The sequence below is a fragment of the Bradyrhizobium sp. 142 genome (genome assembly GCF_023074015.1).
GTDB lineage: Bacteria > Pseudomonadota > Alphaproteobacteria > Rhizobiales > Xanthobacteraceae > Bradyrhizobium.
The window spans coordinates 1-56,373 of sequence record NZ_JADPKQ010000052.1 but is presented as its reverse complement, the minus strand read 5'-3'; the positions used below and the strand labels follow the sequence as shown (position 1 = coordinate 56,373).

Sequence of the window (56,373 nt, the reverse complement as noted above, 5' to 3'; positions counted from 1 at the left end):
TATTGGCTGGCAGCGTTCTGAGGGTCGTCTGATCGGACGACCATATAAGGTGAGGCATGATCCGCGGCTTTTTCCGACTGATTGGGCTGTTGCTGCTCGCCGGCGGTTTCATATTCCTGGTCTATGACGGCGCCCGCTGGGTGGCCGACCAGACCCTGCGGTTCACCCGGTTCGGCCAATTCTGGAACGACATCCACCAGGCCAGCCAAGCGGCGTTCCGGACCTGGGTCGAGGCCAAGGCGCCCTGGCTCTGGACCTCCGTGATCCGCCTCGTGCTGGATCAGCCGGTTTTCGCAGTGCTCGGCATCCTCGGCATCCTCTTGATGATCCTGTTCCGGCCGCGCAGGCCTTTGATCGGATATTCCCGGGATTGAGCTTTCGCCCGCGGCGCGGCGTAACGGAGCTGCCTATCGCTGCGTAAATGCCTATATTCCCACTCTATCGCGAGCTCGCCGCCCGAGCGCTTTGGCTCAGGATGTTGACTTGAATACACCTTGGGCGACACACGGCTCGTCTCGGAGATCCGACCATGCTGTTCATGCGCAAGACCACCGCACTGCCGAGCGCAGCCGAAGCGCTGCCTGGCCGCGCGCAGCCTCTACCGACCGCCACCACCCATTTCGTCAACGGCGCGAAGCTGAAGCCGCCTTATCCTGTCGGCCTCGAGCAGGCCGTGTTCGGACTCGGCTGCTTCTGGGGTGCCGAGCGCAAGTTCTGGGAGCTCGGCGAGGGCATCCATGTCACTGCGGTCGGCTATGCCGGCGGTCACACGCCGAACCCGACCTATGAAGAGACCTGTTCGGGTCGCACCGGCCACACCGAAGTGGTGCTGGTCGTGTTCGATCCGAAGAAGATTTCGTACCAGCGCCTGCTGAAGGCGTTCTGGGAGAGCCACAACCCGACGCAAGGCATGCGGCAGGGCAACGACGTCGGCACGCAGTACCGCAGCGCGATCTACACTTACTCGGATGCGCAGAAGAAAGCGGCCGAGGAGTCGAAGGCGCTGTATCAGAAAGCGCTCGCCGGCAAGGGCCTCGGCGCCATCACCACCGAGATCGCGCCTGCCAGCGAGTTCTACTTCGCCGAGGACTACCATCAGCAATATCTGGCAAAAAATCCCGCCGGCTATTGCGGCCTCGGCGGCACCGGCGTGTCCTGCCCGATCGGCGCCGGCGTGAGCGCGTAAGCTAGCGACGAATTCGGTGCACCTCTCCCGCTTGCGGGAGAGGTCGACGCGCCCCGGGCGATGCGAAGCATCGTCCCGAGCGCGGCGGGTGAGGGCTCGCTCGGCATCGGGATTGCCGATTGCGGAAGCATCCTCTCCCCAACCCCCGCATGCGCAGCGCTATCGCATATAGATTTCACGAGGATAGTCCGCGGGCTTGCTCGGCCTCTCCCGCTTGCGGGAGAGGCCGCCGCGCTCGCAGAGCGCGGCGGGTGAGGGTTCTCGCCACCAGGGACGTCCTCCGCAATCTTCAACAATCCCGACGCGGAGACACCCTCACCCCAACCCTCCCCCGCAAGCGGGAGAGGGAGCGCACCTACGATCGCGGCTGCATCATCCCGCTTGTCGGTTGCGACCAAAGCTCCCTCAACGCTTTATTAACCATAACCGGTGCATCACTAACGCTGTCTCGTTTCGAGGGATGGCTCCGGTGCGGGTTGTGCGCGCGTTTCGATTGTCGATCTTGGCAGCGTCCGCCGCGCTTGCCCTCGGCGGCTGCATGCAGACCGCCCGTCCGGTCGCGATCGCGCAGCCGCGCGCCGATCTCGATTCGATGGTTTATGGCCAGCCCTACGGGGCGCCGCAGCCGGTCGTCGTTGCCGACGGCGGCAGTGCCATCGGCGCGCTGCGCAATTCCTTTGCGTCGGCTCCTGCGCCCATGCCGGTCGGCTACGCCGCGCCCACGGCTGTACCGGTTCGCTACGACGCCTCCTACCATCTCGACGCGGGCGACAAGCTACGCGTCGTGGTCTACGGCCAGGAAGGTCTCACCAACAGCTATGCGATCGATGCCGGCGGCTCGATCACCATGCCCTTGATCGGCGCCGTGCCGGCGCGCGGCCGCACCACGGCGGGTCTCGCCGGCGAAATCGGCGCGCGCCTGCGCAATGGCTATATCCGTGAGCCCTCGGTGGCGGTCGAGATCGAGGCCTATCGCCCGTTCTTCATTCTCGGCGAAGTGTCCGCGCCCGGCCAATATCCCTACGTGCCGAACATGACGGTCGAGAGTGCGGTCGCCATCGCCGGCGGTTTTTCGCCGCGCGCCAAGCGCGACGTGGTCACCATCACGCACACCGAAGCCGGCGGCGCCATGCGCGCCATGGTGCCGCTCGGAACGCCCCTCAGCCCCGGCGATACGGTGTTCGTCGGCGAGCGCTGGTTTTAAGTTCGTTCCAAATCTCTCCTCGTCATTCCGGGGCGCGACAAAGTCGCGAGCTCTGATGCGCAATTACAGAATCCATTCCTCCACCAACTCCGCTGCCCGATGGATTCCGGGCCTGCGCCTCTCGGCGCATCCCGGAATGACAGGGGAGGTAATGTCGGCGGCGTTCCGCCGCCCGCCTCACCGCCGAAAATCCAGCCGTCCGTTCGGAAAGCGGCCGTCAATGCGCGTGGCATCGACCACGAGCCCGACCCATGGCCGTCTGATCGCCGGCGTGGTCAGGTTGATGTACTTGCCCACCAGCCGATGCGCGCCGTCGCGTGCGGCATCGATCAGTCCGTGCCGGCGGCCATTGTCCCAGTCAAAGCGCAGATAGATCCGCTCGCCCACGATGCGGAGCTCGGCGCGGCCCTGTTTCCATGTCTCAGGCGTGTCGCCGGCGATGGTCGGATCGGCGCCGCCGTTCCAGCGGCTCGCCCAGGTGCCGTCGAGCGGATCGGGCACGGGAAAGGACGCCCACTGTGCCGCGTTGTCGTCAGCCGCATCGCCGGCAAGCGTGGCGGTCGCGGCATAGTCCATGACTTCGGAATCGCCGGGCTCGGGAACGTCCATGGTTCCAAAGGGATTGCGGATGACGAGGTGCGTGTCGGCCTGCTGCATGTTGTTCTCCGGCGTGAGCTGGCTTGATTGGCCAGCTCTATCGTCAGGACCGGACGTGCCGATTTCCGGCATCCGGCTTTCCGACTGGTTTCATCACATGGCACGCGGCAGCGGCCCAAGATGCACGCGGCGGAGCCGCAGCACGCCGGCGGGCCCGAAGACATGCCACCCGATTTCTGCCAACCTCTCCCCGTCATTCCGGGGCGCGCGGAGCGCGAACTTTGATGCGCTCTTGCGCATCAGAGAATCCATCGCGCCACCAACTCCGCGGCCTAATGGATTCCGGGCCTGCACCTGTCGGCGCATCCCGGAATGACAGTGGAGAGGGCCGCGCGCGCTATTTCAAATGCTTGGCAAAAAATTCCATGCTGCGCGGCCAGGCGATATCGGCGCTGGTCTTGTCGTAGCTCGCGCGCTCGTCGCAATGGAAGCCATGCTGGGCGCCGGGATAGACGAAGACCTCGACCTCAGGCCGCTTCGCCTTGATGGTCTCGACGTCGGTCAGCGCAATGCCGGCGTCCTTCTCGCCGAAATGCAGTTGCACCGGCACCCTGGGCGTCTCGTCCGCAAAGCGCACGACCGCGCCGCCGTAATACCCGATTGCCGCTTTCAGGCCCGACAACCGCGTCGCGGCGACGAAGGCGACGCTGCCGCCCAGACAAAAGCCGATGATGCCGACGGAACCGACATTCGCCACGGCGTCGATGGCGGCCTGGGTGTCGCGCAGCATCGCCGCCCAATCCGGATTGGCCACGAACTTGCGGGCCTCGGCAACCTCATCGGGCGAGTAGCCCGACTGGAAGTTGGGTACGGTCCGGTCGAAGATCGACGGCGCGATCGCAACATAGCCTTCATTGGCGAGTCGATCGCAGACCGAACGGATGTGGTGATTGACCCCAAAGATCTCCTGGATCACCACCACCGCGCCCTTCGGGCTGCCTGCCGGATCGGCGCGATAGGCGCCAAATTGGAAATTGTCGGAGGCCGTCAGTTTGATGTCTTGTCCCACGCGGGTTGTCCTTCTTGATTGTCGCTCGCTCGTCATGCCCGGGCTTGTCCCGAGCATCCACGTTCTCGGTACGGCCGGATCAGGCGCGGATGGCCGGGACAAGCCCGGCCATGACGATCCGGAAACTCCAGCGCACAACTCCGCCCGCCACGCGCGATTACCTTAAGCCATGCGCTCCGATCACTCCCACATCCAGTTCTCGCCGTAATCCTCCTTCCATCCTGCCAGCCGTCCGTGACGGAACTGCAGGAACAGGCGGTGGCGAGAGGGGATCAGGCCGCTGCCGCCGATGTTGCGCAGGGCGAGATAGATCTCGTTGCCGGGACGCCCTCGCACGTATTGCAACGGCTGGCCCAAGGCACGCGCGGTCTGCCCGGCATCCATGCCGAATGCCAGTGGCGTAGTGTTTGACGATGTCGCGACGAATGGCAGGCGCGGCGGCGGCGCACCGAACGGTTCGGCGCACGCCGACGCCGAGAGCAACCCCGCCACCATGACTGCGGCCAACATCGCCTGCTTCATCGTCTGCGTTCCCGGCTGACCGGCCTATGCCGGCAAGTTCTTCAGGAAAGGCAGCACCGCGTCAACAAAAGCCTGCGGCTGATCGACGGCGTGCCCGGCCGCGGGGATCACGACCTTTTGTGCGCCGGGGATTTTGGCCGCCATGTAGTCGGACGCCGCCAGGAACGGCGTGTCGTTGGCGCCGAGCACGATCAGCGACGGCACCTTGATATCCGGCAACAGCTCCATCACGCGCGCATCGCGCTGGGTCAGCATCCCGCGTGCGGCAAGTGCCAATCCCCTGGCATTGCGATGGCTGGCGGTGGCGCGCTCGCGCGTCGCCGCCTTCAGCACATCGAGACCTTCGCGATCGAGCTTGTCGGCGGCGGCGAGCGCACGTGCGTTCCAGGCCGCGCGCGCGTCGTCCTTCTTGAAGCCGGGGCCGGTGTCGATGATCAGCAGCGCGCGGGTGGCTTGCGGATGCGCGCGATAGAAGGCGAGCGACATGTAGCCGAGCGAGAAGCCGCCGACAATGGCGCGCCCGGCGCCGATCGCATCCAGGATCGCCGCCATGCGGATTTCTTTTGGGAGAACGCCTCCACAATCTCACTGTCATGCCCCGCCTTGTGCGCGCTTGCGCACTGGGGCGGGGCATCCAGCACGCCGCGGCTTCTCGGTTCTAGCCGCGCCGTCTCGGAGTACTGGATCGCCCGGTCGAGGCCGGGCGATGACGGCGGGGGTGGGACTGACACGCCCCAAAACCCCCTTTGTTATCAACGGTCCGTCTACTGTGCATGGGGTTGTTTTCGCTGTTTTGATCTGGACCCTCCGGCAACCGAAATCCCTCAAATTGTATCTAATTCCGCAGGGTTCCATTGAGCACGCCTCTTAAGGGCCGGAGAACCGGATCCGGCTTAGGCTGGCGCCCAATCCAGTCCCGTGCCCTCAGTTATTGCCCGCAGGGAAGCCATGAACGCCTCAGCCAAACCCGCCGCCAAACGCCGGCTTCTGCTCGCCTCCGACCGGAGCGACGAGAGCAGCGAGCTCGCCAGCATCCTGAAGGCGGTGGGTGACGTCTCGACGGTGACGACCCAGGCGATCCCCGAGCAGCCCGCGCGCGGTCTCTCCGGCCTCGTGGTCGACATCAACCTGCGTTCGTCCGAGAGCGTGCAGCGGGTGCGCAACAAGTTGCGCGGCGACGCCTATCGTGCGATGCCGCGGCTGTTCGTGCTCGCCGACGCCCTGCATCACGGCACCATGCAGGCCTGGGCGCTGGGCGCCACCGACACAATCTCGCGGCCGCTTCAGCCGGAGGCGATTTTGCAGCGCATCCGCGCCGCTTTTCCCGACACCGCCAGCTATGACGCGACCGATCGCGGCAAGACGCTCAACCGCGGCGTCGAGGCGGCGCATGCGGTGCTGAGGAAGATGTTCGAGAAGCTGCCGCTCGGCGTGCCCCTGACCTTCGACGATATCATCGCCGCCGAGAGCAAGATCCTGAAGGCGATCAAGCACTCCTCGCTGCGCGAGTGGCTCACCACCGTCGGCTGCCACCATGTCGGCAGCTATCGGCACTGCCTGTTCGTCACTGGATTTGCGGTCTCCTTCGCGCAGCATCTCGGCATGCGTGAGGACGATCAGCGCCGGTTGACCCGCGCCGCGCTGCTGCACGACGTCGGCAAGGCCTTCGTCCCGTCGGCGTTGCTGGACAAGCCGGGCAAGCTCACCGACGAGGAGATGGACGAGGTCCGCCAGCATCCGCGCCGCGGCTACGACGCGCTCGCAGCGCAAGGCGGCTTCCCGCCGGAGATGCTCGACGTGGTCTTGCACCACCACGAATTCCTTGACGGCAGCGGCTACCCGAATGGACTCTCGTCGAACCAGATCAGCGATATCGTGCGGGTCACTACCATCGTCGACATCTACGCCGCATTGGTGGAAAAGCGCGCCTACCGCATGCCCTTCACCCACTCCCGTGCCTTCACGATGATGGAGGGCATGGGCGGCAAGCTCGATCAGCAGCTGTTGCAAGCATTCCGCCCGGTGGCGCTGGGATCGTTCTGACGGTCCACGGCCGGTGAAGCGATTCGTCCGCTCCAGCATCTTGGCGGAGCGAGCAAATGTACCCGTCAAGCCTCGTACGACGAAATCTCGATCAGGCTGCCGTCGGGATCCCGGCAGTAGACCGAGCGCAATGTGCCGCGAGCGCCTTGCCTGGGTCCGGGACCCTCCTCGATCGCAACCCCGTTAGCCTGCAAATGCGCCACGACCTCTTCGGGTGTCGCGGAGGTGAGGAAGCACAGATCCTCGCTGCCGGCGGCCGGATGGTTCGCGGTGAACCATTCGACCTTGTCGGCAGCGCGCGGCCGGACGTTGATCTTCTGGTTACCGAATTGCAGCGAAGTCCGCGGCGCTTTGCCGCCGCCGGGGTCGAACACCTTGACTTCCATGCCGAGGATCTTGCGATACCACTCGGCGGTAGCTGCAACATCGGCGACGTTGATGACGAGGTGATCGAGGGCCTGAACCTTGACCGGCATGCCTTAATCCTTTCGTCGCCATGTGCGTTGCGCACTTTCCGCGTGCTCCGGGCTTTGTTACAACGCCGCTCACGCCACTTTCAAGACATCCGGCTTTGAAGAACAACACGTGGGAGAACCCTTGAGATGATCACTCGCCGTACCGCGCTGGGCCTGCTCGCTGCCAGTCCGCTTGCAGCCACTCCGCTGTCGAAGGCCTTTGCCGCCGATTACCCGGCCCGGCCGGTCAAATGGGTGGTCGGCTATCCGCCGGGCGGGGCCACCGACATCCTGGCGCGGTTGATCGGCCAGCGGCTGTCGGAACGGCTCGGCCAGCAATTCATCATCGAGAACAAACCCGGCGCCGGCAACAATATTGCCACTGAATCCGTCATCAATGCCGAGCCTGACGGCTACACGCTGCAGCTGGTCAATCCGGCCAACTACATCAACGCTTCGCTCTACACCAACCTCAAGTTCAACTTCGTGCGCGACATCGCGCCGGTGGCCTCGTTCCAACGCGTGCCGAACGTGATGACCGTAAACAAGGACGTGCCGGCCAAGAACGTAGCCGAGTTCATCGAGTACGTGAAGTCCAATCCCGGCAAGGTGAACATGGCCTCGTCGGGCAACGGCACCTCGGTGCATCTGTCCGGCGAGATGTTCATGGCGATGACCGGCTACAAGATGCAGCACGTGCCCTATCGCGGTGCCGCGCCCGCGATCACGGACATGCTCGGCGGCCAGGTGCAGGTGATCTTCGACAACATGCCCTCGATCATCCAGCACATCCGCTCCGGCAGTCTGCGCGCGCTCGCTGTCACCACCACGCAGCGCTCGGCGCAACTGCCCGACGTGCCGACGGTCGACGAGACCGTGAAGGGCTACGAGGCCAGCGCGCTGTTCGGCATGGGCGCACCGAAGAACACGCCGAAGGAGATCATCGCCAAGCTCAACAATGAGATCAACACGCTCATGAAGGAGCCGGACATGACCAAGCGCCTGGTCGAACTTGGCGGCGAGCCGCGGGTGCAGACGCCCGAGGCGTTCGGCGAGGAGATCAAGGCCGAGACCGAGAAGTGGAAGAAGGTCGTCGACTTCGCCGGCCTGAAGGTCGAGTAGCGATCTTGTGATCGTTGGAATGGAGCCCTGCCGTATGGCAGGGCTTTTTTCTTGAGAGGCTTGACGCGCTTCCGTTCGAGCCTATACTAAACCATATGGTTAAGTATCAGGACGAGATCCTGGACCGGACTTTCGCGGCGCTATCCGATCCGACCAGACGCGCGCTGCTCGCGCGCCTCGGCGGAGGGGACAGCCTGTCCGTGAGCGAACTGGCCGCGCCGTTTCCGATCTCGCTGCCGGCGATCATGAAGCATCTCGACGTGCTCACCGATGCAGGTCTGGTCGTACGCGAGAAGACCGGGCGTACGGTCTCCTGCCGGCTTACCGCGCAGCCGATGGAGCAGGCGATGAACTGGCTCAATCGCTACGCGCAGTTCTGGTCGGACAATCTCGATCGCCTTGCCGCTTTTGTGGAGGAAGACTCATGGCCGACGCCGCCGTCAATGCCGACCCCCGCGCCAACGAACGTCCAACCGAGCGTCCAAGCCTCACGCTCACGCGCCGGCTCCGTGCGCGGCCGGAAAAAGTCTACGCCGCCTGGACGCAGGCCGAGCAGCTGATGCAATGGTTCGGCCCGCCGAACATGAAGCCGGCCACGCTCGATGCCGAGCTGGATGTTCGCACCGGCGGCCGCTACCGGATCAGCTTCACGCGCGATGACGGCGAATATTTTGAAGCCGGCGGGAGCTATCGCGAGGTGGTGCCGAGCGAGCGGCTGGTCTTCACCTGGGCTTGGCATTCGACGCCGGAACGTGAGTCGCTGGTGACGATCACGCTGAAGCCCGAGGCCGCCGGCACGCTGATGGTGTTCCATCACGCCCAGTTCTTCGACGAGACTGCGCGCGACAACCATCAACGTGGCTGGACCTCGTTCTTCGACAAGCTCGACGCCTTCGTCGCCTGATCACCGTCAAAGGAGGATATCATGCAACAACATCAGATCGTCTCGCGCGAGCAATGGATCGCAGCCCGCAAGGCTCATCTGGTCCACGAGAAGGAGTTGACACAAGCGCGCGAGCGCCTCGCCGAGGAGCGCCGCGCATTGCCATGGGTCAAGGTCGACAAGGATTACGTCTTCGACGGACCGAACGGCAAGGTGACGCTCGGCGATCTCTTTAAGGGGCGCCCTCAGCTCGTCGTCCAGCACGTGATGTTCGCGCCCGATTGGGACGCGGCCTGCAAGAGCTGCTCGTTCTGGGCCGATGGTTTTGAACGCATGGTTCCGCATCTGGCCGCGCGCGACACCACCATGGCCGCGGTGTCGCTGGCGCCGGTCGCCAAGCTCGAAGCCTTCAAGAAGCGGATGGGCTGGAGCTTCGACTGGGTCTCCTCAGGAAGCAACAGTTTCAACCATGATTACGGCGTGACGTTTTCGCCTGAGCAGATCGCCACGGGCAAGCCGATGTACAATTTCGGCACCACGCCAATCTATGGCCCCGAGCTTCCCGGCATCAGCGTCTTCTACCGCAACGAGGCCGGCGAGGTCTTCCACACCTACTCATGCTTCGCCCGCGGCCTCGACATGATGAACGCCGCCTATCAATACCTCGACTTGACGCCGCTCGGCCGCCATGAAGAGGGTCTGCCCTATCCGATGGATTGGGTGCGCTTGCGGGACGAGTACGAACCGCAGGTGACGAAGGCGTCGTGCTGCCACGGGTGAGCTGATGTCGGCGTGAGCAATCCATTACCGTCATCCTGAAGTGCCGGAGCGTAGCGGAGGCCTCGAAGGATGACGGGACTTGTTCCGCAGCCCGCCTTAACGCTTCGCATCCGCTTGCTCGGTCCCGTTGCACGAGATCAGCATCGTGTAGGGCCGCGCGTTGGCGGCAATGTCGGTGGCCTTCAGCTCGCCCTTCGGCTCCGCGGTCTGATAGGGCACCACGGAGTTATCCAGGAAGTCGCGCAGCGCGCCCGTCTTGATGGCGAAGTTGATGTTTTCGGTCAACTGACCGGTCTCCCTGATCATCCTGAGCGCGTTGAGCTTGGACACGACGACGCCCGCCACCTGACCGGACATGTCGAACAAGGGGCCGCCGCTGTTGCCTGCCTGGATCGCGGCGCTGATCTGGAGGCGTGATTGCGGATGCCGCTGAGCGAACTCACGATGCCGGTGGTCACGGTCAGGTCGGAAGTGAGCATCCCGTGCAGCGGATAGCCGATGGCCACCACGGAATCACCGGAGTGCATCGAGCGGTCGCGGATCTTCGCAAAGTCCTTGAATGTGGCTGTCGCCGGCGCTTGCAGTAGCGCGAGATCATTGGTCGCGTCGCTGGAGACGGCCCGTAGCACCATCGCCGCCTCACCGGCGAGATTGCCCTGGATATCCCCCACACAGCCGTCGATCACATGATGATTGGTGACGATGTGTCCGTTGGGACTGACCACGAAGCCGGTGCCGGTGAAGGTTCCGCTTCGTCCCGGCTTGGCGGCGGGAGGCGTGCCTTGCTTGTCGCCGGCCGCTGCGGGCTTTGCGGCCATCTTGGTGAAATCACCGGCCTTGCTCAGTCCGTCCGCCTTGACCTTGGTGACGCAATTGGCCAATGCCGCGATCACGGGACCGGTCGAGGTCAGATCGAAATTCAGGACGGTGCGCCCGGCCGTCGCGACCATCAGGCTTGCCTTTTGAAAGGTTCGCACGACGTTGGCCGGCATGACTGCTGTGAGCATGTTCGGCTGACAGGCGGTAGCAAACAGCCTGGCCTGCTCTTGTCCGTCAAAGATGACGTCGATCGCGGCGTTCTCGCCCTTATTGAAGCGGTAGCCGGGACTCGCAAAGGCCAGCGACCATGTGCCGGCGGCGTTGTAGCCTACGACGAGGATGACGCCGTTGGCGTAGGGCGTCGTCGCCGCACAATGGGAGAAGGCACCGGTTTCATCATTGCTGAAGGCGCCCCCGATCCAGTTTCCGATATTGACCGAGCCGAATGGTCCGGCCGCGTTCCCTGCTCCGGCGATACACACCTGCAATAGCAACGCAACGACTGATGACTTAAGCCACATACCACCCCCCAGGGAACGCCTTGGGCCGCCTTATCCGCGGGAGCAGGCGCGGTGCAACCGGCAGTTGCTGGTTCAGGCTGGGTCTCCTGGGGCATCTTGCCTTTACTTTGCAATCCTATATACTTTGCCATACAAAGTGACGGGATAAGCGATCCCGAAAGCATGGGCGGAGCGGGCTTGGCGTTGCCAATGCGTGATCTCGACAAGGCACTGGCCGACATCGTGGCGATCCGAAGCCAGATCGCGGCCGGCACCGCGTTCCGCGGCTACGGCCCGGCGACAATGGCTGCAACCGGCGCGGTCGCGCTTGTTACCGCGGTGCTGCAGTTCTGGCTGCTCGGCGATCCCACCAGCGAGCCGCTCGGCTTCTTTTTCGGCTGGTTCATCGCCGCCGCACTTTCCGGCCTGATCATCGGGATCGAGATGCGCGCGCGGTCGCGCCGCCATCATTCCGGTCTCGCCGATGCCATGATCCACCAGGCGGTCGAACAGTTCCTGCCCGCCGGCGTCGCCGGCGTCCTGCTTGCCGTGGTGATGTGGAAGTTCGCGGCCGAGACGCTGTGGCTCCTACCTGGGCTGTGGCAGATCCTGGTGTCGCTCGGCATTTTCGCTTCCGTTCGCTCGCTGCCGCGCACCGTCGCGCTTGCCGGCGCCTGGTATTTCATTTCGGGCTTTGCGGTGGTGGTGCTGGCAAGCGCGACCCATACGCTGTCGCCATGGACCATGGGCCTGCCCTTCGTGATCGGCCAGTCGGTGATGGCGGCCATTCTGTATTTCGCGTCCGGAGACAACGATGTCGAAGACTGACAGCGCGCCGTTTTCCTATCAGGGGCTCGACCGCGTCATTCACGAGAAGGCGAGGCTAGGGCTTCTGACCTCGCTGATGGCGCATCCGAAAGGGCTGGCGTTCGCCGATCTCAAGCAGCTCTGCGGCCTGACCGACGGCAACCTCAGCCGGCATCTCGCCGTGCTCCAGGATGCCGGCCTCGTCGAGGTGACCAAGGGCTATGAGGGCAACCGTCCGCACACCACCTGCCGCCTGACCAAGGCCGGCCGCCGCCGCTTCCTCGACTATCTCGCCGTGCTCGAGCGCCTTGTGCGCGATGCCGCCAAGGCCGCCGGCCGCGAGGCGCCGCCGCTCGGTCGCCTCGGCATGCTCTCGACCTGATTATCCCCCTTTTTGACCGGAGACTTTGCAATGCAAAGTGACGTCACGTGCCAGAACGAGAAGCTTCATGTCGGTATCATCATGGACGGCAACGGCCGATGGGCGACACGCCGTGGCCTGTCGCGCGCTCGCGGCCATGAGGCCGGCGTCGAGGCGATCCGCCGCGTCGTCGAGATCGCACCCAAGCAGGGCATCGGCACGCTGACGCTCTACGCCTTCTCCACCGACAATTGGCGCCGGCCCAAGGCCGAGGTCGCCGCGTTGATGACGCTGTTGCGGTTCTATCTCGCGAGCGAGGTGCAGAGCCTGGTGAAGAACGGCGTGCGCCTGACGGTGATCGGCCGCCGCGACCGTCTGCCTGACGGCATCGCCGCCGCCATCGCGCGCGCCGAAGCCGCCACCGCTCGCGGCAGCACGCTTCATCTGCGCATCGCCGTCGACTATTCCGCGCGCGATGCCATCCTCAATGCCGCGGCGAAAGCGGCGGCGCTGACCAGCCTGACCCGCGAGGCCTTCTCGCAGCTCGTCACCGGCGAGGCCGGCCTGCGCGACGTCGACCTCATCATCCGCACCAGCGGCGAGAAACGGCTGTCGGACTTCCTGTTGTGGGAAGGCGCTTATGCCGAGCTGCACTTCACCGAGCGGATGTGGCCCGAATTCGAGGCGAGCGATCTCGCCGAGGCGCTCGCTTCATTCCATGGCCGAGAGCGTCGTTTCGGCGGCCTGCAGGCGATCGTCCCGGAGGAGGTGCCGTCGCTCTCACGGGTGTGACGCATGGCAGCAAGAGGCGCGAACGAGCACTGAAATGCGCGGCTGGCTGCAACAGGCGCCTATTCGTCGATGTGCCGAAAACTTGAGCAAGCGTGCGGCAGGCTCGAAAACCGCTGCACGTTAGCGCGGATCGTGCTCTAGTGGCCTTTCGCGACGGGAGTTTTTCGCAAGATGCGCGCAGTTCTGGACTATTGCACCGGCGGAACGGAACGTCGGGTCACGGCCGGCACGCTCATCATCACCGAGGGTGGTACCACCGGTCACCTCTATGCGTTGATCCAAGGCAAGCTCGAAGTGCTCAAGGGCGAGATGGTGGTCGCAATTGTCACGGAGCCCGGCGCGGTGCTCGGTGAGATGTCGGTGCTGTTGGGACAGCCGCACACGGCGACGGTGCGGGCCTGCTCCGACTCGGTCGTCTACGAGTTCGAGGATGCCGCCTCGGTCCTCAAGCGCGAGCCTGAGGTTGCGCTGCTGATCGCGCGCCTGCTGGCGCAGCGGCTCAATGTCGCCAACACCTATCTCGCCGATCTCAAGCGGCAATATGCCGGCCACGGCACGCATCTGGCGATGGTCGGCGAGGTTCTTCAGAGCATGATCAACCTGCCGCCGCTTGAGGTCTCGCCAGGCTCGGATCGACAATCCGATCCAAGGATGTAAGCCAGTCCGGCGCAGCCGCGACCGGCAAAGCGGGCCGCTTCAGCGGCGCGCCGAGATCGATCCACTGCGCTTCGCCCGCCGCCAGCCAGAATGCTTGCTCCGCCTCGAGATCCAGCACGATATGGGTCGGCGGCCGGCCGGGTTGCAGGCCGGCATTGACGACCCAGGTCGGGCCGAGCCGGTCAAACCACGAGCCGTCTTTGATGAAGGGCGATTGATGCACATGGCCCGAGATCACCAGCGATGGCTGGTACTGCATGATCCACTGCACCAGCTCGACATCGCCGAAGAAGCGCTTGCCGCCCCAGCTCGTCGGCGAATCCGCCGGCGGCGCGTGATGCGCCCAGATCCATCGCTGCGGCCGGTTGAGGGAGGCATCGCGAAGCTGGTCGGTGAGACGCTGCTTGACCCGCGGACCGTCCCACCACGGGCACACCGTGAATAGTGTATCCCCTATGGTGAGGCTGTCGCCGTCGCAGGCGATCCCGAGCTCTCGCACCTCCGAGATCCAGCGCGAGATCTTCTCGCCTTCCGGATTGCGCTCGTCGAGATCGTGATTGCCGGAGCAGAGGATGACCCGCGTCCGGGCGGCGAGCAGTGCAAGATATTTCTTCACCACCACGATCTGCGCGCGAAAATCCACCATCGAGCCGATGTCGAGCGCATCGCCGGCGAAAATCACGAGGTCGAATTGCGGCGCCGCGCTGACCAGCCAGTCGAATTGCGGCAGCGAGTAATGCAGGTCGGCAACGACCAGGCAGCGCATGGAAAAATCCGTGAGCGAGAGATTGAAAATATCTGGAAACTACAAAATGTACTAAGCAAGAAGCAGACCAGCATGGCCGCTCCTTGACGTCAATCCGATCAGGCAAGCATGCTCCCGCGCGGTCGGACACGCAAGTGCCTGGCGCCGCAGGGCTGGACCGGATCATCGAATTCTGATGTCGTGGCGCATTCCCACGCGGTGATCGCGTGATCTCCTTCAAGACCATTCGCGCCCGCGCCGAGAAGCGCAAGGGCGGACCCAAGGCACTCGAAAAGCTGATGCCGGCAAAGCCCGATTTGAAGCGCCTGGCCAGGCTCGGCGACGATCGCATCCTTGCCGAGATGACCAGGCGGGTGTTTTGCGCAGGATTTGCCTGGAGCGTGATCGACGCAAAATGGGACGGTTTCGAGGACGCTTTCCTGCACTTTGAGCCGGCCAGGCTCAGTTTCCAGCCAGAGGACTATTGGGAGGGCCTGCTGCGCGACGCGCGCATCGTGCGCAACGGTGCCAAGATCATGTCGGTGCGCGACAACGCCGCCTTTGTCCAGGACATCGCAAAGGAGCATGGCAGCTTCGGCAGGTTTCTGGCGAAGTGGCCATCGTCCGACGAAATCGGCCTGCTCGACCTCCTCGTCAAGCGTGGCAGTCGGCTCGGGGGCAACACGGGCCAGATGCTGCTGCGCTTCGTCGCCTGGGACGGCTTCGTCACGTCGAAGGACGTCGTTGCTTGCTTGCGCGAGGCCGGCCTCGACCTTGCCGAGGAGATCAAATCCAAGGGCGATCTCGCCAAAGTGCAGGCGCAGTTCAACGCCTGGGCCGAGGAGACCGGGCTGCCCTACACGCATTTGTCGCGCATCTGCGCGCTGTCGGTCGGCGAGAACCGGGAAGAATAGCGAGGAGAGTAACGGAGAGACGCTCATGGCAGGTGAATTGGAAGGCAAGGTTGCCGTTGTCACAGGAGCTGCGTCGGGCATCGGACTGGCCAGCACCGAGGCGATGCTGGCCGCCGGCGCACGCGTGGTGACGGTGGACCGCGACGGCGCGGCATTGAAGGCGCTCTGCAGCGCGCACGGCGACGCCGTGATCCCGCTCGTCATCGACCTCCTTGATCCCACGGACTGCGCCACGCTGCTGCCGAGAGTTTTGCAGAGCGCCGGCCAGCTCGACATCCTGCACGCCAATGCGGGCGCCTATGTCGGCGGCGACCTCGTCGATGCCGACAGCACTGCGATCGACCGGATGCTGAACCTGAACATCAACGTCGTGATGAAGAATGTGCACGACGTGCTGCCCCACATGATCGAACGCCGGACCGGCGACGTCATCGTGACGAGCTCGCTGGCGGCCCATTTTCCAACGCCGTGGGAGCCGGTCTATGCGTCGTCGAAATGGGCGATCAATTGCTTCGTCCAGACCGTGCGGCGTCAGGTCTACAAGCACGGCATCCGCGTCGGCTCGGTGTCGCCCGGTCCCGTCATCACCGCGCTGCTCGCGGACTGGCCGCCTGAGAAGCTGAAGGAGGCCCGGGACGCCGGCAGCCTGCTGGAAGCCGGCGAAGTGGCCGACGTCGTGATGTTCATGCTGACGCGGCCGCGCAGCATGACGATTCGCGACGTCGTCATGCTGCCGACCAATTTCGATCTCTAGCGCGCTGGCGCCGGAGCGCCAAAATGATGTGCATGGTGTGGCGACCTCGCGCCGAACCTGCGGCAGGCGCGATTCGTCATCACGAAATGCATTTCGGCGGAACTATTATGCGCAGCATCCGTTCGGGAGTTTGAGCCAGGCGAACACAAGCGCAGGGAACGCCTGCTCTGGCCAAGCCAACGAAACCGAAAATCACGAAAACGGAGCAGCCCATGAAGCTAACATCCGCGCAGGTCAAGCAGACCGTCAATCAACTCGGCGCTCAGGTGCTGCCCGACGAGCATCCCGCCATGCCCCAGCTCAGCAGCATGTTCGGCGAGCACACGTTCTTCGTCGATGAGTCAGGACTCAAGGTTGTCGAACCCACCCCATCGCCCGCGACGGACCGTCAGAGCGGCGAAGTTGTCAGTCTCGCCAACTGGGCCGATTCAGACCTGACGCGCCTGACGGCGCATGAGCCCGAGCCGACCGGCGTGATCGTGGTGTTCGAGCAGATGAAGCACTGACGCCACCAGGGCGCGTAAAGCGGGCGGTTGGTCGTGGCGAAATCGGCCAGAGGAAGTGGCGCGCCACGGCCAATGGGCACTGCGGTCTTTCATTGGGCCTCATGGGCACCGGCTCGATGCCGGATGCCCTGACTACGGGCGGGTTAAAAGCGCCGTTGAGTTGCTGAACGATGATCACGACGTGAGGCTCCGGGCTGAGCCGGTTTGGCGCTCACCTCGGAGCGCCGAAACACTGCAGACTCGCCAACAAATGAGATCAGCCACGAAATGGCTGGATCGAATGAACTGTTACCGTGGGATTGCGACTAATAGCTTATAGCCGGCATCAGGGGGTGCGGCATCGAACGAAGCTGAACCGTCCTGCAATCATCGTCATCCTCTGCGGCCTCATATTTCTCGAGCTTCGGCGACGAAGTAGCGGATGGGCGCGAATAGTCATATCCCATCAGTTGTCGTGGGCTCGGCGCGAGCTTGTCCTGGGCTGGGCAAGCTTGGTTGGGTGATCGCCATGTCAACTATCATGCGACCAATGCGTCAAAAGGCCGTTGGCCGCATCGAACAAGCCTCTAAAGCCGCATATGAACGCACCACTCTGAATGCGCTGGGTGGATCATTGGTCAATCCGGAGCTTTTGAGATGTATGCATTGAGCCAGAACAAGGCTTTCGTGTTTCTCGTGTTGCTTGTCAGTTGTTCAGTTGCACCGATATTGCCAGCCGCGGCTCAGGGAAGATCCGGCGGGGATTGCGTATTTTGTTACATGGTTTGTGACCGACATTACACCGGGGCGGCGATCTTAAGCTGTTAAGCTGTCGTTCGGACTGCAATAGAAATCGTTGTATCCAGGCAAATAAGACCGGCTGCAATCGCGGCTGGCATCATACGGCAATGGGTTGCAAGCCCAATCCGCCCGGGTGGCGACCGGGGTCGCGGCTCCCGCCCGGCGAAGTTCCTTACTGACCTCTCGACGATATCTTTCGAACGATTGCTTCAAGCTTGAAGGGCGGTCAGATGCGCGTAGACGCTCCAAAGCTCAGGATGCTCAGTGTCGTCTTTTGGATCCTGTTGCTGCCTTGCATGTTCTACAATTTGTATCGCAAATACCAATCGCTCGACGCGTGCCGATTCCAGCAGATCGAATTGGAGGCCCTCGACGCCACGATTCGGGGAACCGGGAAATAGGGATGAGCAATATCGCGGACGCAGCTCCAAACAACATGAGGTACGGCCTCTTTATGGGTGCGGTTGGTATCCTGATGATCGGCTGGACGATCGCTTACGGGTACGCGAACTATCAAAGCGATGAGTGCTTGAAGAGTGCCAAGACCCGTATCGATAGCATTAGGACGCACATGGTGCCCGGCAACGCAGCCAAACAAGAAAGATAAGCCGAAAAAAGATTGCCATCTGAATGGCTGCGCCACGGTTCGTGACGCGCACAGGCCACAAATCGAGGCCGGCCAACCCAGGCCATTGTTCAGAGTGGCGCGCCCGACACGATTCGAACGTGTGACCTTTGCCTTCGGAGGGCAACGCTCTATCCAGCTGAGCTACGGGCGCAACGAGGCCTCATGTAGCCGATTGGCGAGGGGCGGGCAACCGCTTCTCGCCGCGGCGGCCTAGCTAGGCCGATTTGCGCCGCCCGGGTGCCGGAACCGGGTCGCGGCCGAGGCCGGCGAACTCGGCGAGCCGCGTTCGGCGCAGATGACGCGATTGCGGCCGAGCCGTTTTGCCGCGTAGAGCGCTTGGGTAGAGCGCTTGGCCGGCCGCAGCTAACAGCCGGTCGGGCCCGCCGTCGCTCTCGCCCGGAACGTGGCTGGCGACCCCGACGCTGAGGGTGACGTGGTCGCCAGCCCCCGTGGCGCCATGGGCGATCCGCAAGGCCATGACGGCACTTCGGATCTCGTCGGCGACGGCATAGCCGGCATCGCAGCCGGTCGGTCGAGCGCGACCAGGTCGGCGAGGCAATGTCGCTTGGTCTCGTAAAAGCCTGCCAGTGCTTCGTCGTGCCGATCACTTCCAAGGCCGCGACGCCGGTCAGCCGCTCGCAGGCTCTGTTCCAGATCACGACGCGGCGCTTCGGGTCGATCACGAAGGTCGGCACCACCAGATGCTGCATCAGCCGCACCGCGTAAGAATCGGCGACGTCTACGGTTTTGTCGAGCTTCGCCATGTCAGGCCACCGCCGCCACGGGAGCGACGCCGGCGCCGAACAGCTTGCGTACCTCGGCGGGCGGCTTGGCCGCGCTGAACAGATAGCCCTGCATCTCGGTGCAGCCGAGTGCGCGCAGCATCTCGCGCTGGGCCTCGGTCTCGACGCCTTCGGCGACCGTGGTCATGGTGCTGGCCGCGGCGATGTTCACCACCGCCTGCACGATGACCGGCGCACCGCTCGCCTCCGCCATATCGGCGACGAAGCAACGGTCGATCTTGATCTTGTCGAACGGGAATCGCTTCAGATAGCTCAGCGAGGAGTAGCCGGTGCCGAAATCGTCAAGCGCGATGCGCACGCCGATCGAGCGGAGCTGGTGCAGGATGGAGAGTGCCACCTCGTCGTCGCGGATCAGCACGGCCTCGGTGATCTCGAGCTCGAGCCGGCGCGGGTCTAGCCCGGAGGCGGCGAGTGCGCCGGCGATCTTGAGGGCGAGCGTGTCGCATTTGAGCTGCACGGGTGAGACGTTGACCGCGAGCCGCACATGCGCCGGCCAGGTCGCGGCCTCGTTGCAGGCCGTGCGCAGCACCCAATCGCCGAGCTCGTTGATCAACCCGGTATCCCCGGCGACCGGAATGAATTCGGCCGGCGACACCATGCCGCGTTGGGGATGCCGCCAGCGCAGCAACGCCTCGCAGCCGGAGACCTAGTTCGTGCGCAGATCGACCAGCGGCTGGTAGTGGATCTCGAAACCGCCATCCACCAGAGCCTGGCGCAGATCCTGCTCCAGGATGAGGCGGGCCTTGGCGCTCGCATCCATCGCCGGCACGAAGAAGCGGTAGGTGCGCCGGCCGCCCGACTTAGCGCCGTACATCGCAAGGTCGGCGTTCTTGATGAGCTGATCGAGATCGGTGCCGTCCTGCGGCGCCAATGCGATCCCGATGCTGACATCGGTCGAGAGCTGATGGCCAAGCGCGGTTTGCCGGCCTCGTCGCGAATGCCGATCCGGGTCGAAGTGATATAGCGCAGCCCCATGCCCGGCATCTGCCAGGCGTGTTCGTCCTTGAACAATCCCTTGGTCGATTTCAGCGCGCTGGTGTCGTCTTCGGTGATATGGGCGGCGGGCGCTTCGGGAAAGATGTCGAAAGCGGTCTTGCCGACGACATCCTGACGCGACTGGCCGAATAGCTGTTCGGCGACGCCATTGAGCAGCAGATATTGCCGGGTACTGGCGTCCTTCACGGTGATCTGCGAGGGGATATGGTCGATGATCTCGCGGAGGAAGGTGTAGTTGCGGTCGCGCTCCTGCTCCAGATTACGTCGTTCGGTAATCTCCTCGATCGTGGCGACCCATCCGCCCTGCGCGAGCGGGGTGTTGATGACCTGGAAGGCGCGGCCGTTGGGCAGCTCATGGACCCTGGTGGAGACCGTGCCTTCGGCGACGATCCTCATGACGTCGGCGCAAAACGCCTCGACGTCGCCATCGAACGCTCCGCGTTCCTTGCGATGGTACATCGCCTCGTGGATGTGGCAGCCGGGCTTGATGACGTCCGACGACAGGCCGAACATGTCGGCATAACGGCGGTTGCAGGTGACGATGTATCCGGCGGCGTCGTACAGGATCAGCCCTTGCGTCATGTTGTTCAGGGCGGTGTCGAGCCGACGCCGCTCCGATTCGATTCGCTCTTGGGTCTCGCGGTTCTGCCGGTTGATCTGGCGAATGATGAGATAGAGAATAAGTGCGATGATCGTGGCCGAGACCGTGGCGGCGGTCACCATGAGCCTAGTCTGCTCGCGCCAGTCCGCCAGCGCCGAATCCATCGTATTGGTTGCCATGATCAGAATGGGAAAATGCGCCAGCTGCGCACCCGCACCCAGCCGGCCCACGCCATCGATCGGGCTCTTCTCGATCCGCACTGTCTGCCGACCACCCTTGGCGACGATCTTCCGTAGTAAGGGGCCACTGGCGTAACTCTTGCCGATCAACTCCTCGGCATGCGGGTGACGCGCCAGCATCGTGCCGCCGCGGTCGAGCAGCGAGATCGCTGCGCCCCTTCCAAGCGCAACAGACGAGAAGAACTTCTGGTAGCTCTCGGGGTCGATCCGGCGAACCATGATGCCGAGCAGTTCGCCCGCCGGGTTTGTCAGCCGGCGTGCGACCACCGTCGTCCATTTGCCGATCAGAAAGCTGCGCACGGTCTCCAGCAGCACCGGCTCGGACTGGGGATTGGACTTGAAGGTCTGGAAATAGGCGCGGGAGGAGATATTGATCTTCGGCAGCGGCTCGTTGCGGGACCAGTTGATGATGTCGCCGTTGGCGTCGTAGATCGCGATGTCTCCGAGATAGTTCACGGCGCCGATCTTGTTCGTGAGCATGCGACGCGCTTCTGCGCTCGACATGCGCTCGTTGAACATTTCGGGCGAGGTGATATCCGACAGGTTCATCTGGGCGATCAAATCGGCCGCAACGATCTCGGAATCCTCAAACTGCTGATCGAAATGGCGGGTCAACAGCAGGACGGTATTTTCCAGCTCGCGCTCGCTATTGACCAGCGCTCGCTCGCGAAACTCGCCCACGGTCACGATGGTGGCGACAAAGATGCCGGCGACGAGCAGCGCGCCACTCAGGGTCAGCCACAGCACGGGGCCACGCCGCGAAACCGTCGCCCAGCAGGATCTCGCGGCCAAACGCATGCTTGATGCAATCGTGGAAACGACCTGACGCATTCCCCCACCCTCCGAGGGATATGCATACTCTCGACAAGTGGCACAAAGCTTAGGAAAGCCGGTGTTTAATAGCGGCAATGCCTTAGTCCAATGCGGCGAGCGAGGAACCACGTCGAATCGTCTTCAGATTGTGCATTGCGCAAATGCCATGAGGACAGCCGCACTGTTAATGCCGAGTTAATGCGAGACGCCTCCCGCCTTCTTGGCACCCGCATTACGCAGCCGTCCGACCACCCCGGTCGGGAAGAAATAGACGCTGGCGATGAAGAGCAGCCCGAGCCAGAGCAGCCAGCGGTCGGGATGCAGCAGTCCCGGGAGCAGCGGCAATCCGGTTTCCGATGCCGCCTTGGAGGCGACGCCCATCAGCGACTGGAGATAGTTCTGGGCGAGGATAAAGATCGCGGCGCCGATGATCGCGCCATAGATCGTGCCCATGCCGCCGATCACCACCATCAGCAGAATGTCCAGCATGATCGAGAAGCTGAGCGAGGTGTCGGGGCCGGCATAGCGCAGCCATAGCGCGTTCAGGATGCCGGCGCTGGCGGCGACCAGTGCGGCGAGGCAATTGGCATAGGTCAGGTGGAAGACGGTGCGGAAGCCGAGCGCTTCGGCGCGGAAGCGGTTTTCGCGGATTGCCTGCAACACCCGCCCGAACGGCGAGTTCACCACCCGCAACAAAGCGAGGATCATCACGGCCGAGGTGGCGAACACCAGATAGTAGGTGAGGATCCGGCCGTTGACCTCGAAACCGAAGAGGCTTTTGGAGATCAGGACCGTGCCGGGCCTGAGCAATTCCGGCAGTTGAAAGCTGCGTCCGTCCTCGCCGCCGGTCAGCCAGGACAGCTGGGAAGCCAGCACCTGGAAGGCGGAGGCGACCGCGAGCGTGATCATGGCGAAGAAGATCGCGGCGACCCGCAGCGAGAACAGGCCGATGGCGAGCGCGAGCAGGGCGGCGAGCGGCAGGCCGACCACGATGCCGGTTGCGACCGCGGCCCAATTCGGGCCCATCCCATACAGTGCGATCGCGATCGCGTAGCTGCCGATGCCGTAGAACATAGTGTGAGCGAACGACACCGAGCCGGTATAGCCGAGCAGCAGGTCGTAGGACGCAACAAGGGCCGCGAAGACGCAGATCTTGGCCGCGACGTTCAGCGCCTTGGCGCCCGGGAACAGGAACGGCGTCGCCGCCAGCGCCAGGATGATGACGATGAGAACGAGGGTGAGGACGCGGCTCTTCGGCGGATCGCCTGACAGGATCATCATCGACTGGTCACCGCATAGAGGCCGCGCGGCCGCCACATCAGAATGGCGACCATCAGCAGGATGTTGGAGACGAGCGCGAGCTTCGGCACCAGGAAGCCGCCGTAGTTGGCGACCATCGCGACCAGGATGGCGCCGATGAAGCAGCCGCCGATCGAGCCGAGGCCGCCGATGATGACGACGATGAAGATCAAGACGGTGAGGTCGTCGCTCATGGAGGCGTGGACCTGCTCGCGATAGAGCGCCCACATCTCGCCGCCGAGGCCGGCGAGCGCCGATCCCGTCATGAACACGCCGAGAAACAGGCGGCGGATGCGATAGCCGAGCGCCTCGACCATCTCGCGGTTCTCGACGCCGGCGCGGATCAGAAGCCCGAGCTTGGTGCGGTTGAGCACGGTCTGGATCGCAATGAAGACGACGAGGCCGATCAGCGTCGCCAGCACACGGTACTTCGCGATCGCGACGTCGCCGATGATGAAGGAGCCGCGCAGCGAGGTCGGCAGCGGCGCCGGGATGATCTGTGGTCCCCACAGCGCATAGAGCGTCTGCTCCGCGACGATCAGGCCGCCGGTCGTCATCAGGATCTGCTTCAGGTGCTGACCGTAGACGGGGAGGATCAGCACGCGCTCGACGATCAGGCCGAGCGCGCCGGACACCGCCATCGACAGCAGCGCCGCCGGCGCCAGCACGGCGAGGTTCACCCACAGTGAATCCGCCTGCACCGAAGCTGCGAACGGCGCCAGCACCAGGGTCGCGACATAGGCGCCAACCGCGATGAACGCGCCATGGCCGAAATTGAGCACGTCCATCAGGCCGAACACCAGCGTCAGCCCCGAGGCCATGATGAAGATCATCATGCCCATGGCGAGGCTCGCGGCCGTCAACGTCAGCCAGGTGCTGGGCGAGCCGATCAGCGGGATCGTGACCAGCGCCAGCGCGATCGGCAGTAGGATCGGCGCGATGTCGCGCTTCGGCTTCGGCAGCGGATCGGTTGCAGCAAGTTCGGTCACTGATGCGTCTCCAGGCTCAGGCCCAACAGCCGCTCCTGGAGCGGCACGTCGGACGCCAGGGCTGCCATGTCGCCGCGATGGACGATGGTGCCGTTATCCATGACCAGCACGTTGTCGCCAAGCTCGCGGGCGGCGAAGAAATTCTGCTCGACCAGGAGAATGGTGGCGCCCTTGCGCTTGATCTCCTTGAGGCACTCGATCAGCGCCATCACGATGGCGGGTGCCAGTCCCTTGGTCGGCTCGTCGATCAGCAAGAGCTTGCGCGGTTCGATGATGGCGCGCGCGATCGACAACATTTGCTTTTGTCCGCCCGAGAGACTTCCCGCGCGCGACAACCAGAACCGGCGCAGCGCCGGGAAGAAGCCAAAAATCCAGTCGAGCTGGCTGTCGTCGAGCGGTCCGTCGCGGGCCGCCAGCACCAGGTTCTCCTTGACCGTGAGGTCGGAGAACACCGCCATGCTCTCCGGCACATAGCCGACGCCGAGCCGCGCGATATCGGGCGTGGTGTGGCTCTCGATGCGTTCGCCTGCGAGGCTGATCTCGCCCTTGGAAGCCTGCCAGAGACCCATGATCGTGCGCAGCGTCGTGGTCTTGCCGGCGCCGTTGCGGCCGAGCAGCATGGTGGTCTGCCCCTGCGCGACGGCAAGATCGATGCCTTGGAGAATGTGGTAGCGGCCGATATGGGTGTGCACGCCGGAGAGCTTGAGCAGGTCTGTCATGCTGCGCTCCCTGATGTCGCGCTCTCCGATGTCGCGTTCTTGGGAGCAATGCCGAGATAGGCTTCCTGCACGATCGGTGAGGCGATCACCTCGGCCGGCGAGCCATCGGCAACGAGTTGCCCGTTATGCAGCACGATGATGCGGTCGGCGAGCGAGCGCACCACGTCCATCTTGTGCTCGACCAGGAGGATGATCTTGCTCCTGTCTTGCTTGAGCTGTGAGATCAGGTTCAGCACCACGGGCACCTCGTCGATGCTCATGCCGGCGGTGGGCTCGTCGAACATGAACACCTTCGGCTCCAGCGCGATCATCAGCGCGACTTCGAGCTTGCGCTGGTCGCCATGCGACAGCGCGGTCGCCGTGACGCCGCGGCGGGTGCCGAGCGCGACTTGGTCCAGGATGGCATCGGCGCGCGCGATCAGGTCGCGGCGGACCATCCAGGGCCGCAGCATGTCGTAATGAGTGCCGTTCGCGGCCTGCACGGCGAGGCGGACGTTCTCTTCCACCGTCAGGTTCGGGAACAGATTGGTGAGCTGGAAGGCGCGCCCCAAGCCTGCGCGGGTACGCAGCGGCGCGGAATGCTGGGTGATGTCGGTGCCGTCGAACAGGACGCTGCCGCCGGACGCGCGCAACTGGCCCGAGATCAGGTTGAAATAGGTGGTCTTGCCGGCGCCGTTCGGCCCGACGATGGCGGTGAGCTCGCCCGGACGGAACGTGCAGGTGACGTTGTTGACCGCGACATGGCCACCGAAGCGGATCGTCAGGTCGCGCGTTTCTAACGTCAGAGCCATTTGAAGTCTCGATCGAGTCCGGCGAATGGGAACGAAGATATATCCGCGATCACGCTGCGCTCCCTCCCCCGCTTGCGGGGGAGGGCTGGGGAGAGGGTGCCTCCACAGGCAAGAAGAACCTCAAAGATGAGAAAGCCCTCACTCGGCGCTCCGCGCCGACCTCTCCCGCAAGCGGGAGAGGTGAAGCCTCAGCGCTTATTGCGGACCGGAACGTCCATGTCCTCGATCTTCAGCTCGCGCACCGGCTCGAGCACAGCCCAGGCGACGTTCGGATCGACCTTGACCTTGAAGTGATACATGCTCTGCAGCGCCTGATGGTCCTCTTTGCGGAACATCATCTTGCCCTTCGGCGTGTCAAACTCGAGCCCTTCCATGGCTGATATGAGCTTCTCGGTGTCGGTCGATTTCGCCTTGGTGACGGCGGCGACGACGGACATCGCGGCCGCAAAACCGCCCGCGGTGAAGAAGTCCGGCGGCGCGTTGAAGCGCTTCTGGTGCTCGGCAACCAGCCAGTCGTTCACCGGGTTCTTCGGGATCGCATAGAAATAATAGGTCGCGCCTTCCATGCCGGGCAGGCCCTTGTAGGCGGCGAGCGCCGGCAGGATGTTTCCGCCGGTCGACAGCTCGATGCCGTAGCGCTTCGGATCCATGTCCTGGAGCTTTGCCAACGGATTGCCGGCGCCGGCCCAGATCACCCAGATCACCTTGCGGCCGGGCTTGTCCTTCAGCGCGTCGAACAGGCGCTGGCCGGCCGCGGTGAAGTCGGTGGTCGAGGTCGGCGCATATTCCTCGGCGGCGAGCGTCGCGCCGGTCTTGGCGAGCGCCTCCTTGAAGGCGGCGACGCCGTCGCGGCCAAAGGCGTAGTCCTGCGCCAACGTCGCCACGGTGACGCCCTGCTTGCCGATCGCGACCGCGTTGGAGATCGCGTCCTGCGAGGAGTTGCGCGCGGTGCGGAAGATGTAGCGATTCCACTTCTCGCCGGTAATCTGGTCCGCGACTGCGGGCTCGACGATCAGGATCTTCTTGTTCTCTTCGGCGACAGGGAGAATGGCCAGCGCCGCGGCCGACGAGGTCGTGCCGATCGCGATGTCGGCCTTGTCGTCCTGATAGGCTTCGGCGAGCGCAGCCTTGGAAAGGTCCGGCTTGCCCTGGTCGTCCTTGGTGATGATGACGATCTTGCGACCGTCGAGCGTCATGGTGCCCTTGGTGGCGTATTCGAATCCCATCTGCAGGCCGGTCTCGGTCTGCTTGGCATAGGCCTCCAGCGGGCCGGTCTTGCCGTAGATCAGCGCGACCTTGAGGTCGTCGGCCTTCACGGAGGTGCTCGCGGCCAGGGCGAGAATGGTTGTTGTTATGATGAGTGATCGACGCACGATGGTCCCTCCTGATTCAAAGTTTCTCGGCAATAGCGATTTGCATAACAGTTCGGACATTGCAATTAAACCTTCCGGCTGAGCCGCTGGCGTAGCGCATGCATCATTTCCAGGCGTGCCGTGCCGCGCGTTGCGCGCCGTGATCGGGCGCAGCTCCCTCGAGCTGGCGCCAATCCGATTGGGCCTCTTCCGCGCTCTCGAAGATATGCGGCGCGACGCCGCGCCTCTCCAGGGCTTCGCCGAGCTTGATGCGCAGGAAGCCGGAGGTCGTGTAGCGCGACACGCCGGTATAGAAGCGGTCGACGAGGCTGCGGACCATGGCCGAGTAATCGTCCAGCAGCTCGGGCAGGACCGAGAAGTGGTCGTAATTGACGATGGCGTAGACCTTGTGGCCGAGCGGGGTGAGCCTGGCTTCGACCATCCGCGCGATGGCGTCGATGTCGGCCTTACTGCGCAGGGGATAGCGCTCCAGATTGACGAAGAACAGGTTCTGCTGCTCGTCGAGCGTAAAGCGCTGGTCGAGCGGGATGGCGAGCAGCCGCTCGCGCAGCTCCATCGGATCGTCGCGGAAGATGCGCGCATCCATCGGAGCGGGATCGCGCGGAATCAGCGGCTTGAAGTCCATCAGGCGCAGAATGTCGCGTTCGATGTCGATGCCGGGCGCGGCTTCCGTGAGCTCGAGCCCGTCGGGCCGCAGTTCGAAAACGCAACGCTCGGTGACATACAGCACGCGCTGCCTGCGCGCGGCGGCGAAGGCGCCGCTGAAGGTGACGTGCTCGACCTTGTCGACGAATTTGCGTGCCGTCGCCTCGTCCAGGATCGAAAGCCTGCCGTCGTTCACCGCAATGCGCTGCTTGCCGGCACCGAACGTGCCGACGAACACGACCTCCTTGGCATTCTGGCTGATGTTGATGAAGCCGCCGGCGCCGGCAAGCTTTGGCCCGAACTTGCTGACATTGAGATTGCCGGCACGGTCGATCTGGGCAAGGCCGAGGAAGGCGGCATCGAGGCCGCCGCCGTCATAGAAATCGAACTGATAGGGCTGATCGATCACGGCCTGTGTGTTGATCGCCGCGCCGAAATCGATGCCGCTGGCCGGGATGCCGCCGATCACGCCGGGCTCGGCGGTCAGGGTGATGAGGTCGATGATCCGCTCCTCATTGGCGACCGAGGCGATCCCCTCCGGCATGCCGATGCCGAGATTGACGACGCTGTTGGCCTTGAGCTCGAAGGCGGCCCGCCGCGCGATGATCTTGCGTCCGCTCATGGGCATCACCGGCAGCGAGGTCGTGCGGACCCGGATCTCGCTGCTGAACGCGGGATTGTATTGGGTGCCAAACGTCTGCCAGTGGTGCTCGGGCCTTGCCACCACGACGCAATCGACAAGGATTCCGGGTATCTTCACCTGGCGCGGATTGAGGCTGCCGCTTTCCGCGACCCGTTCGACCTGGGCGATGACGATGCCGCCGGAATTATGCGCGGCCATAGCGATGGCGAGCGCTTCCAGCGTCAGCGCCTCCTTCTCCATGGTGAGGTTGCCGTCGGGATCGCCGGTGGTGGCGCGGATGATGCCGACATGGATCGGGAAGGTCTTGTAAAGCAGGCATTCTTCACCGTGAACCGTGATCAGCTCCACCATGTCCTCGGTGGTGCGGGCATTGAGCTTGCCGCCGCCATGGCGCGGATCGACGAAGGTGCCCATGCCGACGCGGGTGATGTGGCCGGGGCGGTGCGCGGCAATATCGCGGAACAGATGCGTGATCACGCCCTGTGGCAGGTTGTAGGCCTCGATCTGGTTGGCGATCGCGAGCTGCTGCAGTTTTGGCGCGAGGCCCCAATGGCCGCCGATCACGCGGCGCAGCAGGCCCTCATGGGCGAAATGGTTGAGGCCGCGATGCTTGCCGTCGCCCTGGCCGGCGGCATAGACCAGTGTCAAATTGCGCGGCTTGCCCTGGGTATAGGGCGCGTCGTCCTCATCCGAGAGGTAGAGCTCCTCCAGCGCCAGCGCGATCTCCTCGGCAAAGCCGATGCCGACGAAGCCGCCGGTTGCCACGGTGTCGCCGTCGCGGATCAGCATGACGGCTTCCGCCGCCGTGACGACCTTGCCCTTCTCCGAATTGCGCAGGTAAGGCAACACTGGGTGCTGGCTCACGGCGTTCCTCCCGCTATCTGGACCGCATACGTTTGTTCTTGCTTTGCAGCCATCCTATCGCGCGGAGCGGTCCTGGAACAGGCCGCTCCGCGCCGATTGAATGGGGGTCGGCTCGTTTAGCGCGGCACTATTTTGCGGGTTTCGGTGGCGAAGTAAACTGAGACGATGGTGACGAGCGCAAGAGCAATCATGTAGGCCGAGATCGGCCAGGTCGCCGGCGCGTAGGCCGTCATCAGGCCGGTGGCGATCAGCGGCGACAGCGCGCCAGCGAAGATCGAGGCGAGATTGTAGCCGAGGGAGACGCCGCTATAGCGCACCTTGGTGCCGAACAACTCCGACAGGAAGCTCGCCTGCGGGCCGTACATCGCCGCATGGCCGATGGCCAGACCCAGCACGATCGCGATCCAGGCGAGTTGCGGATTCTTGGTCGCCAGCAGCATGAACAGCGGGAACGACATCAGCGCCGAGAACACCGCGCCGAAGATGTAGATCGGCCGCCGTCCGACGCGATCGGACAGCGCGCCGAAGGCGGGAATGGTGAAGGTCTCGATCGCGGCTCCGATCAGCACGCCGTTGAGCATGTCCTGCTTGTTCATGCCGAGCGATTGCGTCGCGTAGGCGAGCACGAAGGTGGCATAGATGTAGAAGAAGCCATTCTCCGCGAATCGCGCGCCCATCGCCAGCAGGATGTTCTTGGGGTACATGCGGATCGCGTCGACGATCGGCATCTTCACCTCCTGCTTGCTGTCCTTGACCTTCTGGAACTCCGGCGATTCCGCGATGGTGAAGCGGATCCACAGGCCGACCAGCACCAGTGCGATCGAGAACAGGAACGGGATGCGCCAGCCCCAGGCATAGAGCTGGGCGTCGGTCAACATCGAGGACACCACCGAGAACACCAGCGTGCCGAGCACCAGGCCGAGCGGGGCGCCGAGCTGCGGCCAGCTGCCGTAAAAGCCCTTCTTGTCCGCCGGTGCGTGCTCGACTGCCATCAGCACGGCGCCGCCCCATTCGCCGCCGAGGCCAAAGCCCTGGATCAGGCGGCAGGCGACGAGCAGGATTGCAGCCCAGATGCCGGCGGTCTCGTAGGTCGGCAGGAAGCCGATCGCCGCGGTCGCGGCGCCCATGATCAGGAGCGTGAGATAGAGCATGGTCTTGCGGCCGATCTTGTCGCCGTAATGGCCGAACACGACGCCGCCGAGCGGACGCGCGATGAAGCCGAGCGCGTAGGTCGCGAATGCCAGCAGCGTGCCGACCGCCGGATCGAAGGTCGGAAAGAACAGCTTGTTGAAAATCAGCGCCGCGGCGGTGCCATAGAGGAAGAAATCGTACCACTCGATGGCCGTGCCGATCAGGCTCGCGGTGGCGACCGTCACGTGCGACGGCTGTTTCGCCTGAAGCTGATGGACTGTGATCGCTTCACTCATCTGGCGTACTCCCTGTTTGCGAATGCGCACGTGCAGCATGCGTCATTGTGCAAAGCGAAGAGCAAGCTCCGCGCCAGATGCTGTTCATTTGCGCAAAATGGCTGAAAATCCAGCAGTTTCAGCGTTGGCTCCGGGACAGAGCGGCAACGCGCGCTGTCAGGAATCCGAGACTCCGGACGCGCCGTGTCTCGAAACTCAGACGGCGGCCGGTCCCGCGGCGAGGCCGAACTTGGCAAGCTTCTTGTAGAACGTAGCGCGCGAGATGCGCAGCATCTTGGCGGCTTCGGAGATCTGGCCGTTGCTGGCGGCGAGCGCTTGCTCGAGTGTGTGCTTCTCGAATTCCGCCTCGGCCTCGGCATAGGGCACCACGAAGCCGGCCGCGCGGACCGGCGCAGCGAGCCGGGTCTCCGTGCCGACAGGAAGGATGCGCACGAAATCGTCGCCGGTCAGCCGCCCGGAATCGCTGAGGATCAACGCGCGCTCCAGGATGTTGCGAAGTTCCCGGACATTGCCCGGCCAGTCGTAGCAGGCAAGCGCGGCGAGCGCGCTCGGCGTGATCTTGGCGCTGACGTAATCGCCGGACGCGCTGATGTCCTCGAGCAGCCGGGCGCTGATCTCGGGAAGATCACCAAGGCAGTCGCGCAGCGGCGGCAGCTCGATCGAGAGCACGTTGAGCCGGTAATAGAGGTCGGCCCGGAACGCGCCGTCGCTGACGCGCTTGCGCAAATCGACATTGGTGGCGGCGACCACGCGCACGTCGACCTTCGAGACCTTGTCCGAGCCGAGCGGCTCGATCTCGCGCTCCTGCAGCACGCGCAACAGTTTGGCCTGCAACTGCAGCGGCATCTCGCCGATCTCGTCGAGAAACAGCGTGCCGCCGTCGGCGATCCGGAATTTTCCCTCGCGGCCCTTGCGGTCCGCGCCGGTATAGGCGCCGGGCACGGTACCGAAAAACTCGGCTTCGATCAGCGTGTCGGGAATCGCCGCGACATTGACGCTGACGAACGGCTTGTCCGCGCGCGATGAAGCGTTGTGGATCGCCTGCGCCAGCATTTCCTTGCCGGTCCCGGTCTCGCCGGTGAGAAGCACCGTGACGCTCTGCCGCGCGGCGCGCCCTGCGAGCTCCTTGGCCTGCGCGATTCCCGGTGTCACGCCGACGAAGTCCGCGAACGTGAAGCGCGCCGCGCGGGCGTTGGACAATTGCCGCCGCGCCAGACGCAGGTCGCTCTCGAGCTGGCTGACGCGGGCCAATAGCGGCTTGAGGCTCTCCAGATGGTCATAGAGCACGAAGCCGATCGCGCCGATGACCTTCCGGTTCTCGTCCTCGATCGGCATCCGCGTGACCACGAGCTGCTCGCCGCCGAGCTCCATGATGTCGAGCAGGATCGGTTCGCCGGTTTCGGCCACCTTCCGCATCAGGCTGTTCGGGATGATCTCCTCGATCGGCCGTCCGATCGCTTCCGCAATATGCTTGAGGCCAAGCGCGGCGAGGTATTTCTCGTTGACGTAGACGACCCGCCCGCCGCGGTCGATCGCAATCGCGCCCTCGCAGAGGTGCTCCAGCCGCTCGAACAGCGTCACCATCGCCCGCGCGCGGACATAGGCGGGATCGTTGACGGCGGAAGAGAGAGTGGACATGGCATGCCTCGCGGGAAGCCGGTCTGCTTATTACCAAAAGGGCAATAATTTCAAAGGGCGAAAACGGGGGGTTGCGGAACTGGCCGCACCATAGCCGTCGTCCTGGACAAGCGGAGCGCAGATCCAGGACCCATTACCCCAAGAGGTGGTTTGGCGAAGACTGCCAACGGCCATCTCGTCCCACAACTGCTCGCTGGGGTAATGGGTCCTGGCTTTCGCCAGGACGACGCCAGGGATGGGCCTCGCGACTTACCGCCAGTACCCGTTCGCCCGCGAATAGCCTTGGCGATTCGCCTGGGTCGGGCGGCTTGCCACGCTGGCGCGCGCCTCGCTGGAGATGGGCGTTGCCAGCGTCAGCTCCTCGAGGAAGATCGGGCGGGCGAAATAATAGCCCTGCGCATAGCGGATCCTGGTTGCGGCCTGCAGATACGCCAGTTCCTCGTAGGATTCGACGCCTTCGGCGATGACGGTCATGCCGAGCGCCTCGCTCAGGGATTCGATCGCGCGCAAGATGCCCTGGTTGCGCGGACGCTTATGGATGTCGGTGATGAAGGAGCGGTCGATCTTGATCTCGTCGGCGGTGATGTCGGCGAGCGCGGAGAGCGAGGAATAGCCGCTACCGAAATCGTCGATCGAGATGCCGACACCGAGCTTGCGGAACATCGGCAGGATCTCGGCCTGGAAATGATTCTTGGCGACGAAGGCGTCTTCCGTCACCTCGATCATAAAGCGTTGGGGAAAGCCGGTTTCGTCCAGCGCCTGCGCAAAGCTGCGCATGAATTCCGGGTTGCCGGCCTGCGTAGCGGCGACATTGATGCTGATGCTCGCGTCCGCGCCAAACGTGGCGTTGATAAGGTCGATCGATTTGACGATCTCGGCGAGCACGAGATGGGTCAGCTCGTCGATCAGCCCGAGTTCGGTCGCAAGGTCGATGAACGAGCCGGGCGCCTGGATGATACCTTCGTCGTCGCGCAGGCGTACCAGGGCCTCGATGCCCTCCACCGCCTGCGTCCTGATGTCGACCTTGGACTGGAAGGCGCAGCAGAAGCGTTTTTCGAGAATGGCGAGCCGCAGCGATTGCTCGATCTTCATCCGCGCCAGCGCCTCGCGCTCCATGCCGGAATCGAAGAAGGCCGCCGAGCCCTTGCCGTTGTTCTTGATGCGGTACATCGCGATGTCGGCGTTCTGGCGCAGCGTCGCGAAGCTGCGGCCGTGATCGGGGTAGAGGCTGACGCCGACGGAGGTGGAGGCGAACACTTCCGAATTGTCGATGAAGAACGGCGCGGTCAGGCGTTCCAGCGTCGACTGCATGAACTCGGCGACTTCCTCCTGGCTCTGGATCGGCGACAGCAGCAGCAGGAATTCGTCGCCGGAGATGCGCGACAATATGTCGGAGTCGCGCAGGTCCCGCCCGAGCCGCTTCGAGAGCTCGACCAGCAGCGCATCGCCGACCGTATGGCCGTAATAGTCGTTGATGTGCTTGAAATTGTCGACGTCGAGAAAGGCGAGCGCAAAACGCTCGCCGTCCCGCGCCAGCAGGCCGTTGGCGCGGTGCTCGATCACACGCCGCGAAGGCAGCCCGGTCAGCTCGTCGAAATAGGCCGAGCGGAATAGCTGGTCCTCGAAATTCTTCTGCTCGGTGATGTCGGCGGAAGCTGAGATCAGGAGCTCGCGTCCGGCGAGGTGGACCGGACGATGGGTCGTGAGCAGGACCTGGCGTGCAGCCCCATCCTGGAGCGCTTCCTCGGTGACGACGGCCTGACCGGCGCTCAGCGCCCGGCGGCAGGCCTCCCGGCGCTGCGCGAGATCCGGCGCAGGGCGGCTGCCGTCCATGCCGAGCTGGGTGGCCGCCGCATCGTTGACCAGAAGAAGTTCGCCGCCGGCGTCCTGCACGGTCACGCCGGCCGGAAGCATTCTAACGATTTCCTTGAGAAAACCGAGCTCGGCTTCGGTCGCGCCGGAGTATCTGTTGTCGTTCATAGAATTCATGAATCTTGTTGTTTCAGCGCGCCTTTTGCAATGAGCGCGATCTTGCGCGGTTCCCTCTTAGGTTTGGTTAAGGGGTCGGGAGAAATGCGGGGGTGTTTTGCGGGAAACTTGCGGCGTTCTGGCGCGGGCAGCCGATCGTCATTAACAGGGGGTCAACGCCGCTTGCGAAAGTGCCAGCGAAGCCCGCGATCCGCTTTCGTTTGCAGCGGCTATTCGCTGCGGGGAATGCGGCATTGCATGGTGCAATGCAGCCCGGTCTTCAAGTAAGAGATCTCGGTCTTGCCGTCGAAGGCTGACAGCGCCGACTTCAGCAGCTGGGTGCCGAAGCCGGCTTCGGACACATTGTCGATGCTCGGTCCTTCGGTTTCGTCCCAGGTGATGGACAGGCGGTCATCGCTGACGGTCCATGACACCTGCAGCAATCCGCGCGGTGCGGAGAACGCACCATATTTGCCTGCATTGGTGGCGAGCTCGTGAAACATCAGCGACAGCGTCACCGCGAGTTTCGGCGGCAGGAATAGCCGGTCGCCGTTGAGCGTGAAGCGGACATGGCCGTATGGGCCAAGCTCCGAGATCAGGAGGTCGCGAATGTCGCAGCCGGCCCTGTCGATCCGCGAAATCAGGTCGTCGGTCGCGGCCAGCGACCGCAGCCGCGGATCGATCCGGGCCCAGATCTGCGGCTGGTCGTGCAGTACCTGATGCAGCACCGCATGCACCGTCGACAGCTTGTTCTTCAGCCGGTGCTGGAGCTCGTCGACCAGCAGCTTGCGGTAATCCTCTTCTTCGATCAGGCGCTTGGAAATCCGCCTCTGCTCGATCAACAGCGAGCGATAATGCTCGACGCCCCAGATGGTCAGCGCACTGACCCCCCAATACAGCGCCAGCAGGGCGAACCGGGCGCGATCGGCAAAGGCATCGCCGAAATTCAGCACGACGCCGAGCACGCCGCCGACCAGTGCCGTAGCGACGCCGATCCGCAAGCCTCCGAACGCGGCGGCAAAGAACACGGCCGGGAAATACGGCGTGAAGTAGACGTCGGGGCGCACATGCGCGAGGCCCCAGCGCGCCAGCGTCGCGACCAGCAGGCAGGCCACCGCGAAGGCAATGCTCAGGCCGAGCGTTGGCGGCGCCACGCCCTGCCAGCTCTTGCGGAATTCGTCGATCAGCTTCCCCATGCGCTGCCCGGCTGCGATCTGCGTCTGAAATTCGACCTTTGGGCGGGAATGTTACGCATGTCGCTCGCACAAGCATAGCTTGCCTTGTCCGGAGCGGGCAGGAATAGTGATTGTCGCGGCGCCGTCATAGATCGGCGCCCGCAATTTGGCATCAAACGGTTCGGAAACAGGAACACTCCATGGGCAGGCTGGACGGCAAGGTTGCGGTGATTACGGGCGCGACGAGCGGGATCGGATTGCGGACCGCGGAAGTCTTCGTTGCCGAAGGTGCCAAAATTGTGATCGCTGGCCGGCGCGTACCGGAAGGCGAGGCGCTGGCGAAGCAGCTCGGCGCCAACTGCATCTTCCGCCAGACGGACGTGACGGTCGAAGAGCAGATGCGCGTGCTGATCGCGCTGGCGGTCGACAAGTTCGGCAGGATCGATTGCCTGTTCAACAATGCCGGCGGTCCGGCGCAGACCGGCGGCATCGAGGGCCTCGAGGTTGAGCGGTTCGATGCGGCGATGGCAACGCTGGTGCGCAGCGTCATGCTCGGCATGAAGCACGCCGCGCCCCTCATGAAGCAGCAGGGATCTGGCAGCATCATCAACAACGGCAGCATCGCCGGCCGCCTCGCCGGCTTCTCGTCCTCGATGGTCTATGGCGCGGCCAAGGCCGCCGTGATCCATCTCACCAAATGCGTCGCCATGGAGCTCGGCGAAGCCAACGTGCGCGTCAACTCGATCTCGCCCGGCGCCATCGCCACCGGCATTTTCGGCAAGGCGCTGGGGCTCTCGACCGATGCGGCCGAGAAGACGCCGGCCGTGATGCGCGAGGTCTACAAGACCGCGCAGCCGATCCCGCGCGCGGGCCTTCCCGACGACATCGCGCATGCCGCAGTGTTTCTGGCCAGCGACGAATCCAGCTTCATCAACGGCCACGATCTCGTCGTCGACGGCGCCATCACCGGCGGCCGCAACTGGAGCCAGCAGCAGCAGGGCTACGTCGCGTTGCGCAAGGCGTTCGACCAGGGGGCGTAGCGCCACACGGGAGGATTGGTAGGGTGGGTTACGCTGCGCTAACCCACCCTACGAAGGCTTCACCACCACCCGCAGCCCGTCCCGCGGCTTCGGGATCGGCCACATCTGCCAGTCGGGCGTGTAGCCCGGCTCCAGCGACACCTCGACGTTCTGCAGGAAGTGCCGCGCAAAGCATTTGGCCTGCATGTAGGCGAAGTGCAGGCCGAGGCACATATGCGCGCCGCCGCCGAACGGCACCCAGGCGAAGCGGTGGCGGTTGCGCTGGGCTTCCTCGGTGAAACGAGAGGGATCGAAGCGATCCGGCTCCGGCCAGATGTCTTTCATGTGATGGGTATAGAGCGGGTTGATGCCGATTGCCGTCCCGGCGGGAACCCTAAAGCCCTTGAAGGTGAAATCGCGCATGGCGCGGCGCGGCATCGACGGCACCGGCGGCTTGATTCGCAGCGCTTCCTTGAAGGCCATCTCCGACAGCGGCATCTTTTCGAGATCGTCGAAGCTGGTCGGCGCATCGGCGGAAAGCTCGAGCGCCAAAACCTCGTCGCGCAGCTTCTTCTGCCACTCCGGATGCGCCGCGAGCTCGCCGACGAAGGAGGTCAGCGACGAGGTCAGCGTGTCGTGCGCCGCCATCATCAGGAAGCTCATGTGGTCGATGATGTCCTGCTCGGAGAGCAGCGCGCCGTCCTCATGGGTAGCACGGCAGAGCTGCGAGAACAGATCGTCGCCGCCGTGATTGCCGCGGCGTAGCGGAATCTCCTCGCGAAAATAGGCGACGATGCGCTTGCGGCCCTTCACACCGCGCGCCATCTGCGTGCCGGGCAAGGGGCGGCGGATCGGGGTGACCGCGGCCGCAACCATGTCGACGAAGGCGCGGTTGATCTCGTCGACCTCCGGTCCGATCTCGGCGCCGAGGAAGGATGTTGCGGCCAGATCGAGCGTAAGCTGCTTCATTGCCGGATAGAGCTGCATCGTGCCCGGCTTCGCCTTCCACTGCGCGACGCGAGCGGCGATGCCGCGGTCGAGATCGCTGTGATAGGACTTCATCGGCCCGGATTTGAATGCGACCGAGAGCGCCTTGCGGTGCAGCCGGTGCTCGTCGAAATCGAGCAGCATCAATCCGCGCGGAAACAGCAGGCCGAGCACCTTGTTCCAGCCGTGGGTCGACGAGAACAGCTTGTGCTGGTCGAACAGCACGAGTTCGTTGGCCTCGGGGCCAAGCAGCACGACGTTGGTCTCGCCGAAGAAATGGGTGCGGTAGACTAGGCCGTATTTGGCGCCGTTCGCCTCGATATGACCCTTGGGATCCGCCAGCACCTGGAAGGTCTTGCCGATGATTGGCCAGCCCTCGTCGCCGGGAATGTGCGTCAGTTCGTTGCGCTTGGGCGGGGTGAAACTGAGCTCAGGCGAGGCCACGTTCTGCATCGACATGACGATTGCTCCGGTTGGCGGACCGAACAGAAATCGCGCGAGGGCGGCATATTGCGGCCTGCGCCAGGCTAAAACGACCAGCATAGCACAGGCCGAAAAACGTCTGACAGGTCACCGCCCAACGGAGGCGGTGACGAGGCCTACCGCTTCGCCGCTTCCTTCTGCAGATCCGGGGCGTTGACGGCGGGAATGGCGACACGCCCGGCGCCGGTCACCTTCAGCGCCTCGGCTGCCTTCTCGTTCTCCATGATCTTCGCCATCACGGCCTGGCCCGCGCGTTCGAAGATCGCGCGGTTCTCGATCACGAATTTTTGCGACTTGCGGAGGCCGTCGATATAGCCGTTGATCTCCGGTACGACGTAGCGCGCGACCATGTCCCAGCTCCGGCGCGTGGCTTCCGGATTGGCCCAGTCGTGCACGAAGCCGATGATGGCGCCGACGCCGCCCGACACCTGCATCACGTTCTTGATCATCTTGACGAGATCGTCTGGCGTGCCGATGACGGAGGCCGCGCCGTCGACAAAAGCGGTCTTGTTCACGGCCTCGTCGGGCGAGGCGAACGCGGTGAGGCCTGGCCGTTGCAGCGTGCCGACATTATATTCGTTGTGCCAGCGCATCAGCCCAGCGCCGGCCTCGCGTCTGGCCTGCTCGCGGGTCTCGGCGAGGTGCCAGGTCAGCAGCACGCGCCAGTTCGCCCGATCGACTTTGGTGCCGTGCTTCCTGGCGGCGTCCTCGGCGAACTGCCATTGCTGCTGGAGCGACATCAGCCCCTGTGTCGTCATCGAGCCCAGCGAGATGATGCCGATGCCGTATTTGCCGGCGAGCGTCATGCCGGAGGGCGAGATCTGCGACGCCACCACGAACGGCATCTCCTCCTGCAACGGCAGGATCTGGAGCGCGGCGTCGTTCATGGTGAACCAATCGCTCTTGGCGGTGACGCGCTCGCCGTTGAACAGGCGGCGGATCACGCCGATCGCCTCGTCCTGGCGGTCGCGCTGGGTCATCGGGTCGATGCCGAGCGTGTGCGCGTCGGAGGCGAGCGCGCCGGGGCCGGAGCCGAAGATGGCGCGGCCGCCGGTCATGTAGTCGAGCTGCACCATGCGCTGGGCGACGTTGAAGGGATGATGGTAGGGCAGCGACACCACGCCAGTGCCGAGCTTGATCCGCTTGGTGCGCTCGCCGGCCGCGGCCAGGAACATCTCGGGCGAGGCGATCGTCTCCCAGCCGGAGGAGTGATGCTCGCCACACCAGAATTCGTCATAGCCGAGGCTGTCCAGCTGCTCGACCAGATCGAGATCGCGCCGGAACTGAAGCATCGGATGCTCCCCGATCGGGTGATGCGGGGCAAGGAAAGCTCCGAATTTCAGGCGCGCCATGGCGTTCTCTCCGGCTTTGATTTTTTGTTTGTTGAGGCCGCGAGGCTACGTGCTGCGACGAGCGAACGCAATCGCACGATGTCCCGCGCCGCGGAATGCAGGCATGCGCGAAGACGAGGCGCGCGCTCAAGCCGCCCAAAACGCCATATGCGATGACCCGCAAGCGGGGCGAGGTGAAGAGCGCGCGATGCTTACCTCCGAGGTAATCGCGACGCCGCGATCAATCTGAAACATTCGGGCAGCGAAGCTCGAAAGAAGTCCCCGTCCCGATGCATCAAACCGTCACACACCAAATCGATTCGTCCCGGCGCTGGTGGGTGCTGGCGATCGTCGTGGCTGCCCAGTTCATGTTCGGCGTCGATGCTTTCGTGGTCAATGTCGCCATTCCCACCATCGCGGTCGATCTGCATGCGACGCCGACGCAGATCGAGTCCGTCATCGCGATCTACCTGATCGCCTATGCCACGCTGGTCGTCACGGGCGGCCGGCTCGGCGACATTCACGGCACCAAGAACGTCTTCCTGGCCGGCGTGCTCGGCTTCAGCCTGACCTCGCTGTGGTGCGGGCTGGCGCAATCGGGCGTGGAGCTGATCGTAGCGCGGCTGGCGCAGGGCGCGACCGCGGCGCTGATGGTGCCGCAGGTGCTGGCGACGCTGCATCTGCTGTTCACCGATGATTCGCGCAGCCGCGCCTTCGCCATCTACGGCATCGTGCTGGGGCTTGCGGGCGCGGCGGGCTTCCTGCTCGGCGGCCTGCTGGTCACGATCGATCTCGCCGGCATCGGCTGGCGCGCGGTGTTCGTCGTCAACGTGCCCTGCGGCCTCGTCATCGCGGCCGTCGCATGGCGCATCATGCCGTCGGTGCCGCGCCGGGCCGGTACACGGCTCGACATCAAGGGAAGCATCGTGCTGTTCGCCGGGCTGCTGTGCCTGATCGGACCGCTGCTGTTCGGTCATGATGTGGGCTGGGCGCCGTGGCTGTGGGCGGTGATGGCGATCGGCGGTGCAATTCTCGCGGGCTTTTTGCGGCTCGAACATTCCGTCGCGCGCGCCGGCGGCATGCCGCTGATCGATCTCACCTTGCTGGCGGACGCGGCCTTTCTGCGCGGGCTCGGGGCAGCCTTGTTTTTCTTCGCCGCCAATCTGTCCTTCTATTTGGTGATGACGTTGTTCATGCAAAGTGGTCTGAAGATCGCGCCACTCGCAGCCGGCATCGCCTTCATTCCGCTTGCGCTCGCCTTCGTGGTGGCGTCACGCCACAGCGGCGCGCGGGCGCGACATCGCGGCACCCTGGTGTTGATCGAGGGCTGCGCATTGCAGATCGCGGGCCTCGCTGCGCTGGCGCTTGTTGCAGGCTTTGTTGATGCGCCGACGCCGATTGAGCTCGCGCTGACCATGCTCATCTTCGGCTACGGTCAAGGGCTGGTGATGGCGCCACTGTCCGGCGCGGTGCTCTCGACCGTGAAGCCGGCCGCTGCAGGTTCTGCCTCCGGCATCTACGGCACCACCGCGCAGATTGGAAATGCGGCCGGAGTGGCCGCAATCGGCGCGGTATTCTTCGTCATCGAATCGTTGCAATCGGCGCGCGCAGGATTCGTCGTCTCGCTCGCGCTGTTTGCGGCGTTAATCACGATCTGCGCCGCATTTCTGGCGTGGATGCGCCTTGCCTCTGCACGAAGTTAAGGCATTGCGGTTCATACTTGCGGATTCTTGCGGGTTTTCCCGCGATTTCGTAGCGATCGACAGCACACGGTCTTTTTATTTTGCGCCGCAGCAACTATTTGATTTGGGTGACGTTGAACGTCGCCTGCCAGGAGTTGCCGTGTCGCTCGCCAGAAATGTTGATCTCTTGAGACGCCTGTCAAAGGCGGATGGTTTGCGCTTTGCCGAGCTCGGCCGGAGCGCCGGCTCATCCAGCCCCTTGGAAGAAGTGACGAGCTTCGGCAGCAACCCCGGCAATCTGCGCATGTTCAAATTCGTGCCGGCGCAATTGCAAAAGCCGCGCGCGCTCGTCGTCGTGCTGCACGGCTGCGGCCAGACGGCGGCGACCTACGACCTCGGTGCGGGATGGTCGACGCTGGCCAGGCACTATGGCTTTGCGCTGCTGATGCCCGAGCAGCAGCGCGCCAACAACAGCAACACCTGCTTCAACTGGTTCAATCCGGAAGACACCGCGCGGGACAGCGGCGAGGCGTGTTCGATCCGCGAGATGATCGCGCACATGGCCGAGGCGCATCGCGTCGATCCGCGGCGCATCTTCGTCACCGGCCTCTCCGCCGGCGGCGGCATGACGTCGGTGATGCTTGCGACCTATCCGGAAGTCTTCGCAGCCGGCGCCATCATCGCCGGGCTTCCCTACGGCATCGCGTCGAACCTGCGCGAAGCGCTGGACGGCATGTTCCATTCGCCGACACGGCCGGCACGCGAGCTCGGCGATCTCGTGCGTAACGCTTCGGACCATCGCGGTCCGTGGCCGAAGGTGTCGGTGTGGCACGGCAGCGCCGACCGCACCGTCAATCCCGGCAATGCTGACGAGATCGTCAAGCAGTGGCTCGATCTGCACGATCTGCCGGAGATGCCGATGGCCGAGACCGATGTCGACGGCTATCCGCGCCAGGCCTGGTGGAACAAGGACGGCGAAACGCTGGTCGAGTTCTACAACATCGCCGACATGGCCCATGGCACGCCGCTTGGCGTTGCCGACAACGACCAGCGCTATGGAACGGAAGGCGCGTTCCTGATCGAGGCGGGCATCTCCTCCTCCTACCACATCGCGAAATTCTTCGGCCTGACCGGCTGGATTCCGGACGCGAAGACATCGGCGCCAAGGCCTGCCGTGGCAGCGAAGCCCGTACTTTCGCCCGCACCGCATCTCGCCCGCTCGATCCGCGCCGCGGTCGCCGAAGTGGCGACCGCGCCGAAGCGCGACAAGGCGCGCGGCCTCGACCTCGGCCAGATCATCACGCGAGCGCTCACGGCCGCGGGATTGATGAAGTAGCTCCACCCCAGCTCGTCGTCCCGGACAAGCGCGCCTCAAGCGCGCGCCGATCCGGGACCCATAGCCACAGGATGCAGTTAGGTGCGCAGGCGCAACTCCGAGTCCTCGTAATCACAGCTTCCTGTGATTATGGGTCCCGGATCGGCGCGCCGCTCCGCGCGCTTGTCCGGGACGACGGCGGAGTTTGTAGCGCAATCGCGTCACACGTGAAAGCTACGCCGTCTGATCGATCCATTCGATCGGCGTCGCCGTCACCTCGCCGCCGGTAGCGACCTTCCGCGTCATCTCCTGATAATGCCTGAAGAAGTCGCGCGATTGCAGCGTTTTTTGCGCGGCCTCGTCGCTGACGCTGGCGAGGTGGAAATAGTGGCTGTCGTCCCGGTTCTTCATGACGCGGTAGCCGATCCGTCCTTTCAGCTCCGGATCGGCGTCGATCGCCTTGATGAAGCGGCTGATCTCCTGGTGCCAGGCTTCGGTCGTTCCGTTCTTGAATTCGTACTTGATCATGAAGTGCTTCATGTGACGCTCCCTGTTGGTCCGTGCGTGATCATCTGCGCGCTTGGAGCGATCCTGCAAGTATGGACAAAATTGATAGTATGGACTTTTTCGGCGTTGCTCCTATCCTCGGCTCGAGCCCGGCTGGCGCATGGAGGGGACGACATGGCGAAGGCGATTGCGGCGCGCACCTGTCCGGTCGCGGCCTTTCAGAAAATGATCAGCGGCAAGTACAAGCTGCGTATCGTCTGGGACCTCAAGGACGGCCCGCGCCGCTATGGCGAGATCAGGAGCGGCCTGTTGCGCGGCACGATCGGCAGCGCCGAGATCGCCCCGCGCGTGCTCAGCCGGGAATTGAAGGCGCTGACGCAAAGCGGCCTGATCGATCGCAAGGATTTCGGCGAGGTGCCGCCCAAGGTCGAGTATCGCCTGACACGCAAGGGCAAGAGCTTCGTGCCGGTCGTCGCCGCCATCCGCGACTGGGGCGAGCGTAATTTGAGCGAACCCGTGCCGCTCGCAGACGCCGCGGAGTAGAGCACGATCCGGAAAAGTGTGAAGCGGTTCTCCCTCGCGACAAACGCGGAACGCGTTTGCTCGGAGATCATGCTCAAACAAAAAGCTAAAGCGCGATGATACTTGTCGCGCTTTAGCGATTACATCTCGCCGGCGATGAACGGGTTGGTCATCCGCTCCTGGCCGATGCTCGAGCCGGCGCCATGACCGCAGATGAAGCCGACATCGTCGCCGAGCGGCAGCAGCTTGGTCTTGATCGAATCGATCAGCGTCGCGTGACTGCCGCCGGGCAGGTCGGTGCGCCCGACCGAGCCTGCGAACAGGACGTCGCCGACGTGGGCGAAGCGCAACTGCTTGTTGAAGAACGCCACGCTGCCCGGTGAGTGGCCGGGGCAGTGCAGGATGTCGAACTGCAAGCCGCCGATCGACACGGTGTCGCCCTCCTCCAGCCAGCGGTCTGGCGCAAAATTGCGCACCCCGGTCATGCCGAAGCGCGCGCCGCTCTCGACGACATTGTCGAGTAGGAACTTGTCGGCGGCATGCGGGCCTTCGATCGGCACCTTCAGCGCATCGCGCAAGTCCGCTGCGCCGCCGACATGGTCGATATGACCGTGGGTCAGCCAGATCTTCTCCACGGTGACGCCGGTCTGCTTGATCGCCTCCAGAATCTTCGGCACGTCCCCGCCGGGATCGATCACCACGGCTTTCTTGCCGGGCTCGTCCCAGATGATGGTGCAATTCTGCTCGAACAGCGTCACGGGAACGATGATCGCGCCGGCCTTGGCCGCTTGGGATTCATGCGTGTCGTTTTGCTCGGTCATGGCCTCACAATGCCGATTTTTGCCATGCCGCCAAGCAAAAGATTCGTGCGGGGAGCGGGAACAGCGGCAGCAATCGTCACACGGCCGTCCCAATTGGCTTGCTGATTTGAACCGGCGCGTTGCTTTCGCGTTCTCTCGCGCAAAGGCAGAACTTCGGGTGGTATTTCCGGCATGCCTCAGAGCGGCGACAATTGGTGGCACGACGGCATCTTCTATCAGATCTATCCGCGCTCCTTTCAGGACTCGAATGGTGACGGGGTCGGCGATCTCGCCGGCATCCTGCGGCGGCTGCCTTATGTGCAATCCCTCGGCGTCGATGCAATCTGGCTGTCGCCGATCTTTCCCTCGCCGATGGCCGATTTCGGCTACGACATCTCCGACTATGTCGGCATCGAGCCCCTGTTCGGCACGATGGAGGATTTCGATGCGCTTCTTGGCGCCGCGCATGACAACGGTTTGAAGCTGATCCTCGATCTTGTGCCCAACCACACCTCCGACCAGCATCCCTGGTTTATCGAGAGCCGGTCCTCGCGCGACAATCCCAAACGCGATTGGTACATCTGGCGCGATCCAAAGCCGGACGGCAGTGCGCCGAACAATTGGCTGTCGGAGTTCGGCGGTAGCGCGTGGCAATTCGACGAGACGACCGGCCAATATTACTACCACGCCTTCCTCGCCCAGCAGCCCGATCTCAACTGGCGCAATCCGGATGTCCGCGCGGCGATCTACGACGCGATGCGGTTCTGGCTGGAAAGAGGCGTCGATGGCTTTCGCGTCGACGTGATCTGGCACCTGATCAAGGACGCCGAATTCCGCGACAATCCGCCAAACCCGCATTACGTCGAGGGGCGGCCGCCGAACGAAAAGATCCTGACGCAATATTCCACCGACCAGCCCGAGGTGCATGATTTGATCGCGCAGATGCGCCGCGTCACCGAGGCCTTTGGTGCGCGCGTGCTGATCGGCGAAATCTATCTGCCGCTGCACCGTCTCATGGCCTATTACGGCAACGATCTCACCGGCGCGCAGATGCCATTCAATTTCGCGCTGCTCTCGACCTTCTGGAGCGCGCGGTCGATCGAGAAGATCATCGAGGATTACGAGAAGGCGCTGCCGAAAGGCGCCTGGCCGAACTGGGTGCTGGGTAATCACGATCGTCCGCGCGTTGCAAGCCGGATCGGGCCTGAGCAGGCCCGTGTCGCCGCCATGCTGCTGCTGACGCTGCGCGGCACGCCGACACTCTATTACGGCGACGAGATCGGCATGCATCAGCTCGCGATCGCGCCCGAGGACGTGCGCGATCCCTTCGAGAAGAACGTGCCCGGCATCGGCGTCGGCCGTGACGGCTGCCGCACGCCGATGCAGTGGGATTCGTCGAACTTCGGCGGCTTCTCGGAGGTCAAGCCGTGGCTGCCGCTGCCGGAGGATCACATCCACGAAAACGTCGTCAATCTCGAAGCCGACCCGCGCTCGATCCTCGCGCTGTACAGGCGGCTGATCGCGTTACGCAAGACATGTCCGCCGCTGGTGTCGGGCGACTATCACCCGATCGCGGCGCAAGGCGATCTCCTGGTCTATCGCCGCGAGACAGAGGGCGGGGCGGTGATCGTCGTGCTCAATCTCGGGTCCGATCCGATCGCAGTGACCACCAGCGCGGTTCGCTTTGGCAGCGAGATATTGCTCTCGACGTTTTTGGATCGGGAGGGAGAGAAGCTCGAAGGCGTGCTGGATCTGCGCGGCAATGAGGGTGTGGTGGTGGCGCCGCCACCACAACACCCCTAACCGTCGTCCTGGACAAGCGAAGCGCAGATCCAGGACCCATTACCACAGGGAGTAGTTTGGCGAGGATTGGTGGCTATCAGCTCGCGCTACAACGCCCCTCTGGGGCAATGGGTCCTGGCTTTCGCCAGGACGACATTTGAGAATAGGCAACAACGACTCTCTGGGTGTCCGCACCCAACGGAATCGGCTACACTCCCTCTATGGATAGCACCGTCCGCAACATCGCCCTCGTGCCGCCGCCCGACCGCCGTCAATCGGAGACGGCGCTGGCAATCGCGCGCGGCACGGCGCGGTTGCTGCGCTCGCTCGGGTTCACCTGCATCAGCGAATTGCCGCTGCCGTCGGGCCGGCGTGCGGATCTGGTGGCGCTGAACGAGCGCGGCGAGATCTGGATCGTCGAGATCAAATCGTCGGTGGAGGATCTGCGTGCCGATCAGAAATGGCCGGAATACCGCGCCCATTGCGACCGGCTGTTCTTCGCCTTCACGCAGGGTCTGCCTTGCGAGATCTTTCCGGAAGGCACCGGCCTGATTATCGCGGATGCCTATGGCGCGCACCTGCATTGCGAGGCGCCCGAACACAAGATCGCTGCGGCCACGCGCAAGCAGATGACGGTGCGGTTCGCGATGGCGGCAGGCTTGCGGATCAACCGGCTGGTCGATCCGCAGGGGCACGCGGAGTTTTGGGAGTAGCGGCACCGCGTCGTCTATCCCCGTCATCCTGAGGTGCGAGCCGCGCCGCGCAACGCGCGGGGTGGGGAGCCTCGAGGGATGCACGGCCTCGATGCAGCCGGGCCGTCGCCCTTCGAGGCCCGCCTTGCTTTGCAAGGCGAGCACCTCAGGATGACGGTGTTAGATCTGAGCGCAGAACTACCTCGGCGCGCGCTTGGCCAAAATGCGCTGCAACGTGCGCCGGTGCATGTTCAGCCTCCGCGCCGTCTCCGAGACGTTGCGGTTGCACATCTCGTAGATGCGCTGGATATGTTCCCAGCGCACGCGGTCGGCCGACATCGGATTCGCCGGCAGCTCGGATTTGTCCGTGCCGGTCGAGAGCAGCGCGGCGACGACGTCGTCGGCGTCCGCGGGCTTCGAGAGATAATCGATCGCGCCCATCTTCACCGCAGTCACGGCGGTGGCGATGTTGCCATAGCCGGTCAGCACGATGGCGCGGGCATCGGGGCGCTTCTTCTTCAGCGCCGAGACGACGTCGAGGCCGTTGCCGTCACCGAGCCGCAGATCGACCACGGCGAATGCGGGCGCCGCCTTGCCGATCTGTGCAAGACCATCCGAGACCGTGTCGCACGATGTCACGGCGAAGCCGCGTGTCTCCATCGCGCGCGATAGCCGCTCCAGAAACGGCTTGTCGTCCTCGACGATGAGAAGCGAGCGGTCGGTCTGTTCGTTCAGTTCGGCGATGGCGTTCAAGGTTTTGTCCTCTCTCCAGCGCGTCCACATATGGCGTCGCAATCAGGCGGTGCCAAGGCCGCCAATAGTCGATCGGCCCTGTTGTGCGACGCAAGGTCGCGCCCTATCCTATTGTTTCTTCAAGCGTCTCGATAGCCTCAAAACGCTGCCGCGGCCACGCAATCCGGACCACCGCACCATGGTCCGGGAAAGTCCGATTGGTAAACGCGACCTTGGCACCGGTTCGTTCCAGCAAAGTGCGTGCGATGAAGACGCCGAGTCCGAGGCCGCCGCCTTCGTCCTGGCTGCGCCGCCGCGACAGATAGGGCTCGCCGATCCGGTTGAGGAGGTCGGGCGGAATGCCCGGGCCATCGTCGGAGATCACGATCTCGGTGGTGTCGTTGTTCCACCAGGCGTTCACCTCGACGGTGGAGTTGGCGAAATCGACGGCGTTCTCGATGATGTTGCCGACGCCGTAGAGGATCGCCGGGTTGCGCGAGCCGACCGGTTCGGCCGCGGCGGCAATTGCGATCCGCACCTTGATGTCGATGCCGAAATCGCGGTGCGGCGCCACCACCTCCTCGATCAGCTCGGACAGCTTCATGCGGTCGAACGGCGCGCCGCTGGGGGAGAGCTGCGTGATCTTGCTCAGGATGTCGCGGCAGCGCTGCGTCTGCTCTCGCAAGGTTTTCAGGTCGGCAGCAAAGCTCGGCTCTTTCACCGTCTTTTCCAGCTCGCGCGAGATCAGGAAGATAGTCGCGAGCGGCGTGCCGAGCTCGTGCGCGGCGGCCGCAGCGAGCCCGTCGAGCTGGGTCAGATGCTGTTCGCGCGTCAGCACCAGCTCCGTGGCAGCCAGCGCGTCCGCAAGCTTGCGCGCCTCCTGAGTCACCTGGAAGGAGTAGAGGCTGGTGACGCCGATCGCGAGCACGATCGAGAGCCAGACGCCGACGAGATAGATCGGCGGCAGCACCAGCGGATCGTCCGAATCCCAGGGCAGCGGCAGATGAAAGAAGAACAGCATCGAGGCACAGGCCACGGCGAGCAGACCAAGGCCGAAGGTGAGCCGGGCGGGCAGTGCGGTCGCCGAGATCAGCACGGGCGCGAGGAACAGGAACGAGAATGGGTTCTGCAATCCGCCGGTGAAGAACAGCAATCCCGCCAGTTCCACGATGTTCAGCGCAAGCAGTCCGGCCGCCTGGATCGGCTCGAGCCGCTGCATCGGGTTGGCTGCGGTTTGCAGCGCCAGATTGACCGCCGCCGACAGCGCGATGATGCTGACGCAGGGCACGATCTCGACGTTGAACTCCAGCCCCTGCGCCACGATGAAGATCGCAGCGAGCTGGCCCAGCACCGCGAGCCAGCGCAGCCGCAGGATCGTGTCGAGGCGGATGTGTCGCTGCGGATTGCGGAAGTCGGTATCGGCGGTCTCGGTCATCTCTTCCAATCCAGCGATGCATGCGGCCGATCAGAAACATGCCCGGCCAACCGTTCCATCGCCCTACAAGTCTCTTACATCAAGCCTTACAACACGCCTTTGCAACAAGCCTTTACAACCAGCCTTGGCGTCAAGTCTTTGCATCTGTTCTTCACGTCAAGCCTTGCGCTTGATCCCGCAATGGCGGAAGAACGGCCCCAGCATGACCGGGAACGACAATGCTTCAAGTCGGTCGACTGTCGCGGATGGGATTTCGTCCGCGGCAATCGAGGTCGACCGTCTGGTCAAGGTCTACAAGCAGACCCGCGCGGTGGACGACATCTCATTCTCGCTTCCGCGCGGTAGCATCACCGGCCTGCTGGGTGGCAACGGCGCAGGCAAGACCACCACGATCGCGATGATCATGGGCCTGGTGCTGCCGACCTCCGGCCGCGTACGGGTGCTCGGGCACCGGATGCCGGAGCAGAGCTCCGCGGTGCTGGGGCGGATGAATTTCGAGAGTCCTTACGTGGACATGCCAATGCGGCTCACGGTGCGGCAGAATCTCACCGTCTTCGGCAAGCTTTATGCGGTGAAGCATCTGCCCGACCGTATCGCAAAGCTGGCCGGCGATCTCGATCTTACCGAGTTCATCGACCGCGCCAACGGCAAGCTCTCCGCCGGACAGAAGACCCGCGTCGCGCTCGCCAAGGCGCTGATCAACCAGCCGGAGCTGCTGCTGCTGGACGAGCCAACCGCCTCGCTCGATCCTGATACGGCCGATTGGGTGCGGGCGCACCTGGAACGCTATCGCCGCGACAACAATGCCACCATCCTGCTTGCCTCGCACAATATGCTCGAGGTCGAGCGGCTCTGCGATCGCGTCATCATCATGAAGCGCGGCCGCATCGAGGATGACGATACCCCCGAGGCGATCATGGCGCGCTACAATCGCTCGACGTTGGAGGAAGTGTTCCTGGATGTCGCGCGCGGCCGGGGGAATGGCGTTCGGGAGGCCGCGCGATGAGCGAGCCCCTATGGTTCAGCCGTAGCCCGGATGGAGCGAAGCGCAATCCGGGGCATTCGCCGCTTGTGGCACGATTCCCGGATTGCGCCATCGGGCGGCGCTTTGCGCCGACCCGTTGGCTCCATCCCGGCTACTCGGTGCGGCAATGAGTGAATTGTCCCTCCATCGCGGCATTTCCATGCGCCGCATCGGCGCGATGATCCTGCGCTACTGGTATCTGCTGATGTCGTCTTGGCCGCGGCTGCTCGAGCTGCTGTACTGGCCGGCGCTGCAGGTCATCACCTGGGGCTTCCTGCAGCTCTACATCGCCCAGAACGCCAATTTCTTCGCGCGTGCCGGCGGCACGCTGATCGGCGCCGTCATTCTCTGGGATATCCTGTTCCGCGGACAGCTCGGCTTCTCCATCTCGTTCCTGGAGGAGATGTGGGCGCGCAACATCGGCAATCTCATGATGAGCCCGTTGAGGCCGATCGAGTTTTTGCTGTCGCTGATGATCATGAGCCTGATCCGGCTCGCGATCGGCGTCATTCCGATGACGCTGCTGGCGCTGTTCCTGTTTCACTTCAACGTCTACGGCCTCGGCCTGCCGCTGATCGCGTTCTTCTGCAACCTGATCTTCACCAGCTGGTCGGTCGGCATTTTCGTCTCGGGGCTGGTGCTGCGGAACGGCCTGGGAGCCGAGAGTATCGTCTGGACCTTGATGTTCGCGATCCTGCCGCTTGCCTGCGTATACTATCCCGCCAGCGTGCTGCCGGTCTGGCTGCAATATGTCGCCTGGGCGCTGCCGCCGACCTATGTGTTCGAGGGAATGCGCGCACTCCTGATCGAGAACACCTTCCGCACCGACCTGATGCTGGATGCGCTGGCGATCAATGCGGCGCTGCTGGCTGCATCTTTTGGGGCATTCCTCGCCCTTTTGCGCAGCGCCAAGAAAAGCGGCTCGCTGCTGTCGGGCGGCGAATAGCTTCACTTTCCCGTGGATTCAGGCTGGTTTAGCCGTGTGCGGCACGTAGATCTATGGAACCATGCATTGACGCAATATTACGCATTCGGCAGTATGCTGCGATGCGAAGAGGGATATGATCATGCCTATTGGTGAGTTCGGCGGCGCGCCGCCCCTGGCGGCAGAAGGCAGTCCGGTCCTGACGACGCCGATGTACTGGATGTACGAGATGGCGCAGGCCTCTCTCAATCCGGCGCGCGCCGTCACCGATGCGACCAAGCTCCTGTTTCAGAATCCCCTGAATCCCTGGGCGCGGACCGAGGTCGGCAAATCGGTCGCCGCGGCCTGCGAATTGTTCGAGCGCACCACGCGCCGCTACGGCAAGCCGGAATGGGGCCTCAACGATACCGAAGTCAACGGCATCCGCGTTCCCGTCGAGATCCGTTCGGTCTGGGAAAAACCGTTCTGCCGGCTGCTCTACTTCGATCGCAAGTTCGCCCGTCCCCTGCGCAGCCCGCAGCCGCGCGTGCTGATCGTCGCGCCGATGTCGGGCCATTATGCGACGCTGCTCCGCGGCACGGTAGAAGCCTTCCTGCCGGCGCATGACGTCTATATCACCGACTGGGCCGACGCCCGCATGGTGCCGCTCAGCGATGGCCGCTTCGATCTCGACGATTACATCGACTACATCATCGAGATGCTGCACGTCCTCGGCGGCAACACCCATGTGATGGCGGTGTGCCAGCCCTCCGTTCCCGTCGTCGCCGCGGTTTCGATCACGGAAGCGCGGCGTGATCCCTTCGTGCCGATCTCGATGACGCTGATCGGAGGCCCGATCGACACCCGCCGCAATCCGACCGGCGTGAACGACCTCGCCCAGGAGCGCGGCATCGACTGGTTCCGCAACCACGTCATTACCAAGGTGCCGTTCCCGCATCCCGGCATGATGCGCGACGTCTATCCGGGATTCCTGCAGCTGAACGGCTTCATCAGCATGAATCTCGACCGGCATATGGATGCTCACAAGCAGCTCTTCGCCAATCTGGTGAAGGGCGACGGCGACCTTGTCGACAAGCACCGCGACTTCTACGACGAATACCTTGCGGTGATGGACCTCTCCGCCGAATATTATCTGCAAACGGTCGACACCGTGTTCGTGAAGCACTCGCTGCCGAAGGGCGAGATGACGCATCGTGGAACACGCGTCGATCCCTCCAAGGTTACGCGCGTCGCGTTGATGACGGTCGAAGGCGAGAACGACGACATCTCCGGTCTCGGCCAGACCGAAGCAACGCACGAATTGTGCAGTTCGATTCCCGATCACCGCCGCGTTCATTATGTCCAGAAGGGCGTCGGACATTACGGTGTGTTCAATGGATCGCGCTTCAAGTCGGAAATCGTGCCGCGGATCCACGATTTCATGGTCTCAGCAGCGAATCCGAACTCATTGCAGGCTCTCGCAGCCGAATAGCAGCGTTTTTCGGCTTTCCCGCCAAAAATTCGAGGCCTACCGGAGGGCCGGTTCCTTCCAGATTCGCGGTATTTAGGTAGTCTTCAAGGAGTGAGTCTTAACTCACCTTTTGGGGAGGCTACATGGCGTCCAGCGGGGGCGAAAAATTGGGGTTCCAACCCCAGTCTGTAGGGTCTCCCGGACGCCTGACCCCTGTATATTGGGCAAATGATTTGTTTTTGCGCCGAGCGCTTTCCCTGGCGGCGGTTATGGCAGAATCCGGGCGCACTCCTGCCCCCCGGACTGACAGACATGGCCACTCGCGCGCTCCTCTATCGGCGGCCCCACGAACCTAAGACCCTCGTCATCACTCATGGATCGCAATTTTTCGCGATTCGGCTGCGCCGGCACCGCCGCGCGCGCCGTTACACGCTGAGAATTCATCCGAGCGACCGCGAGGCCATCCTCACCATGCCGCCGCGCGGCACGCTCGCCGAGGCGAAAGACTTCGCGCAGCGTCACGGCGCCTGGATCGCGGCGCGTCTCGGCCGATTGCCGAAGGCGGCACCGTTCCAGCCCGGAACATTGATACCGCTTCGCGGCGTGCCCCATCGCATCGTTCATCGCGCCGGCGCGCGCGGCACGGTGTGGACCGAGGTGCGCGATTCCGGTGAACGCATTCTCTGCGTCGCCGGCGGCGTCGACCATGCCGACCGCCGCGTCCATGACTTCCTCAAGCGCGAGGCGCGCCGCGATCTTCAGCGCTCGGCTGAGGCCTATGCGATCGAGCTCGGCGTCAAGGTCAAGCGGCTCTCGATCCGCGATCAATCCAGCCGCTGGGGCTCCTGCACCTCGGCCGGCTCGCTGTCGTTCTCCTGGCGCCTGATCCTCGCACCGCCCTTCGTGCTCGACTATCTCGCCGCGCACGAGGTCGCGCATCTGGTCGAGATGAACCACTCGGCGCGGTTCTGGCGCGTGTGCGGAAAAGCCTGCCCGTCGATGGAGCGCGCCAAGAAGTGGCTCGACACCTACGGCAACGATCTGCACCGGTATGGGGCCGAGGATTAGGGCTGGCCCTCGCTCCATTCGACGCTGTCATCGCCCGCCTTGTGCGCACTTGCGCACTGGAGCGGGCGATCCAGTATTCCAGAGGCCGTCGTAATGGATCGAGAGGCCGCGGCGTACTGGATTCCCCGCCTGCGCGGGGAATGACAGTTTGAGATGAGGCGACATTCTACGCATGTCGCCCAACTCATCCCACACGCCGCGGTGATTGCGCGCCACGCTTGATTTGCACCGTCGCTTCAAAGCCTTCGCACGATCCACCGCGCGTCGCGCCGGACATCCCCGGCTACTGTGCATGGGGTTGTTTTTCAGTTTTTGTTTTGAGGCTGCAGAGATCTCGGGCCGACGCTACCGATTTCCGCCGAACAGCCGGTCCATCAGCCAGCCATCGAGTCCGGCCGCTGGTTCCGGCCGCACATTGGCGCGTGTGGGCGGCGGGCGGTAGCCGCCATTGGTGGCCGACGCTGGAGCAGACGCTGTCGGCGGCGACACTTGCGATGCCGCCTGCGCCAAATTCGACAGGCCCCAACCACCCGGTGAACTCGGCAGGTTCGCGACCGGCACGCTTTCGTGCGCGGTGCGCATGAAGCGGGACCAGACTTCCACCGGCAGGCCGCCGCCGGTCGCCTTCTTGGTCGGCGAGTTGTCGTCATTGCCGAGCCAGACGCCGGTGACGAGGTTGGCGGTGTAGCCGATGAACCAGGCGTCGCGGTAATCCTGGCTGGTGCCGGTCTTGCCGGCCGCCGGCCAGCCCGGGATCTCCGCCTTCTTCGCGGTGCCGGAGATCAGCGTCTCCCGCATCATCGTGTTCATCATCCCGACCATCCGCGGGTCGATCACCTGGCTGCGCTCGTCGGCCTGGCGCATGTAGAGCAGCTTGCCGTCGAGCGTCTTGATCCGCCGCACCACATGCGGCGCCACCGCGAAGCCGCCATTGGCGAAGGGGGCATAGGCGCCGACCAGCTCGACCACCGAGACCTCGGAGGTGCCGAGCGCGATCGAGGCGTTGGGCTCGAGTTTTGAGGAGATGCCGAGCCGGTGCGCGGTGCGCACCACGTTCTTCGGCCCGACCTCGAGGCCGAGGCGGATCGCGACCGTGTTGAGCGACATTGCCAGCGCCTGCGTCAGCGTCACCGCGCCGAAATATTCATGGGTGTAGTTCTCGGGTTTCCAGCCCTTGACCTCGATCGGCGCGTCCTGGCGGACGGTGTCGGGCGTCAGCCCGGCTTCGAGCGCGGTCAGATAGACGAACGGCTTGAACGAGGAGCCCGGCTGGCGCTTTGCGGTGACCGCACGGTTATACTGGCTGTCGGCGTAGTTCCGCCCCCCGACCATGGCGCGCACCGCGCCGTCGGGCGTCATCGCCACCAGCGCGCCCTGGCTGACATTGAACTTCACGCTCTTGGCCGCGAGCTCGTCGATGATGGCGGCCTCCGCCACGCTCTGGAGCTTCGGATCGATCGTGGTCTCGACCGTGATGCTCTGGTCGATCTGCCCGACGAGATCGTCCAGCACCTCGCCGATCCAGTCGGCAACGTAATTGACGGTGCCGGCGCCGACCGGCTTCACATTGTAGGAGGGATGGCCGATCGAGGCCTTGGCCTGCGCTTCGGTGATGAATTTGGCATCCGCCATCGCCGTGAGCACGATTTGCGCGCGCGCTTCCGCGCCTTCCGGATTGCGGTTCGGTGCCAGCCGCGAGGGCGATTTGACGAGGCCGGCCAGCATCGCAGCTTCAGCGACGGTGACGTTCTTCGCCGACTTGCCGAAATAGCGCTGCGCGGCGGCCTCGACGCCGTAGGCGCCGGAGCCGAAGTAGACCCGGTTGAGATAGAGTTCGAGAATCTCGTTCTTGGAATGCTTGCGCTCCAGCCAGATCGCGAGCTCCGCCTCCTGCAGCTTGCGCGCCATGGTGCGTTCCTGGGTCAGGAACAAATTCTTGGCGAGCTGCTGCGTCAACGTCGAGCCGCCCTGCGACACGCCGCGATGGAGCACATTGGTGACGGCGGCGCGCAGGATCCCGACCGGGTCAATGCCGAAATGCGAATAGAAGCGGCGGTCCTCGATGGCGATGAACGCCTTCGGTAGATAGGGCGGCAGGTCCTTCAGCGACACATTGGCGCCGGCCATCTCGCCGCGCTGCGCCAGCATGCTGCCGTCGATGCCGACGATCTGGATCGTCGGCGGGCGTTTTGGGATTTCCAGCGATTGGATCGGCGGCAGATGCGCGCCCACCCAGACCACGATCCCGACTCCGGCGATCGCGCCCCATAGGCCGAGCACCGCGCCCCAATAGACGAGACGGCCGAGACTAAACCCGCCGCGGGACTTCGACCGGCGCTTGGCGCCGCTGCGGCCGGCCTGCGCCTTGCGCTCGCGCGGCGGCTCGTCGGGAGAATTCTCGCTCTTGCGCTTGGCGGATGATTTGGCGGATTTTTTCGGCTTGTCCTCGGCGTTGGGGATGCGGTCTGCCACCGTCAGGCGCAGATCGGCGAGCGCCGCGGGCAGGCCGAATAGCGGCTCTTTCCGCCCGCCACCCTTTTTCTTTCCCCACGCCATACGCAAAACGCCCGGTCAGCCCACCCCGCCGCACGCTAGCGGTCGCTGTTTAAGGCCCGGTTACCCAGAGCTTAACGCGCGATTAGGAGGTGCGGCATTGGCCCGCCGCAGTTCCGCTCGCCAGGCGGCGGCGCTAGGATCGGCGCACAAAAAGAGGAAAAACGCATGGGCCATATCGATCCGACCAGGGAGATCTTTGCGCAATTCCGGGACAACGACCGCCCCGGTCCGATACACATGCTCAACCTGGTGCGGCTGCGCAAAGAGGCAGCCTATCCGGACGGCCGCAAGGCGAGCGGTGCGGAAGCCTATGCGGCCTATGGCCGCGAGAGCGGCCCGGTGTTCGCGCGGCTTGGCGGCCGCATCGTCTGGCAAGGCAAATTCGAGCTGATGCTGATCGGTCCGCAGGAGGAGCGCTGGGACCATTGCTTCATTGCCGAATACCCAAGCGTCAAAGCCTTCGTCGAGATGATCCGCGATCCCGTCTACCGCGCAGCGGTGAAGCACCGGCAGGCGGCGGTAGAGGACTCCCGCCTGATCCGGCACGCGGTGCTGCCGGTGGGCAAGAATTTTGGCGAGATACCCGGGTAGACGCCGCTCAAAGTGGCGATCCCTCTCCGTCATCCTTGTATGGGGAGTGAGTTGTCAAGAGGGCGTCGTTTGATGGCGGCGGTCTTGGGCGCCGCGGCGAGGAGCGGTCAAGGCTGGCCGTAGGCCACCGCCGGAGACGGCGCGGCAGCGGCCTTGAGCGCGACGAGCTCGGCGCCACAATGGCGTCCCTGCAACGCACGCGATGACGATAACAGGTGTGACGTGATGCGAGGCCTGGGCCGTGAATGACAATGCGGCAGGACCGCATCACCTTGTATCCGGTCGGGCGCGCAGCCCGGTACCCTGATCTTTCATGCACGGGTGGAGGCAAAGCCCAGCAAGGACGGGACCCCTCTGAGAGAGCG

At 64.0% G+C, this 56,373-nt stretch carries 50 protein-coding genes, 1 tRNA gene and 4 pseudogenes; 27 read left to right on the top strand and 28 right to left on the bottom strand.

What is annotated here, in order from left to right; translation table 11 throughout:
* Positions 1 to 56 precede the first annotated feature (56 nt).
* The 3 genes from IVA82_RS05885 to IVA82_RS05875 all read left to right on the top strand — a co-directional run bounded on the left by IVA82_RS05885 (position 57) and on the right by IVA82_RS05875 (position 2,390).
* Entirely contained in the window at positions 57 to 374 is a 318-nt protein-coding gene (locus IVA82_RS05885; RefSeq protein WP_247383664.1) for a hypothetical protein, read from the top strand.
* Between the two features lie 155 nt (positions 375 to 529).
* Positions 530 to 1,186: a peptide-methionine (S)-S-oxide reductase MsrA gene (msrA, locus tag IVA82_RS05880; RefSeq protein WP_247383663.1), complete on the top strand. Its 657-nt coding sequence runs from the start codon at positions 530 to 532 to the stop codon at positions 1,184 to 1,186.
* Between the two features lie 460 nt (positions 1,187 to 1,646).
* Positions 1,647 to 2,390 carry a polysaccharide biosynthesis/export family protein gene (locus tag IVA82_RS05875; RefSeq protein WP_247383662.1) on the top strand — a complete coding sequence of 248 codons (744 nt, stop codon included), beginning with the start codon at positions 1,647 to 1,649 and terminating at the stop codon, positions 2,388 to 2,390.
* 177 nt (positions 2,391 to 2,567) lie between these two features.
* Here the strand turns inward: IVA82_RS05875 and IVA82_RS05870 are convergent, their stop codons facing one another.
* The 4 genes and pseudogenes from IVA82_RS05870 to IVA82_RS05855 form a co-directional block, all read right to left on the bottom strand.
* A complete protein-coding gene (locus IVA82_RS05870; RefSeq protein WP_247383675.1) occupies positions 2,568 to 3,047 on the bottom strand; it encodes a hypothetical protein in 480 nt (159 codons plus the stop codon).
* A 337-nt stretch (positions 3,048 to 3,384) separates the two neighbouring features.
* Positions 3,385 to 4,056 (bottom strand): dienelactone hydrolase family protein, encoded by a 672-nt coding sequence (locus IVA82_RS05865; protein ID WP_247383661.1) that lies wholly within the window; start codon positions 4,054 to 4,056, stop codon positions 3,385 to 3,387.
* 180 nt (positions 4,057 to 4,236) lie between these two features.
* On the bottom strand, positions 4,237 to 4,578 hold the full coding sequence (locus IVA82_RS05860; protein WP_247383660.1) for a hypothetical protein: 342 nt from the start codon (positions 4,576 to 4,578) through the stop codon (positions 4,237 to 4,239).
* Between the two features lie 24 nt (positions 4,579 to 4,602).
* Positions 4,603 to 5,130 (bottom strand): annotated as a pseudogene (locus tag IVA82_RS05855) (alpha/beta fold hydrolase); the annotation flags it as partial.
* 396 nt (positions 5,131 to 5,526) lie between these two features.
* Between IVA82_RS05855 and IVA82_RS05850 the strand changes: the two are divergent.
* Positions 5,527 to 6,621, top strand: coding sequence for an HD domain-containing phosphohydrolase (locus IVA82_RS05850; RefSeq protein ID WP_247383659.1), 1,095 nt, complete (start codon positions 5,527 to 5,529; stop codon positions 6,619 to 6,621).
* A gap of 65 nt (positions 6,622 to 6,686) precedes the next feature.
* Here IVA82_RS05850 and IVA82_RS05845 read toward each other — a convergent pair whose 3' ends face one another.
* Positions 6,687 to 7,097, bottom strand: a complete 411-nt coding sequence (locus IVA82_RS05845) for a VOC family protein (protein ID WP_247383658.1) — start codon at positions 7,095 to 7,097, stop codon at positions 6,687 to 6,689.
* A 126-nt stretch (positions 7,098 to 7,223) separates the two neighbouring features.
* On the opposite strand from IVA82_RS05845, the gene IVA82_RS05840 reads away from it, so the two are divergent.
* The 4 genes from IVA82_RS05840 (at position 7,224) to IVA82_RS05825 (ending at position 9,861) form a co-directional block, all read left to right on the top strand.
* Complete coding sequence (locus IVA82_RS05840; RefSeq protein ID WP_247383657.1) at positions 7,224 to 8,198, top strand: tripartite tricarboxylate transporter substrate binding protein; 975 nt, start codon at positions 7,224 to 7,226, stop codon at positions 8,196 to 8,198.
* A 95-nt stretch (positions 8,199 to 8,293) separates the two neighbouring features.
* Positions 8,294 to 8,758, top strand: a complete 465-nt coding sequence (locus IVA82_RS05835; protein ID WP_247383656.1) for a metalloregulator ArsR/SmtB family transcription factor — start codon at positions 8,294 to 8,296, stop codon at positions 8,756 to 8,758.
* A complete protein-coding gene (locus IVA82_RS05830) occupies positions 8,758 to 9,102 on the top strand; it encodes an SRPBCC domain-containing protein (protein WP_247383655.1) in 345 nt (114 codons plus the stop codon). The genes IVA82_RS05835 and IVA82_RS05830 overlap by 1 nt, the downstream gene beginning before the upstream one ends.
* 21 nt (positions 9,103 to 9,123) lie before the next feature.
* Entirely contained in the window at positions 9,124 to 9,861 is a 738-nt protein-coding gene (locus tag IVA82_RS05825; RefSeq protein ID WP_247383654.1) for a thioredoxin family protein, read from the top strand.
* Positions 9,862 to 9,957: 96 nt separating this feature from the next.
* Here IVA82_RS05825 and IVA82_RS05820 read toward each other — a convergent pair.
* A pseudogene (locus IVA82_RS05820) lies at positions 9,958 to 11,201 on the bottom strand (serine protease).
* Between the two features lie 189 nt (positions 11,202 to 11,390).
* Here IVA82_RS05820 and IVA82_RS05815 point away from each other — a divergent pair.
* From IVA82_RS05815 to IVA82_RS05800, 4 genes are all read left to right on the top strand, one after another.
* The gene (locus IVA82_RS05815; protein WP_247383653.1) at positions 11,391 to 12,008 is read left to right on the top strand and encodes a hypothetical protein; all 618 of its coding nucleotides are present in this window, start codon (positions 11,391 to 11,393) and stop codon (positions 12,006 to 12,008) included.
* Positions 11,995 to 12,369, top strand: a complete 375-nt coding sequence (locus IVA82_RS05810; protein ID WP_148737118.1) for a transcriptional regulator — start codon at positions 11,995 to 11,997, stop codon at positions 12,367 to 12,369. The genes IVA82_RS05815 and IVA82_RS05810 overlap by 14 nt, the downstream gene beginning before the upstream one ends.
* Before the next feature lie 30 nt (positions 12,370 to 12,399).
* Positions 12,400 to 13,140 carry a di-trans,poly-cis-decaprenylcistransferase gene (locus tag IVA82_RS05805; RefSeq protein ID WP_247383652.1) on the top strand — a complete coding sequence of 247 codons (741 nt, stop codon included), beginning with the start codon at positions 12,400 to 12,402 and terminating at the stop codon, positions 13,138 to 13,140.
* A gap of 171 nt (positions 13,141 to 13,311) precedes the next feature.
* Positions 13,312 to 13,797, top strand: a complete 486-nt coding sequence (locus tag IVA82_RS05800) for a cyclic nucleotide-binding domain-containing protein (protein ID WP_247383651.1) — start codon at positions 13,312 to 13,314, stop codon at positions 13,795 to 13,797.
* Here the strand turns inward: IVA82_RS05800 and IVA82_RS05795 are convergent.
* The gene (locus tag IVA82_RS05795; protein WP_247383650.1) at positions 13,736 to 14,563 is read right to left on the bottom strand and encodes a metallophosphoesterase; all 828 of its coding nucleotides are present in this window, start codon (positions 14,561 to 14,563) and stop codon (positions 13,736 to 13,738) included. The genes IVA82_RS05800 and IVA82_RS05795 overlap by 62 nt on opposite strands.
* Positions 14,564 to 14,769: 206 nt before the next feature.
* On the opposite strand from IVA82_RS05795, the gene IVA82_RS05790 reads away from it, so the two are divergent.
* From IVA82_RS05790 to IVA82_RS05775, 4 genes are all read left to right on the top strand, one after another.
* Positions 14,770 to 15,456, top strand: a complete 687-nt coding sequence (locus IVA82_RS05790; protein ID WP_247383649.1) for a DNA-3-methyladenine glycosylase I — start codon at positions 14,770 to 14,772, stop codon at positions 15,454 to 15,456.
* Between the two features lie 25 nt (positions 15,457 to 15,481).
* Positions 15,482 to 16,210, top strand: a complete 729-nt coding sequence (locus IVA82_RS05785; protein ID WP_247383648.1) for an SDR family oxidoreductase — start codon at positions 15,482 to 15,484, stop codon at positions 16,208 to 16,210.
* A gap of 212 nt (positions 16,211 to 16,422) precedes the next feature.
* On the top strand, positions 16,423 to 16,716 hold the full coding sequence (locus tag IVA82_RS05780) for a hypothetical protein (protein WP_148737130.1): 294 nt from the start codon (positions 16,423 to 16,425) through the stop codon (positions 16,714 to 16,716).
* A gap of 1,183 nt (positions 16,717 to 17,899) precedes the next feature.
* Complete coding sequence (locus IVA82_RS05775; protein WP_247383647.1) at positions 17,900 to 18,103, top strand: hypothetical protein; 204 nt, start codon at positions 17,900 to 17,902, stop codon at positions 18,101 to 18,103.
* A 95-nt stretch (positions 18,104 to 18,198) separates the two neighbouring features.
* Here the strand turns inward: IVA82_RS05775 and IVA82_RS05770 are convergent.
* The 14 genes and pseudogenes from IVA82_RS05770 to IVA82_RS05705 form a co-directional block, all read right to left on the bottom strand.
* Positions 18,199 to 18,275: transfer RNA gene (locus IVA82_RS05770), tRNA-Arg, on the bottom strand.
* A gap of 63 nt (positions 18,276 to 18,338) precedes the next feature.
* The gene (locus tag IVA82_RS05765) at positions 18,339 to 18,683 is read right to left on the bottom strand and encodes a hypothetical protein (RefSeq protein ID WP_247383676.1); all 345 of its coding nucleotides are present in this window, start codon (positions 18,681 to 18,683) and stop codon (positions 18,339 to 18,341) included.
* 95 nt (positions 18,684 to 18,778) lie between these two features.
* Positions 18,779 to 18,834, bottom strand: a pseudogene (locus tag IVA82_RS05760) (hypothetical protein); the annotation flags it as partial.
* 55 nt (positions 18,835 to 18,889) lie between these two features.
* Positions 18,890 to 21,594, bottom strand: a pseudogene (locus IVA82_RS05755) (EAL domain-containing protein).
* 177 nt (positions 21,595 to 21,771) lie between these two features.
* The gene (locus IVA82_RS05750) at positions 21,772 to 22,857 is read right to left on the bottom strand and encodes a branched-chain amino acid ABC transporter permease (RefSeq protein ID WP_247383646.1); all 1,086 of its coding nucleotides are present in this window, start codon (positions 22,855 to 22,857) and stop codon (positions 21,772 to 21,774) included.
* Positions 22,854 to 23,864 (bottom strand): branched-chain amino acid ABC transporter permease, encoded by a 1,011-nt coding sequence (locus tag IVA82_RS05745; protein WP_247383645.1) that lies wholly within the window; start codon positions 23,862 to 23,864, stop codon positions 22,854 to 22,856. The genes IVA82_RS05750 and IVA82_RS05745 overlap by 4 nt, the downstream gene beginning before the upstream one ends.
* Positions 23,861 to 24,583 carry an ABC transporter ATP-binding protein gene (locus tag IVA82_RS05740; RefSeq protein ID WP_247383644.1) on the bottom strand — a complete coding sequence of 241 codons (723 nt, stop codon included), beginning with the start codon at positions 24,581 to 24,583 and terminating at the stop codon, positions 23,861 to 23,863. Before IVA82_RS05740 ends, IVA82_RS05745 begins: the two co-directional genes overlap by 4 nt.
* A complete protein-coding gene (locus IVA82_RS05735) occupies positions 24,580 to 25,374 on the bottom strand; it encodes an ABC transporter ATP-binding protein (protein WP_247383643.1) in 795 nt (264 codons plus the stop codon). The genes IVA82_RS05740 and IVA82_RS05735 overlap by 4 nt, the downstream gene beginning before the upstream one ends.
* Positions 25,375 to 25,562: 188 nt before the next feature.
* Entirely contained in the window at positions 25,563 to 26,747 is a 1,185-nt protein-coding gene (locus tag IVA82_RS05730) for a substrate-binding domain-containing protein (protein ID WP_247383642.1), read from the bottom strand.
* Positions 26,748 to 26,850: 103 nt separating this feature from the next.
* Positions 26,851 to 28,899, bottom strand: a complete 2,049-nt coding sequence (locus IVA82_RS05725; protein ID WP_346658706.1) for an acyl CoA:acetate/3-ketoacid CoA transferase — start codon at positions 28,897 to 28,899, stop codon at positions 26,851 to 26,853.
* Between the two features lie 116 nt (positions 28,900 to 29,015).
* Complete coding sequence (locus IVA82_RS05720) at positions 29,016 to 30,326, bottom strand: MFS transporter (protein ID WP_247383641.1); 1,311 nt, start codon at positions 30,324 to 30,326, stop codon at positions 29,016 to 29,018.
* A gap of 195 nt (positions 30,327 to 30,521) precedes the next feature.
* Complete coding sequence (locus IVA82_RS05715; RefSeq protein ID WP_247383640.1) at positions 30,522 to 31,964, bottom strand: sigma 54-interacting transcriptional regulator; 1,443 nt, start codon at positions 31,962 to 31,964, stop codon at positions 30,522 to 30,524.
* 249 nt (positions 31,965 to 32,213) lie between these two features.
* The gene (locus IVA82_RS05710; RefSeq protein ID WP_247383639.1) at positions 32,214 to 33,944 is read right to left on the bottom strand and encodes an EAL domain-containing protein; all 1,731 of its coding nucleotides are present in this window, start codon (positions 33,942 to 33,944) and stop codon (positions 32,214 to 32,216) included.
* Between the two features lie 218 nt (positions 33,945 to 34,162).
* On the bottom strand, positions 34,163 to 35,128 hold the full coding sequence (locus IVA82_RS05705; protein WP_247383638.1) for a sensor histidine kinase: 966 nt from the start codon (positions 35,126 to 35,128) through the stop codon (positions 34,163 to 34,165).
* A gap of 179 nt (positions 35,129 to 35,307) precedes the next feature.
* On the opposite strand from IVA82_RS05705, the gene IVA82_RS05700 reads away from it, so the two are divergent.
* Positions 35,308 to 36,147, top strand: coding sequence for a glucose 1-dehydrogenase (locus tag IVA82_RS05700; protein WP_247383637.1), 840 nt, complete (start codon positions 35,308 to 35,310; stop codon positions 36,145 to 36,147).
* Between the two features lie 48 nt (positions 36,148 to 36,195).
* Here the strand turns inward: IVA82_RS05700 and IVA82_RS05695 are convergent, their stop codons facing one another.
* A complete protein-coding gene (locus IVA82_RS05695) occupies positions 36,196 to 37,572 on the bottom strand; it encodes a cytochrome P450 (protein WP_247383636.1) in 1,377 nt (458 codons plus the stop codon).
* 140 nt (positions 37,573 to 37,712) lie between these two features.
* A complete protein-coding gene (locus IVA82_RS05690; RefSeq protein WP_247383635.1) occupies positions 37,713 to 38,948 on the bottom strand; it encodes an LLM class flavin-dependent oxidoreductase in 1,236 nt (411 codons plus the stop codon).
* 269 nt (positions 38,949 to 39,217) lie between these two features.
* Here IVA82_RS05690 and IVA82_RS05685 point away from each other — a divergent pair, with 269 nt between their 5' ends.
* Positions 39,218 to 40,630 carry an MFS transporter gene (locus tag IVA82_RS05685; RefSeq protein ID WP_247383634.1) on the top strand — a complete coding sequence of 471 codons (1,413 nt, stop codon included), beginning with the start codon at positions 39,218 to 39,220 and terminating at the stop codon, positions 40,628 to 40,630.
* 139 nt (positions 40,631 to 40,769) lie between these two features.
* Positions 40,770 to 41,945, top strand: coding sequence for a PHB depolymerase family esterase (locus IVA82_RS05680; protein ID WP_247383633.1), 1,176 nt, complete (start codon positions 40,770 to 40,772; stop codon positions 41,943 to 41,945).
* 213 nt (positions 41,946 to 42,158) lie between these two features.
* On the opposite strand, the gene IVA82_RS05675 is transcribed toward IVA82_RS05680, so the two are convergent.
* Positions 42,159 to 42,464: a hypothetical protein gene (locus IVA82_RS05675; RefSeq protein ID WP_247383632.1), complete on the bottom strand. Its 306-nt coding sequence runs from the start codon at positions 42,462 to 42,464 to the stop codon at positions 42,159 to 42,161.
* Positions 42,465 to 42,605: 141 nt separating this feature from the next.
* Here IVA82_RS05675 and IVA82_RS05670 point away from each other — a divergent pair, with 141 nt between their 5' ends.
* Entirely contained in the window at positions 42,606 to 42,974 is a 369-nt protein-coding gene (locus IVA82_RS05670; protein ID WP_247383631.1) for a helix-turn-helix domain-containing protein, read from the top strand.
* A gap of 119 nt (positions 42,975 to 43,093) precedes the next feature.
* Here the strand turns inward: IVA82_RS05670 and IVA82_RS05665 are convergent, their stop codons facing one another.
* Positions 43,094 to 43,774 (bottom strand): MBL fold metallo-hydrolase, encoded by a 681-nt coding sequence (locus IVA82_RS05665; RefSeq protein WP_247383630.1) that lies wholly within the window; start codon positions 43,772 to 43,774, stop codon positions 43,094 to 43,096.
* Between the two features lie 171 nt (positions 43,775 to 43,945).
* Here IVA82_RS05665 and IVA82_RS05660 point away from each other — a divergent pair, with 171 nt between their 5' ends.
* Positions 43,946 to 45,556, top strand: coding sequence for an alpha-amylase family glycosyl hydrolase (locus IVA82_RS05660; protein ID WP_247493187.1), 1,611 nt, complete (start codon positions 43,946 to 43,948; stop codon positions 45,554 to 45,556).
* Between the two features lie 200 nt (positions 45,557 to 45,756).
* A complete protein-coding gene (locus IVA82_RS05655; protein ID WP_247383628.1) occupies positions 45,757 to 46,248 on the top strand; it encodes an MmcB family DNA repair protein in 492 nt (163 codons plus the stop codon).
* A gap of 177 nt (positions 46,249 to 46,425) precedes the next feature.
* On the opposite strand, the gene IVA82_RS05650 is transcribed toward IVA82_RS05655, so the two are convergent.
* Positions 46,426 to 46,980, bottom strand: a complete 555-nt coding sequence (locus IVA82_RS05650) for an ActR/PrrA/RegA family redox response regulator transcription factor (protein ID WP_187436523.1) — start codon at positions 46,978 to 46,980, stop codon at positions 46,426 to 46,428.
* Positions 46,981 to 47,083: 103 nt separating this feature from the next.
* Positions 47,084 to 48,394 carry an ActS/PrrB/RegB family redox-sensitive histidine kinase gene (locus IVA82_RS05645; protein ID WP_247383627.1) on the bottom strand — a complete coding sequence of 437 codons (1,311 nt, stop codon included), beginning with the start codon at positions 48,392 to 48,394 and terminating at the stop codon, positions 47,084 to 47,086.
* Positions 48,395 to 48,596: 202 nt separating this feature from the next.
* On the opposite strand from IVA82_RS05645, the gene IVA82_RS05640 reads away from it, so the two are divergent.
* The 4 genes from IVA82_RS05640 (at position 48,597) to IVA82_RS05625 (ending at position 52,861) form a co-directional block, all read left to right on the top strand.
* The gene (locus IVA82_RS05640; RefSeq protein ID WP_247383626.1) at positions 48,597 to 49,400 is read left to right on the top strand and encodes an ABC transporter ATP-binding protein; all 804 of its coding nucleotides are present in this window, start codon (positions 48,597 to 48,599) and stop codon (positions 49,398 to 49,400) included.
* Positions 49,401 to 49,545: 145 nt separating this feature from the next.
* Complete coding sequence (locus tag IVA82_RS05635; protein ID WP_247383625.1) at positions 49,546 to 50,364, top strand: ABC transporter permease; 819 nt, start codon at positions 49,546 to 49,548, stop codon at positions 50,362 to 50,364.
* 121 nt (positions 50,365 to 50,485) lie between these two features.
* The gene (phaZ, locus tag IVA82_RS05630) at positions 50,486 to 51,814 is read left to right on the top strand and encodes a polyhydroxyalkanoate depolymerase (protein ID WP_247383624.1); all 1,329 of its coding nucleotides are present in this window, start codon (positions 50,486 to 50,488) and stop codon (positions 51,812 to 51,814) included.
* Between the two features lie 207 nt (positions 51,815 to 52,021).
* A complete protein-coding gene (locus tag IVA82_RS05625) occupies positions 52,022 to 52,861 on the top strand; it encodes a SprT family zinc-dependent metalloprotease (protein ID WP_247383623.1) in 840 nt (279 codons plus the stop codon).
* A 345-nt stretch (positions 52,862 to 53,206) separates the two neighbouring features.
* On the opposite strand, the gene IVA82_RS05620 is transcribed toward IVA82_RS05625, so the two are convergent.
* Positions 53,207 to 55,417 carry a penicillin-binding protein 1A gene (locus IVA82_RS05620; protein WP_247383622.1) on the bottom strand — a complete coding sequence of 737 codons (2,211 nt, stop codon included), beginning with the start codon at positions 55,415 to 55,417 and terminating at the stop codon, positions 53,207 to 53,209.
* A 165-nt stretch (positions 55,418 to 55,582) separates the two neighbouring features.
* On the opposite strand from IVA82_RS05620, the gene IVA82_RS05615 reads away from it, so the two are divergent.
* The gene (locus tag IVA82_RS05615) at positions 55,583 to 56,008 is read left to right on the top strand and encodes a DUF1330 domain-containing protein (RefSeq protein WP_247383621.1); all 426 of its coding nucleotides are present in this window, start codon (positions 55,583 to 55,585) and stop codon (positions 56,006 to 56,008) included.
* Positions 56,009 to 56,373: the final 365 nt, after the last annotated feature.

What these genes read in the sequence shown, in the direction of transcription:
- IVA82_RS05885 (WP_247383664.1), top strand. Translation starts at nt 57, where the DNA reads ATGATCCGCGGCTTTTTCCGACTGATTGGGCTGTTGCTGCTCGCCGGC.
- msrA (WP_247383663.1), top strand. Translation starts at nt 530, where the DNA reads ATGCTGTTCATGCGCAAGACCACCGCACTGCCGAGCGCAGCCGAAGCG.
- IVA82_RS05875 (WP_247383662.1), top strand. Translation starts at nt 1,647, where the DNA reads ATGGCTCCGGTGCGGGTTGTGCGCGCGTTTCGATTGTCGATCTTGGCA.
- IVA82_RS05870 (WP_247383675.1), bottom strand. Translation starts at nt 3,047, where the DNA reads ATGCAGCAGGCCGACACGCACCTCGTCATCCGCAATCCCTTTGGAACC.
- IVA82_RS05860 (WP_247383660.1), bottom strand. Translation starts at nt 4,578, where the DNA reads ATGAAGCAGGCGATGTTGGCCGCAGTCATGGTGGCGGGGTTGCTCTCG.
- IVA82_RS05850 (WP_247383659.1), top strand. Translation starts at nt 5,527, where the DNA reads ATGAACGCCTCAGCCAAACCCGCCGCCAAACGCCGGCTTCTGCTCGCC.
- IVA82_RS05845 (WP_247383658.1), bottom strand. Translation starts at nt 7,097, where the DNA reads ATGCCGGTCAAGGTTCAGGCCCTCGATCACCTCGTCATCAACGTCGCC.
- IVA82_RS05840 (WP_247383657.1), top strand. Translation starts at nt 7,224, where the DNA reads ATGATCACTCGCCGTACCGCGCTGGGCCTGCTCGCTGCCAGTCCGCTT.
- IVA82_RS05835 (WP_247383656.1), top strand. Translation starts at nt 8,294, where the DNA reads ATGGTTAAGTATCAGGACGAGATCCTGGACCGGACTTTCGCGGCGCTA.
- IVA82_RS05830 (WP_247383655.1), top strand. Translation starts at nt 8,758, where the DNA reads ATGCAATGGTTCGGCCCGCCGAACATGAAGCCGGCCACGCTCGATGCC.
- IVA82_RS05825 (WP_247383654.1), top strand. Translation starts at nt 9,124, where the DNA reads ATGCAACAACATCAGATCGTCTCGCGCGAGCAATGGATCGCAGCCCGC.
- IVA82_RS05815 (WP_247383653.1), top strand. Translation starts at nt 11,391, where the DNA reads ATGCGTGATCTCGACAAGGCACTGGCCGACATCGTGGCGATCCGAAGC.
- IVA82_RS05810 (WP_148737118.1), top strand. Translation starts at nt 11,995, where the DNA reads ATGTCGAAGACTGACAGCGCGCCGTTTTCCTATCAGGGGCTCGACCGC.
- IVA82_RS05805 (WP_247383652.1), top strand. Translation starts at nt 12,400, where the DNA reads ATGCAAAGTGACGTCACGTGCCAGAACGAGAAGCTTCATGTCGGTATC.
- IVA82_RS05800 (WP_247383651.1), top strand. Translation starts at nt 13,312, where the DNA reads ATGCGCGCAGTTCTGGACTATTGCACCGGCGGAACGGAACGTCGGGTC.
- IVA82_RS05795 (WP_247383650.1), bottom strand. Translation starts at nt 14,563, where the DNA reads ATGCGCTGCCTGGTCGTTGCCGACCTGCATTACTCGCTGCCGCAATTC.
- IVA82_RS05785 (WP_247383648.1), top strand. Translation starts at nt 15,482, where the DNA reads ATGGCAGGTGAATTGGAAGGCAAGGTTGCCGTTGTCACAGGAGCTGCG.
- IVA82_RS05780 (WP_148737130.1), top strand. Translation starts at nt 16,423, where the DNA reads ATGAAGCTAACATCCGCGCAGGTCAAGCAGACCGTCAATCAACTCGGC.
- IVA82_RS05775 (WP_247383647.1), top strand. Translation starts at nt 17,900, where the DNA reads ATGAGCAATATCGCGGACGCAGCTCCAAACAACATGAGGTACGGCCTC.
- IVA82_RS05750 (WP_247383646.1), bottom strand. Translation starts at nt 22,857, where the DNA reads ATGATGATCCTGTCAGGCGATCCGCCGAAGAGCCGCGTCCTCACCCTC.
- IVA82_RS05740 (WP_247383644.1), bottom strand. Translation starts at nt 24,583, where the DNA reads ATGACAGACCTGCTCAAGCTCTCCGGCGTGCACACCCATATCGGCCGC.
- IVA82_RS05735 (WP_247383643.1), bottom strand. Translation starts at nt 25,374, where the DNA reads ATGGCTCTGACGTTAGAAACGCGCGACCTGACGATCCGCTTCGGTGGC.
- IVA82_RS05720 (WP_247383641.1), bottom strand. Translation starts at nt 30,326, where the DNA reads ATGAGTGAAGCGATCACAGTCCATCAGCTTCAGGCGAAACAGCCGTCG.
- IVA82_RS05715 (WP_247383640.1), bottom strand. Translation starts at nt 31,964, where the DNA reads ATGTCCACTCTCTCTTCCGCCGTCAACGATCCCGCCTATGTCCGCGCG.
- IVA82_RS05710 (WP_247383639.1), bottom strand. Translation starts at nt 33,944, where the DNA reads ATGAACGACAACAGATACTCCGGCGCGACCGAAGCCGAGCTCGGTTTT.
- IVA82_RS05705 (WP_247383638.1), bottom strand. Translation starts at nt 35,128, where the DNA reads ATGGGGAAGCTGATCGACGAATTCCGCAAGAGCTGGCAGGGCGTGGCG.
- IVA82_RS05700 (WP_247383637.1), top strand. Translation starts at nt 35,308, where the DNA reads ATGGGCAGGCTGGACGGCAAGGTTGCGGTGATTACGGGCGCGACGAGC.
- IVA82_RS05695 (WP_247383636.1), bottom strand. Translation starts at nt 37,572, where the DNA reads ATGTCGATGCAGAACGTGGCCTCGCCTGAGCTCAGTTTCACCCCGCCC.
- IVA82_RS05690 (WP_247383635.1), bottom strand. Translation starts at nt 38,948, where the DNA reads ATGGCGCGCCTGAAATTCGGAGCTTTCCTTGCCCCGCATCACCCGATC.
- IVA82_RS05685 (WP_247383634.1), top strand. Translation starts at nt 39,218, where the DNA reads ATGCATCAAACCGTCACACACCAAATCGATTCGTCCCGGCGCTGGTGG.
- IVA82_RS05675 (WP_247383632.1), bottom strand. Translation starts at nt 42,464, where the DNA reads ATGAAGCACTTCATGATCAAGTACGAATTCAAGAACGGAACGACCGAA.
- IVA82_RS05670 (WP_247383631.1), top strand. Translation starts at nt 42,606, where the DNA reads ATGGCGAAGGCGATTGCGGCGCGCACCTGTCCGGTCGCGGCCTTTCAG.
- IVA82_RS05665 (WP_247383630.1), bottom strand. Translation starts at nt 43,774, where the DNA reads ATGACCGAGCAAAACGACACGCATGAATCCCAAGCGGCCAAGGCCGGC.
- IVA82_RS05660 (WP_247493187.1), top strand. Translation starts at nt 43,946, where the DNA reads ATGCCTCAGAGCGGCGACAATTGGTGGCACGACGGCATCTTCTATCAG.
- IVA82_RS05655 (WP_247383628.1), top strand. Translation starts at nt 45,757, where the DNA reads ATGGATAGCACCGTCCGCAACATCGCCCTCGTGCCGCCGCCCGACCGC.
- IVA82_RS05645 (WP_247383627.1), bottom strand. Translation starts at nt 48,394, where the DNA reads ATGACCGAGACCGCCGATACCGACTTCCGCAATCCGCAGCGACACATC.
- IVA82_RS05640 (WP_247383626.1), top strand. Translation starts at nt 48,597, where the DNA reads ATGACCGGGAACGACAATGCTTCAAGTCGGTCGACTGTCGCGGATGGG.
- IVA82_RS05635 (WP_247383625.1), top strand. Translation starts at nt 49,546, where the DNA reads ATGAGTGAATTGTCCCTCCATCGCGGCATTTCCATGCGCCGCATCGGC.
- phaZ (WP_247383624.1), top strand. Translation starts at nt 50,486, where the DNA reads ATGCCTATTGGTGAGTTCGGCGGCGCGCCGCCCCTGGCGGCAGAAGGC.
- IVA82_RS05625 (WP_247383623.1), top strand. Translation starts at nt 52,022, where the DNA reads ATGATTTGTTTTTGCGCCGAGCGCTTTCCCTGGCGGCGGTTATGGCAG.
- IVA82_RS05620 (WP_247383622.1), bottom strand. Translation starts at nt 55,417, where the DNA reads ATGGCGTGGGGAAAGAAAAAGGGTGGCGGGCGGAAAGAGCCGCTATTC.
- IVA82_RS05615 (WP_247383621.1), top strand. Translation starts at nt 55,583, where the DNA reads ATGGGCCATATCGATCCGACCAGGGAGATCTTTGCGCAATTCCGGGAC.